This is a genomic window from Aeromonas sp. QDB20, assembly GCF_027707805.1.
Classification (GTDB): Bacteria; Pseudomonadota; Gammaproteobacteria; order Enterobacterales; family Aeromonadaceae; genus Aeromonas; species Aeromonas dhakensis.
In genome coordinates, this window is record NZ_JAPCJC010000018.1 from 1 (window position 1) to 57,671 (window position 57,671).

Below are 57,671 nucleotides of genomic sequence, written 5' to 3' on the forward strand. Positions count from 1 at the left end.
AGGGTACCACCAATCAGCAGTTGGCCACCTCTCGCCATTCATCCATGAGTGTCGCACTTATTATCTGAATTCCCGCTGTACCCCCAATAAAAAAGGCGACCGGAGCCGCCTTTGTGTCATATCGAAAACGATGACCTGTAGCCTTCAACAAAGAACAGGAACCACAGCGTTCCGATGAGCAAAGACATGCTTAGGCTTTGCGCATCAGGCTGATCAGGATGCCCACGCCCACACAGGTGGCCACGACCAGCATGACCTTGGGAGAGGTTGCGGTCACGTCCGACTGGGTGGCGTCCAGGGCCTTGGCAGCGGCATCAGCAGCGGCTGTACCTTCGGCAAAGGCCGCACCGGTAGACAGGGAGCACACAGCAGCGATACAGCCATTACGGAAATAGTTTTTCATACTCGTTTATCCTCTTTTTGCACTTACGATGACACGGGCAATTGCGCCCAGTTTGAGGCCAGTGATCCAGATTAATAATCCGAAGCCAAAGGCCATTGACACAGTGGATACATCAAATTCAAACCAGCTCGATATATCCGTTAATTTGGCGTGCTCCTGGACAGTCAAGAGCACGTAATTACACGAATCCCCCTCAGCTAAGCGGGCATATCCTTCAGAGGTAATATCTAGACAAAGCATTATCGCGCCCTCGTCGTCGCTCGCTGCGCGCTCTCGCTCCTCCTCCTCGCGGCGCGGTGGTTATACCGGCTGCTTTTTGGTGGGTTGGAAGCCAACAACCACGTTGCGGGTCGGATTCTGGGGATCCGCTTCCAGGACAAGATCCACTGCCACCAATTTCGGGCAGTCGGCCAGCTCTTTAATGGTGGCCGCATCGTTGCGCAGGGCTAATTGGCGCACTTCATAGCCCCAGGAGGTGATATTGCACTCGGGCTTGTTCACGTTATTAGCAACTGCCAGGTATTCCACCTGGGCAAAGTCATAGGGAACCGGCGAGCCAGATTTACGGGAGACGCCATAGCCGTGAGTAACGCGGGTAACCAAAATACCAGTCAGCAGAGACATATTATTTATCCTTTGAAGAACCATTGTTAGGTCGAAAATAATGGCAGCTCGTCCAGGTCAGGAGGAACTGGCATTCTTAACCGCGCTGGAATATCGGTTTCTTCCAGGTGCGCTGTTAATTGGTTAACAATCTTCTCAGGGGATAGCCCCTCGATGTTTGCTAACCAATTGACAAGGCGACCGGCCATTCTGGACATATTAAATACGGCGTTGTCCCTGGACGTTTTGAATTTATTCTTAAAGGTGGTCACACGTACCGGTGTTATTTCTTCCTGGCAAACCGCATCCAGCCATTTGGCAAATTGCGGATACATCCCCGCGAAATAAGGGTCAGGGTTTACCAGGACATCCAGCGGAATGACTCTATCCTTATTGTGTAATTCGCCTTCGGCGCGTACCCAGTTTGGGAACTCGGCCGATTGCATCTGTTTGCCTTTCTCATATATCCGCGCACACTTGCCGTTGATACGGCTGCCCACGTAGAAAGAGCAACCCTTGCTCGGCACCATGCCAAAACGCTTGGCGATGCCCTTGGCCACCTCGGTGATCACGAACTCGCCCGATTCAATCTTCATCCAGGAAGGCGCACGGCCACGCTGCGGGTGAAACTCGCCGGCTTCGGCGCCGGCTATCGCGCCCTGGTAAGTGATGTGCTTGCCGCTGTAGTCATCCAGGGCAAGATCCACCCGAGTGATCCGCAGACCTGGCACGTGAGAGATAACGGAGTGCAAAGCCTGGAAATCGAGGGCCGCACAACCCACACCGGAAAAACTCACCATACAGCCATGGTTAGCCGCACCCCAGCCAATCAGCCCGCAGGGCATTCCGTCACACAGCAGGTCAGCCGAGTTGGCGTAACCGTGCAGACCGGAGCGGCGAGGGCGCATGGTAAAGCGCGGCTCGGGGATAGGGACACCGATGCGGGTATTGAGTTCTTCCAGCCACAGCTCGATCTCGTTACAGCAGAGGGCATCCAGGAACTGGACGCCGTAGCAGTCGATAAGGTCGTTATAGGCCTCCCAATACTTGGCACCCTCGACCACCTCGAACTGGGAGAACTTGAGCAGGTCAGCGCAGACGGCTTTGAGCTCCTGGCGCATGTCGGCGCGGGACTGGTAGCCGGAGTGCAGGGCACGTTCCATCATGTCGGTCATGGAAGGCGTCAGCACCGGGGCAGGGGGCTTGGCTACCCCCTTGAGACTCAACCGCTCAGTGGCCTTGTCAAAGACCCGTGCAGGGGCAGGGGAGGCGGCAGGCTGCTGGCGCTCGGCTTTGTCATAGAGGCGCTCAGTCACCTTGTCGAAGCGGGTGAGGGGAGCGAACCCGACAGGGCGCTTCCACAGATAGCGCAGGCCCTCGACCGGCTGGGCGGCAAAGGCGGCCTGAATGGCCTTGCTCTGGGTCTCGAAGCGCGGGATGGCCTTGAGCAAAGCGCCTTGCTTGGCCAGCTCGGTCATCTGGCGCAGTTCGGTCGGCGCCCAGGTAAACGACAGATAGTCGATCAGGGTTTTGTTGCCGATAACGCTATTTATCGGCATCACGGCACTATGACCAGTCATCGAAAAACACTCCCTGGTCATAGAAGCCTTGCCATGTGTCCTCGGTCACCTCGACCAGCTCAAAGGCGGTGTCGGGGTACGTCATGGACAGATAGATCCGCATCTCGTGCAGGTCGCGGAACATCTCGACCTGACCGGCCACACAGGCGGAGACATCGCCGGTAGGCTCTGCTTGCCAGTAGACCTTGCGCTCGGTGAGCGCCGGCAAATCCTGGTTTTGTGGGCTACAGTGGGTCATAGGTCGGTCAGATTTATTATGAACTGACTGGATTGAATCAGAACTAAATCTAACTAACAACGGGTGACTTTTAGCCCCAATAGGTGTGTTATATGCCCACTCGAAAAAGTCAGGAGACAGTCAAATGGACTCTAAAGCACTGATTCAGGCCTACATGAGAGCCAAAAACTTTAGCCAGTACCAGCAAGTCGCCGCAGAGCTAGGTTTTACCAAGTCGCACATCTCCAGCTTGACCACTGGCAAGGTGCAACTTACTGATGCCACTGCAAAAAGACTGGCCCAAGAAATCGGCCTGGACGTGCAGGAAGTCCTGTTAAGCCTGGCTGCTGTCAGAGAGACGGATCCCGAGCTGAAAAAGGCCTGGTACGACATCCTGGCGAAGTACACCAAAGGAGCCGGCACGGCTGTAGCCCTTGCGGCAGCGGTGTTTCTGGCCCCTAGCCACGGGCATGACTTAACCGCGCATAATGTATATTATGTTAAATACAATATCTTGTTTCCTGTTACCACTTATTGAACTGTGTATAATGGCAACAATTGATCCTATCTCCGACCGGATGTCTTAAGTGGCTGAATTAACATCAGAACAATTAAAACCTGCTTTTGCGATTGAACAGTTTCCTGCCCTCAGCGAGCTCGAACCCATTCCGTTTGCCGCGCTGCAACCCAGGGCCATCTCCGGCATCAAGCGTCTCGCCAGTTTTGATGGCGACTGCCCGGTCATGCTGCTCAACGGTTTCCCCGGGGTCGACTATGAAGATGTCTGCCAGACGCTGATCGCCGCCTCTAATGGCAAGGATGGCGACCTGTTCGATCTCTGCTACACCGAAAACCTGAACAATCCGTTCAAACCCATCTGGCTGCGCCTGCAACCCGGTACCGGCATCGAGTTTTGTGAAATGGTCGGTGAACTGCTCAAGCTGATGAGCCACCATCTGGATGCCGAGCGTCTGGTCACCCGCATCATGCGCAAGCAGAACAATGATCCAAAGATCGATGACTTCCTCTCCGATCTGGCCGCCCATGTGGCACAGGGGCTCGAATTTCAGCACCCGGTCCTCATCAACCTGCTGATCCATCATGAGGAGCAGGAAGCCCCCGTGGTGTATGGCCGCGATCTCAACTGGGATACCCTGTTCGGCTCCATCAACTACCAGACCGAGCAAGGCTCCGTCTATGCCAACCAGCACCTGCTGGAACCGGGCCTGCTGCGTCAGGCCAACGGTGGCTACCTGATCCTGCAGCTGGATGAGCTGCTGGATCAGCCCCACCTCTGGTTCAAGCTCAAAAACGCGATGCAAAAAGGCGAGCTGGACTGGAACGCCTATCAGGAAGGCAAGACCCTCACCCCCTTCTTCACGCCGGAAGCCACCCCCATCAAGCTCAAGCTGATCCTGGTCGGTGACCGGCTCGATGTGGCCGAGTTCCAGATGCTGGACAGAGACATGTCGGAGCGCATCTTCCTGCGCGCGGACTTGGTCTCAGAGGTGAACATCGAAGAGGAGCTGCCTGACTATCTGCAATATCTGGCCTGGCTGCGCGAGCGCTGGAACCTGCTGGACTTCACGCCGGCCGCCCTCGCAGCCCTCTGCCGCCATGCCAGCCGGCTCTGTGATCATCAGGAGTGGCTCTCCCTCTCCGAGGTGCAGCTCTCAGCCATCATGCGCATGGCCGACAGCCTGGCACGTGAGCTGGAAGCGGATGTCGTCACCGACGAGCACATCCGCGGTGCGCTGGAAGAGCAGGATTACCGGCTCAACTACCTGGTCGAGCAGTCCGATCAGGGGGTCATCGACGGCCAGATCCTGCTGCAGACCGATGGTGAGGAAGTGGGTCAGATCAATGGTCTCTCCGTCATTCAGGTCTCAGGGCACCCCTATGATTTCGGTGAGCCGGTGCGCCTTACCGCCACCGTGCATCTGGGGGATGGTGATGTGGCGGACATCGAGCGCAAGGCGGAGCTGGCAGGTCATATCCACGCCAAGGCGATGATGATCATTCACGGTTATCTCTCCAACAAATTTGGTGCCGAAAACCCCTCCCCGCTGTCGGCCAACCTGGTGTTCGAGCAGTCCTACCATGAGATCGATGGTGACAGCGCGTCTCTGACCGGTCTGTGTGCCCTGCTCTCCGCCCTCGCCCGCCAGCCTATCTACCAGCACTTTGCGGTTACCGGCGCGGTCGACCAGTTCGGCAACGTGCAGGCCGTCGGCGGCGTCAACGAGAAGATCGAGGGCTTCTTCCGGGTGTGCAAGATCCACGGCCTCACCGGCAAACAGGGGATCCTGCTGCCCGGTACCAACGCCCAGCAGCTCAACCTCTCTGATGAAGTGATCGCGGCAGTAGAGGCCGGCCAGTTCCATATCCACCCGGTGGATCATGTGGAAGAGGCCATCGAGCTGCTGACTGGTTGTGTTGCAGGTGAGCCGGACATGCCGGATACCCTGTTTGGCCGCATCCAGCAGCGCCTGGATGAGCTCAACGGCACCGAGGCCGTCAAGGGGGGCGTGCTGCGCCGCCTGTTTGGCAGGCTGTTCGGGGTATAAACGAAGTGATCGGAGTTGTTTAGCGAACATCTGTACGCTAAATTGGCCCGGCTTTGACCCATTTTAAGGATAACCAGCGTGACCGTAGACAATTCCACCATTGATGCCCGCCTTTCCCTGTGTGAACAAGGCAAAGACTCGTTTACCCGTGAAGAGCTGCTCGCCTGCAGCCGTGGCGAGCTGTTTGGTGAGGGCAACAGCCAGCTGCCCGCCCCCAACATGTTGATGATGGATCGTATCGTCAAGATCAATGACCATGGTGGTGAGCACGGTAAAGGCGAGATCCTGGCAGAACTCGACATCACACCGGATCTCTGGTTCTTCGATTGCCACTTCCCGGGTGATCCCGTCATGCCTGGCTGTCTCGGTCTGGATGCCATGTGGCAGCTGGTTGGTTTCTTCCTCGGCTGGAAAGGTGGCCCCGGCAAAGGGCGTGCGCTGGGGGTTGGCGAGGTGAAATTCACCGGTCAGATCCTGCCGACCGCCAAGAAAGTGACCTACAAGATCACCTTCAAGCGCGTCATCAATCGCAAGTTGGTGATGGGAATTGCCGATGGCGTGGTGGAAGTGGATGGCCGCCCCATCTACAGCGCCACCGACCTGAAAGTAGGCCTGTTCAAGGACACCACCGCATTCTGATAAGCTGACTGACCACCTGGTCAGACCGCACAACGTAAAGGGGCCGCCATGGCCCCTTTCCTTTTTGCAATGTGTGATGAAGTACCGACTACTTCATGAAGAGGCCTGAGCCCCGCCCTTCCATGGCATCACGCCAACCACCAAGCCAGTGCCCACGTGCATCCAGGCATTGATACGGACACGCTTCTTTCTGTTTGCCGACCACGCCAGCCTGATAACCACGAGCACGAGCTCTTTCCAGACGGTCCCGTTTTTGTCTCTTCATCATCTACGACCCTCTTCCGTGGAACAAAAAAAGCGACCAATTTTTCATCGGTCGCTTTCATCTTTACCCCAGGGGGTTGGCAGGGTCAAACAAAAAATTTCATGCTATCCGGTCATTGTGACACAAGACACTGAACCGCATTAATTTTTAGTGACACAACTTTTTAGCGCTGGAAACGGCGCAGCCAGGCGAATGGCAGGGCCAGCAGAGTCAACCAGAACAGGCTGCCACCACCGCTGCCGCCATCCTGACCGGTCTGGTTGTTGACCGGTGCGTTGGCGACCAAATAACCGGCCGGATCGTTGTTTTTGTAGTCGGTTACCACCGGTGCCAGCTTGACGCTGACCACGGTAGCGTTGGTGCGGTTGTTCAGATCGCTCTCGCTGTTGTAGCGATAGGCGGTTGCGGCCACAGTCCCATTCTCGCTGATGCCGCTGGCATAAGCGATGTGGTAGTAGTAACCGTTCTGGGCACACTGTTTGGCACCCGCATCATCCAGACCGCAGATGAGATCGTTCAGGTACCAGTTGTTGCCGGTCGCCGCGTTGAGCAGGAAGCCTTCCTGCATGCGGTTGGTGCCGTTGACCACGGGTTGGGTCTGATGACGGGAGTCACGCCAGCCAACCACCATGTTGTGGTTGTTGATGGCGGCCGCTTCCGAGCCGGAGCCGCTGAGCGGCTTGTCCTGCAGGGAGACCACGGCGTTGGTGGTCGGCGTGTTCAGGTTGAACACGAACATCTCCACCGGGCGGTTCTGGCCCTTGTTGATACGATAGAGCTGGTTGCCGACCACATAACCGTTGTCGTTGACCCCCACGGCCCAGCTGTGTTGCAGCTTGGCGTCATCCTTGCCGGGCTCGCCTTCGGCCAGCGGGATGATCTGGGTGGTCCCTACCTTGCTGCCATCCAGATCCAGTGTCCAGTAGGCGGCCAGGTTGCGGCCATCCAGGTAGTTGGTGCCGATCTCGCCGGTGGAGGAGTACCCTACCCCATACAGCGTGCCGTTGAATTTGCCCACGCCGAGCGCGGAAGCGGTCTGCACCACTTCGTTGCGGCCCCGGGCATACTCGTTGGCCTGCAGCAGCTTGTTGAAGGTACCGGTACTGTTGACCAGCCAGAAGCTCGCCTGGGTGTTGAGGCCCGGGCAGTAGCGGTAGTCACCGTATTGGCCGTCGTTGCCGGCAAAGCACCAGTTGTAGGTTTCGGAGTTGACGGCGATGTTCTTGCCGGTGGCGGCGGTACCGGTCACCAGATACTGGCCGTTGTCCAGCTTCTTGATGCTGGTCGGCACGCTCAGGCTGTGAGTGCCGGCGCCATCCTTCAGCTCGACGGGGTTGCCCTCCTCGACCACGGCAAAGGCGGTACGCACCTTACCACTCATCTTGTAGCCCGCCCGGGTGCCGGGTACGTCACCCAGCGCGGTCACCAGACCGTCGGTCTCGCCCAGCTGCACGTAACCTACGTTGTTGCGCTGGTCGACACCGTCGAGGAAGTCACGACGCCACTGGTAGGCGAAGTTGCTGTTGTCGTTCCAGAAGGAGTTGCAGACCGAGTTGGAGAGCATGCAGCCCTGCTCAAAGCGGAAGCGGTCAACCAGGAAGTCGGCGAAGCGCACGGTCGAGAAGTGCTCAGCCATGTTGTTCTTGGTGTTGATCCCGATGAGCCCGTTGCCGTCGCCGCTGATCCCGCTGGCGTAACCCTTGTCGGACGCATCGACAATGGTGAAAAAGGGACTTTGTGCCGCCTGGGCATTCAGGCTGGCGCTGACCAGAATGGCCAGCATGGATAATTGCTTTTTCATCTACTTCCTTAGTCCTGATGTTTCAACGCTTCCAACTCCTCCCAGCGGGAGAAGGCTTGTTCCAATGCCGCCTCTGCGGCATTCAGGGCATCCAGTTTGGTCTGGGTTTGTTCCGCAGGCAGGGAGAAGAAACCGGGGTGGTTGATCTCCGTCTGCAGGGCATCCAGCTCCGCCTCCAGCTGTTCCAGCCGGGCTGGCAGATTATCCAGCTCCAGCTGCAACTTGTAAGAGAGTTTCTTCTGTTTTGCCGCGACCGGCACCTGCGTCACGACAGGCTCTGGCGCCTTGCTCTGGGGCTGCTTCGCCGCCTGCTGTGCGGCCAGCTGAGACAGCTGCTGGGCACGGGTGGCCATCATGTCGGCATAGCCCCCCACATAATCACTGATCCGCCCATCCCCTTCAAACAACCAGCAACCGGTCACGGTATTGTCGATGAAACGACGATCGTGGCTCACCAGCAGCAGGGTACCGGGATAGTCCGCCAGCAGCTCTTCCAGCAGTTCCAGCGTTTCGACATCCAGGTCGTTGGTTGGTTCATCGAGGATCAGTAAATTACTGGGCTTCAAGAACAATTTGGCCAACAGTAAACGGTTTTTTTCGCCCCCTGACAAGGCTTTCACCGGAGTGCGTGCCCGTTTTGGCTCAAACAGGAAGTCCTGCAGGTAGCCGAGGATGTGACGGGAGCGGCCGCGCACCATCACCTCCTGCTTGCCCTCGCCCACGTTGTCCACCACCGTCTTCTCGGGGTCGAGCTGTTCGCGGTACTGATCGAAATAGGCCACTTCCAGGTTGGTGCCCTGACGCACCGAGCCGCGGGTTGCCTCGAGCTGGCCGAGCAGCAGCTTGATCAGGGTCGACTTGCCACAGCCGTTGGGGCCGACCAGCGCAATCTTGTCGCCACGCAACACCTGCAGATCCAGCCCCTGAAACAGGGTGCGATCGCCAAAGTCGAGACCCAAGCCTTCACTTTCAAATACCAGCTTGCCGGAGCGGCCCGCTTCGTCCAGCTGCAGCTTGGCCTTGCCCTGCAGCTCACGGCGCTGGGTCCGCTCCATGCGCATCGCCTTGAGGGCACGCACTCGTCCCTCGTTGCGGGTACGGCGGGCCTTGATCCCCTGGCGCACCCACACCTCTTCCTGGGCCAGCTTGCGATCGAACTCGGCATTTTTCAGCTCCTCGACCCGCAGCCACTCCTCCTTGCCCTGCAGGTACTCGTCGTAGTTGCCGGGCCAGGAGGTGATCACGCCGCGATCCAGATCGATGATCCGGGTCGCCAGCTTGTGGATGAACTCCCGGTCGTGGGAGATGAAGACGATGGCGCCGCGAAAATCCTTGAGGAACTCTTCCAGCCAGTTGATTGCATCGATGTCCAGGTGGTTGGTCGGCTCGTCCAGCAACAGCAGATCCGGATCGCAGGCCAGCGCGCGGGCCAGAGCCACCTTGCGCAGCCAGCCGCCGGAGAGGCTGTCGAGGGTCACGTCGGGATCCAGACCCAGCAGGGTCAACACCTGGTTGATGCGAGTCTCGAACTGCCAGCCGTTCTGGTAGTCGAGCTGCTCCTGCAGCTGGCTCATCTTGCGGATGTTGGCATCGGAGGCATCGTGTGCCAGTTCCATGGAGATATGGTGATACTGCTTGAGCAGCTCCCCTACCCCGGCCAGCCCTTCGGCGGCGTAGTCAAACACGGTGAGCTCGCTCGACGCGGGGGGATCCTGCTCGAGACGGGTCACTTTCAAATCTTGTTGCAGCACCAGACGGCCGTCATCCAGCGGCAGTTCGCCGGCAATCACCTTCATCAGGGTGGACTTGCCCGCCCCGTTGCGCCCCACCAGACAGAGGCGCTCGCCCCGCTCGATGGTGAGCTCGGCCTGATCGAGCAGCGGAAAATCACTGAACGACAGGGAAGCGCCGTGCAATGTCAAAAGAGCCATTCTTGTTCCTTCTTGCTAATGAAAAAACGGGCGGCAGACTGAGTCTCCCCCCGTTTCATCGTCAAATCGCCCACTACTCCCGGGCGGCAAGCCACGCTTGCAGCTCCGTCAGGGTAAAGGGCCAACCCAGTTCACGCCCGGCCTCGTCGCGCACAACCGGAATGCGCACCCGGTAGGCCTCGAGCCAGTCGGCGTCATCCAGGATGTCGCAGCGGCGGGTCCTGCCGGCAAGGCCGGCCTGCTCCACCAGCCCCCACGCCTGTTCGCACAGGTGGCAACCGTCGGTGTGAAACAGGGTCAGCATCAGCCTTGGGCCTCGGCATGAGTGATGATCCAGCAGTTGTGGATATGCTGGTTGCGCTCGAAATCCTTCGGCCGGGTCTTGCCGGTGATGTTCTGGGCCTTGAGACCGATGGCCTCGAGACCTGCCAGATCCATCTTGAAGTGGCGCTTGTTGTTGGAGAAGACCAGGGTGCCACCCGCAGCCAGCAGACGCTTGAGGTGCTGCATCAGCAACAGGTGATCGCGCTGTACGTCGAAGCTCTCGTCCATCCGCTTGGAGTTGGAGAAGGTGGGCGGATCGATGAAGATGAGGTCGTACTGCTCGTCCGCCTCGGAGAGCCACTTCAGGCAGTCCGCCTGCACGAACTTGTGTTCGCGGCCCACCAGCGAGTTGAGGCGCATGTTGTCCTGTGCCCAGTTCAGGTAGGTGCGCGACATGTCAACCGTGGTGGTTTCACTGGCACCGCCCAAACCCGCGTGCACGGTGGCACTGCCGGTGTAGGCAAAGAGATTCAGGAAGCGCTTGCCACGGGCCATCTCGCCCAGCATGCGGCGGGTCTGGCGGTGGTCGAGGAACAGACCGGTATCCAGGTAGTCGTAGAGGTTGACCCAGAGGCGTGCGCCGTACTCCTGCACCTCCATCCGGTGTTGCTCTTCGGAGAGCTTCTGGTACTGCTGTTTGCCTTCCTGACGCTCGCGCACCTTCAGGATCACCTTCTCGCCGTCCATGCCGGTCACCTTGATGGCGGCCTGCACCATGTCGAGCAGGCGCTGACGGGTCTTCTGGGCGGGGATATCCTTGGGCGCCGCGTACTCCTGCACCACCAGGTAGTCCTGATAGCGGTCGATGGCGGCGTTGTACTCCGGCAGATCGGCGTCGTAGAGACGGTAGCAGTCGAGGTTCTCTTTCTTCGCCCACTTCTCGAGGGCCTTAAGGTTCTTGCGCAGACGGTTGGCAAAGTCCTGCGCCACCTCTTTTTGGGAGGCCACGGAGTCCAGCGCGATCTGATAGTTGCGCAGCTGACACTCGAGCGCCCCGTTGAACAGGCGGTATTGCTTGTCGGCGCGCAGGCGCAGACAGCTCAAAAGCTCGGGGGAGGCAGAAAGGATCGAGACCTTCCACCCCTGGAAGCTGCGACGCAGGGCATCGCCAAGGGCCTGGTGCACCTCCAGCAGCGCCGGGAACTCGCCGAGACGCTCGCCATAGGGCGGGTTGGAAATGAGCATGCCGACCTGACGGGTCTCCCCTTCCGCCGCCATGGGCAGCGGGTTTTCCAGGGCGGTCGCATCGGCCTGTTTGAAGGTGATGAGATGGGCCACGCCGGCGGCTTTGGCGTTGTCACGGGCTTTGAGCAGCACGCGGGAGTCGGCATCACAACCGAACAGCTTCACCTCGCAGCGCTGCATGCCGCGTTTGGCGCGCACTTGCGCCTCCATCATCAGGCTCTGCCACAGTTCGCTGTCATGTTGCAGCCAGCGATCGAAACCGAAGCGCTCGCGGCGCAGGGCCGGCGCCATGTCGGCGGCGATAAAGGCCGCTTCAATCAGCAGGGTACCGGAACCGCACATGGGGTCCATCATGGGCTCACCGGCCCAGCCGCTACGGGCGATCATGGCCGCGGCCAGGTTCTCTTTGAGCGGTGCCTCACCGGTGCCCTGACGATAGAAGCGCTGGTGCAGCGCGGGGCCTGACAAGTCCAGCGTGATATTGGCCTTGCCCTTGCCCAGATGGGCCATGATGCGAATGTCCGGGGATTTCTTGTCCACGTCCGGGCGCACATGACCACGCTTGGTGAAGCGATCGACGATGGCGTCCTTGATCTTGAGCGCGCCGTACTGGGTGTTGCGAATGGAGGCATTGGTACCGGTGAAATCCACCGCGATGGTGGCGGTGCCGGAGAAGTGCTCTTCCCAGGGAATGGTATGGGCGCCCAGATAGAGGTCCAGATCGTCGTTCATCTGGAACTCGGAGAGCACCAGCACGATGCGGGAGGCAAAACGGCTCCACAGACAGGCCTTGTAACCGATGGCCAGCTCGCCGCAGAAATGGACGCCGGCCACGGTCTCGCGGACCTGCTCTGCACCCAGATTGGTCAGCTCGACGGCCAACAGGTTTTCCAGCCCCTTGGGGCAGGTTGCAAAAAATTCTTTCATCACGCTCACGGGGAAGCCATAAAAATAGTGCCGCATTATACCTTAAGCGACGATCCGGAGCAGCAAAAGCTTGGGCATGTCTGCATAAAGAGCGTGCAGTTGACCCTGAGGCTGTGGTTGCGCCTGCACGGGATGAAGGCCGGTAATGGTGACATTGATGACAAGCGAGTGACTCCGTAACGACAGCACACGCAACGCCAATGCGAGTGATGGCACCAAAAGCAGCATCGGCTATTTTGCGAGCAAGTCTTGATCCGTTATCCGGATATATATTATTCCTCTCGCCCTATTCTAAATTGCCACATTTGACAGGAGTCAAACAAAACTCAAATCGTTATTATTCTTCACGACAGAGCAAGTCCTTTCTGTAAACCCCGTGCTTTGCCCTCCCGTTATCGTCCGTAAACGGGAGGGCTATTTTTTACATCCCCTCCCCGTTTATGCCGACATTGCCCCGCCTGTCATATCTATCAGGTTTCAAGAGAAACTACAGGTTTTAGAATAGCCCCGTGTTGTTGATACAACAGCTTATTCCTCCTGTAGTGTGTGTTTGTCGCCCTCGCCTCAAATTGACGTGAGGGCATTTTTTCATACGAACAGATAACGCGAAGATAATAATGGGGCTGGTCAGGATGAGGCTGGATTAACAAGGGAAATATGTGATGACGAGTCATGACAGAGTAAAAAACCAGTGCGCCTCGCCAAGTTAACGGTCAACCAACTTGGCGATATTGCGCCTGAGCCGCGGGTCTTGAGCTCATGCGATTGTTCATCACCTTAATGACACCAAACTTTGGCAGCGTCTTGCTGGTGGTCAATATCAGATCGTCGGTCAGGTTCAAACAGACGCTGGCCTGATCGCCGGCTTCAATCACCAGAAACTCCCCCTTGCCATGAGGCGTCCCCATGCACACCAATGCACCGGTTTCCGGAGTGATAACCGGATGGGTTTCGCCAAAGAACCAGCTTTGTGGCATCAAGGGTTTGTAAAAGCGGCTGACGGCGATGGCATTGAGGACCAGCTGCACCTGATGGGGCACGCTCCACTCCAGTTCTGCCACCCTGTCCATCAGCTGATAATAGAGCGCGGCATCATCCACACAAAACGGCTGGGTGGTGAAGGAGCTAGGCACCAATTGCCGCCCTTTATATTCGGTGGCAAATATCATGCGGTCGGATAAATCCAGCATCAGGCGATCGTCATGAGCATCATAATGCCACTGCCAATTGTCATTGGGTTGGATACACATGGAGGTGCCCTTACTGGAAGTCGTTACTCGACTTTATTCCATGTCGAGAATTTCAGCAACTTTAAATAAAGGGCACCGATTTATTTCTTATATATGGGTCACAATCTCTTTGACCAGATCCGGGCCTTTATAAATAAAACCGCTATAAATCTGGACCAGACTGGCACCCGCCGCCAGCTTCTCGCGGGCCGCCATGGCGCTGTCGATGCCGCCGACCCCGATAATGGGCAGCGCACCATTCAGCGCCTTGGCCAGCTGGCGGATCACCTCGGTACTCTTGTGCTGCAGAGGACGACCGCTGAGTCCCCCCGCTTCACCGGCATGGGGCATGTCATAAATCATGTCGCGCTCGAGGGTGGTATTGGTGGCAATCACGCCATCGATGCCATTTTTTATCAAGGATGCGGCGACTTGATTAATTTCATCCGGGGTCAAGTCCGGGGCTATTTTAACGGCCAGCGGCACGTATTTCTTATATTGTGCGGCCAGCTCCTGCTGACGAACCTTGAGGGCGGCCAACAGTTCATCCAGTGCCTCGCCATATTGCAGCGAACGCAGCCCAGGGGTATTGGGGGAAGAGATATTGACGGCGATATAACCGGCGTGGTCATACACCTTGTCCATGCAGATCAGATAATCATCCTTGCCCTGCTCGATGGGGGTGTCCTTGTTCTTGCCGATATTGATGCCGATCACCCCCTGATATTTGGCCTGCTTAACCTGAGAGACCAGGTGGTCGACCCCTTTGTTGTTGAAACCCATCCGGTTGATGATCCCCTCGGCCGGAATGACCCGGAACAGACGGGGTTTGTCATTGCCGCTCTGGGGTCTGGGGGTGACAGTTCCGACCTCGATAAAACCGAACCCCATGGCCCCGAAGGCATCAATACACTCACCGTCCTTGTCGAGCCCGGCCGCCAGACCCACCGGATTGGCAAAAGAAAGCCCCATGACGGTGACGGGGCGTTTTGGCAGGGAGTGGCGGAAGAAACAATCGAGCGGTGTACCGAGAAGGCGGGGCAAATATTTGATGGAGAGATCGTGCGCCTGTTCCGGATTGAGCTTGAACAGGAAATGCCTGGCGAGAGGGTACAGCATGTTTGCTCCTTAAAAAAAGCCCCGGCAACTGGCCGGGGCTTTTGGGGTTATGCCGAGGTTCGGCAATTCAACTGGAGCAGGTTCAACTCCCGCAAGGCCACCGAGAACTTGGCGAACTCGTGAGTGCTGGTGGTCTTAAAGTCGGCCAACATGTGGGTCCAACGGGACAAGAGTTGCTCATGCTCCGAAATCCAGTCGGCCAGTATGGTAGCGCATTCTCCCTGATCTTTGCACCCTTCCAGTACCACGGAAGTGAGACTGCGTTGCTGCCAGTCCAGATCTTCGCGGAAGGAAGCCCGCGCCATCGCCTGCCAGTGGTTGCCCACCGGTTGATGATTGATCTGGTCGAGGAACCAGTGCAGATCCAGCTTGGCGCCGAGGCGATAGTAGACGTTGGCGGCGCGCAGGATGTCGGTCTTGTGCTCCGCGGCAATCTGCGCCAGATCCAGGCTGGAGAAGAGGCTGCTCATGTGGGCCACCTGACGGGCGATGGCTTGTGGCACCTGCTTGGCCACCAGGGCGGCGACCGCCTGCTGGTGCTCGGCCACTTCGCTCTCGTCCATCACCTCGTAGAGGTGCTGACCCAGCGTCTCGAAGGCCGGACGGAAGAAGGCGATGTTCTCGCTGATGCTCCAGCTGCGGTTGCGGGCGCGCAGGAACCAGCGGGTGGCACGGCGCACGATGCGGCGGCTGTAGAACATCAGTTCGAGCTGGGTCTGGGCGTCCACCAGGTTGTCACACCCTTCGATGTCGCGCCACAGCTGGTTGAGGCCAAACACCTCGCGCGCCATGGCGAAGCAGCAGGCCACTTCCGCCACCGAGGCACCGGTCTCGTCCTTCATCCGGCTGGCGAAGTTGAGCCCCATGTCGTTGACCAGCATGTTGGCCACCCGGGTCGCGATGATCTCGCCGCGCAGCGGATGCTGAGCAAGCGCCGCCCCGAACTGCTGCTGCAGCTTGGCCGGGAAGCTGGTCACCAGCATGTTGGCGAGGAAGGGCTCGTCGGTCACTTCCGGGCAGTTGAGCTGCTCTTTGAGCACCATCTTGCCGTAGGCCACCAGCACCGCCAGTTCGGGTCGGGTCAGCCCCTGCCCAGCCGCCATCCGCTCGGAGAGCTCTTCGTCGGAGGGCAGGAACTCGAGGCCGCGGTCCAGCTTGCCTTCCCGTTCCAGCCCCTGGATGAAGCGCTGCTGCTCCTTGAGCTGCTCGGCGCCGCGGAAACTGGTCACCGAGATGGACTGGGACTGGCGATAGGCGTTGGTGATGACAATCTGCGCCACGTCGTCGGTCATCTCGTAGAGCATCTGGTTGCGCTGCTTGAGAGTCAGGTCCCCTGCTGCCACCAGCTGGTTCAGCAGGATCTTGATGTTTACCTCGTTGTCGGAGCAATCCACGCCGCCCACGTTGTCGGTAAAATCGGTGTTGATGCGACCGCCCTGGCTGGCGTACTCCACCCGGCCGAGCTGGGTGAAGCCCAGGTTGCCGCCCTCACCCACGATACGGGCCCGCAGATCGCGGCCGTTGACCCGCAGCACGTCGTTGCTGCGATCGCCCACTTCGGCATCGCTCTCGCGGGCACTCTTCACATAGGTACCGATGCCGCCGTTCCACAGTAGATCGACGTTCAGGCAGAGCAGGGCCTTGATCAGCTCGTTCGGGGCCATGCTGGCCTTGTCGGTACCGAGCAGGGTCTGCATCTCGGGGCTCAGCTTGATGGACTTGGCCGAGCGCAGGAAGATACCGCCCCCTTGGGAGATGAGTTCCCGGTTGTAGTCATCCCAGCTTGAGCCTGGCAGCTCGAACAGGCGCTTGCGCTCGACGAAGCTCTTGGCTGCATTGGGGGTCGGATCGACGAAGATGTGCATGTGGTTGAAGGCGCCCACCAGCTGGGTGTGCTCGGAGAGCAGCATGCCGTTGCCAAACACGTCGCCGGCCATGTCGCCGATGCCGACGCAGGTGAAGTCGGTGGTCTGGCAGTTGACACCAATCTCACGAAAATGCCGCTTGACCGACTCCCAGGCGCCGCGGGCGGTGATGCCCATCTTCTTGTGGTCGTAGCCGACCGAGCCGCCGGAGGCAAACGCGTCGCCCAGCCAGTGGCCGTATTCGAGGCTTATCTCGTTGGCGATGTCGGAGAAGGTCGCGGTACCCTTGTCGGCGGCCACGACCAGGTAGTAGTCATCCTCGTCGTGACGCACCACGGATTTGGGCGGGATCACCTCACCACCGATGATGTTGTCGGTCACGTCCAGCAGGCCACGGATGAACAGGCGATAGCAGGCCTTGCCCTCCTCCTGGATCACGGCACGGGGCGCCCCCGCCGGCATCTGTTTGCAGTAGAAACCGCCTTTGGCACCAACCGGCACGATGACGGTATTCTTCACCTGCTGGGCTTTTACCAGACCCAACACTTCGGTACGGAAGTCCTCCTTGCGATCGGACCAGCGCAGACCGCCACGGGCTACCTTGCCCCAGCGCAGGTGCACCCCTTCCACCCGCGGCGAGTAGACGAAGATCTCGAACTTCGGCAGCGGCAACGGCATGTCGGTGATGCTGGAGGGGGCCAGCTTGAAGGAGACGTAGGGCTTGATGTTGCCCGCCTTGTCCAGCTGGTAGTAGTTGGTGCGCAGGGTGGCGTCGATCATCTCCACATAGCGGCGGATGATGCGATCGTCGTCCAGGTTGGCAACCTGATCGAGCTTGGCGGCGAGCTGCTCGTGCAGCTTGGCCTGTACCTTGGCGTCCTGCTTGCCGGCCGGATCCAGGCGCTGTTCGAACAGGGTGAACAGCAGCTGGGCGATATCCGGGTAGCGGGTCAGGGTCTCTTCGATATAGGACTGGCTGAAGGAGACGCCGGTCTGACGCATGTATTTGGCATAGGCGCGCAGCACGGATACCTGACGACCGGTGAGGCCGGCGCCCAGCACCAGCCGGTTGAAGCCGTCATCTTCCAGTTGCTTGTTCCAGATGGCCGCAAAAGCCTGCTGGAAGCGTTGCTGGCTCTGCTCCAGATCGAACGGCTGCTCCCCATGCAGCAGCATGGAGAAGTCGAGGATCCAGAAGATGTCGCCCGCCGGGGTGCGCACCTGATACGGGGTTTCGCCGATGACCCGCAGCCCCATGTTTTCCAGCATGGGCAGCACATCGGAGAGGTGGATGGGTTCAGTGCGGTGGAACAGTTTTAGGCGGACCCGGCGATCGTTCTCTTCCTCCTGGGCGCGGTAGAACAGCATGCCGAGCGGATTGGCCTCGCTCAGGTTGTCCAGCTCCATGATGTCGGCCACGGCGGAACCCGGCAGCACGTCTTCCTTGTAGGCGCGGGGGAAGGCGGTGCTGAAACGGCGGCGCAGCTCGTTACCACGGGCTTCACCGTAGTGAGAGAGCAGCACGGAGTCCAGACGGTCATCCCAGCTGCGGGCCGCTTCAATCAGGTTGTTCTGTACTTCGTTCACATCCACATCCACGTTGTTGTTGTTGACCCGCACTATGTAGTGGGTCCGAGCCAGCACGCCCTCGGTGAAGTAGACGTTGAACTCCACCTCTTCGTTGCTGCCAAAATACTTCTGCAGGATCTGCTGGGTCTTGACCCGCAGCGCCGTGTTGTAGCGCTCCTTGGTGACATAGACCATGCAGGAGAAGAAGCGGCCGTAGACGTCGCGGCGCACGAACAGGCGCAGCATGTCGCGCTCCTGCATCTCCAGCACCCCAAGACCGGTGGCCAGCAGCTCCTCTTCGCGAGCCTGGATCAGCTCATCGCGTGGGTAGGTTTCCAGTACGTTCAGCAGCGCCTTGTAGGCATGGGAACCCTTCTCGTGACCGGAGGCGGCCATGATGCGCTCGAGGCGGTGGCTGATGAGGGGGATCTGGGTCGCGCTGGTGTTGTAGATGGAGGAGGCATACAGACCGATGAAGCGATCTTCGCCTACCACCTTGCCATGTTCGTCGAAGCGCTTGATGCCGATGTAGTCCACATAGGCCGGGCGATGCACCCGTGATTTGCTGTTGGACTTGGTGAGGATCAGCAGGGAGGAGCTCAGGGCCGCGTGACGGGCACTGGCCGGCATGGTGCCCAGGCGCTGCCCCTCATCCTTGATGGAGTTTTTCATCAGACCCAGGCTCGAATCCGGCTGTGGCAGGATCTCGTGATCCCCCTCCACCGCCTTGACGTCGTAGCGACGATAGCCCATCAGGGTGAAGTTGTGAGCGGCCACCCATTTGAGGAAGGCGACGCAGGAGTCTACCTCGCCCTTGCTGACCGGGTGTTTGCGTTTGGGCAGCTCGTCGATGATCTCGTTCAGGCGTGCCAGCATGGGCTGCCAGTCACCGACCGCCAGGGCCACTTCACCGGCCACTGAGTTGAGCTCGGCGGTCAGCCCTTCCATCTGCTCCTCGCTGGTAAGGTGATCGATCTCGATGAGGAAGGCTGTCTCGACGGAGGTCTGTTCGGCCGTGTTGTCCAGATCCAGAATGGCGCTGATCTTGCCTTCACTGCCGCGAATGAGGTGCAGCGGCTGGTGCAGCATCATGTGCGCCGTGATGCCCCGGCGCTTGAGCGCCATGCGGATGGAATCCACCAGGAAGGGAGAGTCCTGCAGGATGATTTCGACGATGGTATGGGGAGACTGCCAGCCGTGGCGGGTCAGCTCGGGATTGTAGACCCGGATATAGGGCTCTGTGCTGGTGCGCTGGTTGAGCGCATTCCACAGGCTGAGCGCGGCGCCATAGAGATCGCTGTCATTGCGATCGTGCAGATCGGTGCTCGCCATGTTGCCGTAGAACTTGGCGACGAAGCACTCGACCAGGGAGGCACTCTTCTTGGGCAACTTCTGATGGATCAGGCTGAGAACGTTTTCGAGCAGAACTGAGGTAGGGGCGTCTTTCAATGCCATTTCTATATTCCTTATCGGACGACATTAACCACCGACACAGAGACATCCACCCTGGATGCCCACCGGTACAGAGTTGCTGCGAAGTGTAATGTCTTGGATCAAGGAAGGCGAGCAAAGGTGATAATGAGTTGTTAAAAACAAGGGGCAGATCACGCCTTAAGCTGTGAAAAATTTTGCCGTTCTGGCAAAAAACAGAAAATCCCACTGGATGGTTACGGATTTACCGGATAGATAGTGACTGAAAGCAGTGAATTACGCGGAAATATGTTCAAGTTTTGTTAATTTATGCGTTCAAGGCTGATAAAGCGATAATCGTCCTGGGTTTTGAGGCGAAAGTAGCCATGTACCCCGCTGATGGCGACGAAAGGCCGGATTTTCTCAATGCCCAGTTCCAGGGTCAGCCCCTGCTCGCTGCGCACCACCAGCCGTTTGGCATGGCCCTGGTACATCAGCATGACCTCGTCATGGCTCAATGAGAGGCGAAAGGTAAACTGCTTCACGATGACTCCTCTGGTCGTGGTTGAAGACTCACGGTAAAGGGCGGGAGATGACTCCCCCGCCCGCTCGTGCTTACTGCTGCAGCGCCTTGCTCACCTTCTCGAACAAATCCCGCGCCAGCCCCTCGAGGTTGGCCAGACGGGTCAGCTCGGTGCGGATCAGCGCCTTGCGCCCCTCATCGAGCCGCTTGAACTGGATGAGCGGAGTGATGAGGCGGGATGCCACCTGCGGATTGACCTCGTTGAGCTCGATCAGCAGATCGGTCAGGAAGCGGTAACCGCGACCATCGCGCGCATGGAACTGCACCTGGTTGTTCATGGCAAAGCTGCCCACCAGCGCCCGCAGCCGGTTCGGATTGCGAATGCTGAAGGTGGGGTGCGCCATCGCCTGCTTCACCTCTTCCAGCACGTCTTCTGCCGGCTTGGCACCCACCAGCCGCAGCCAGTTGTCCAGCACCAGTCCGTCCTTGGCCCACTTGCCCTCGAAGTCGGCCAAGAGCTCGGCGCGGCACGGCAGCAGATGACTGTTGGCCACCTGCAGCGCCGCCAGGGTGTCGGTCATGTTGTCGGCGGCCGCATATTGCTGGCGTACCAGCAGATCGGCGCTGCCGGCGTCGAGGGCCGCCAGATAGCCCAGCACGACCCCCTTGAGCGCCCGCTTGGCCATGTCGGCGTGCACCACCTGATAAGCCGGCAGGCGCAAACTCTCGTAGCAGGCCACCAGACGGGCCCCGAAGGCCTGGGCCAGCGAGGTCTGGATCTCGTTGCGCACCTGATGGATGGCGTCGATGTCGGCCACCTCGAACAGCTCGGCCAGGGTCGCCTCACCCGGCAACGCCAGGATCTCCGCCTTGAGGGCCGGATCCAGCTCGCCGTCGTCCAGAATGGCAACAAAGGCCGCCAGCAGGGTCCGGGAGAGCTCAACCCCCTGCCCTTGCTGAGTCCGGGCCACGCCTTCGATGACCGCCTTGTTGATCAGCATCTGCGCCGCATCCCAACGAGCAAACTCGTTGCGGGCATGGCGCATCAGGAAGGCCAATGCCTCGTCGCTGTAGTCAAAATGCAGTTTGACCGGCGCCGAGAAGTCCCGCAGCAGGGAGGGCACCGGCTTGACCGATACCTTGTCAAACACGAAGGTCTGCTCCGCTTCCAGCACGTCCAGCACGTTGCCGATGGCCTTGCCCTGGTACTGCAGCGGGATGATGGCCCCTTGCTCGTCATAGAGTTCGATGTCGAGGGGGATATGCAGCGGCAGTTTCTGCGGCTGATCCTGGGTCGGCGGGGTGTGCTGGCTCACGTTCAGGCGATAGACGCCGCTGTCGGCATCGTACTCGTCGGACACGGTGAGTTCGGGGGTACCGGACTGGCTGTACCAGCGACGGAAGCGACCGAGATCCACCCCGGAGGCATCCTCCATCGCCTGCACGAAGTCATCGCAGGTGACCGCCTGACCGTCAAAGCGCTCGAAATAGAGTCGCATGCCCGCCTGGAAGGCCTCCTCACCCAGCAGGGTGTGCAGCATGCGGATCACTTCCGAGCCTTTCTCGTAGACGGTCAGGGTGTAGAAGTTGTTCATCTCGATCACCACATCCGGGCGGATGGGATGGGCCATGGGGCCGGCATCCTCGGCAAACTGCGGGCCGCGCACGGTGCGCACGTTGTTGATGCGATTGACCCCGCGCGAACCCAGATCGGAGGAGAACTCCTGATCCCGGAACACCGTCAGCCCCTCTTTCAGGCTGAGCTGGAACCAGTCGCGGCAAGTAACGCGGTTGCCGGTCCAGTTGTGGAAGTATTCGTGGCCGATCACCCGCTCGATGCCGTGGTAGTCGCTGTCGGTGGCGGTAGCCGGGTTGGCCAGCACGAACTTGGAGTTGAAGATGTTGAGCCCCTTGTTCTCCATGGCGCCCATGTTGAAGAAGTCCACCGCCACGATCATGTAGATGTCGAGGTCGTACTCGAGGCCAAAGCGCTGCTCGTCCCAGCGCATGGAGTTGATGAGGCTCTCCATGGCGAAACCGGCTCTGTCCAGGTTGCCCTTGTCGACGAAGATCTCGAGGGCTACCTGGCGGCCACTCTTGGTGGTGTAGTGGCTGCGCTCCACATCGAAGTCCCCGGCCACCAGGGCAAACAGGTAACTCGGCTTGGGGAAGGGATCCTGCCACTGCACGAAGTGGCGACCGTCACCCAGATCGCCGCTGTCAACCTTGTTGCCGTTGGAGAGCAGGAAAGGATACTTGGCCTTGTCGGCAGTGATGCGGGTGCTGTAGCGGGCCAGGATATCGGGCCTGTCCATGTAATAGGTTATGCGTCGGAACCCTTCCGCCTCGCACTGGGTGCAGTAGGCATCGCCGGACTTGTAGAGCCCTTCCAGCGCGGTGTTGGTGGCCGGGTTGATGTCGGTGACTATGGTCAGCACGCATTCTGCCGGCAGGTTGAACAGGGTCAGGCTGCTCTCACCCTGCTCATACTGGCTAAAGGCAACTCCGTCCACGCTGATGGCGTGCAGGACCAGCCCTTCGCCATCCAGCACCAGCGGCTCCTTGTGGTCGCCGTTGCGACGCAGCCGCGAGATGGCGGTGACCCGGGTCTGCGGCTCCTGCAGCTGAAAATCGAGGTCGATGCTGTCGCACCAGTAGAGCGGAGCCTGGTAATCCTGGCGATATTTGGCCCTCATGGCCTGGGAGTGATCGGTCATTATTGTTTGCTTCCACGCTTGTTATTGACGTGTCAGAGGCTGTCATAACCGGTTGGCAGGGTCAAATAGTTTGCATTCAGGCAAAGGAAAGGGCGACCGAAGTCGCCCTTGTTGATTAATTGGCTGTCCCTGTTCAGCCGCGTTTGCTGAGCTTGGCCAGATCCGCCGTGATGTTGGCAGCCTCGACCAGATACTCGTCGGGTGCCTCAAAATCGGCAGGCAGATCGTCCAGGCTCTTCACCGTCGGCTTGCCCAGGCGAGTCAGGCGTTCGTTGGCGCGCTTGAGCGCCTTCTCGTCCTGTTTGGCCTGATCCGCCAGACGCTCCGCCTCGTTCAAGGAGACCGACTTCTTGTCTTTCTCCTCCTTGTACTCGGCGATGTCCTGCATCACGTAGGCAAACTCAGGATCCTTGTTGATCCGCGCCTCGTGGGCCGCCTGCAGCTTGGGCAGCAAGCTGGCAAAGTTGCCGAGCTTGTCGTACTTGGCCGACGCTATCTTGTCCCACGGCAGGGCGTTGAACTCGCGGCTCTCGCCCGTCTCTTCCGGTGCCACCGCGGTGGGGAAGCTGATGTCCGGGGCGACACCCTTGTTCTGGGTGCTGCCACCGTTGATCCGGTAGAACTTGGCGATGGTGTACTGCACGTGACCAAGCGGCTGCTCGTAGAAGTCATAAACCTTGGCGAGGCTGCGATGCTGCTGCACCGTGCCCTTGCCAAACGAGTTCTCGCCGAGGATCAGGGCGCGGCCGTAATCCTGCATGGCGGCAGCGAAGATCTCGGAGGCCGAGGCGCTGTAGCGGTCGATCATCACCGACATGGGGCCGCCGTAGTAGACGTTGCCGTCGTCATCACCGTTGACGGTGATGCGGCCCATGTGATCCCGGATCTGCACCACAGGGCCGCTCGCGAAGAACAAGCCGCTCAGGGCAGAGGCCTCGGTCAGCGCACCGCCGCCGTTGCCACGCAGATCGACGATCAGACCCTCGATCTTCTGCTTGTTGAGGCTGGAGAGCTCCTTGATCACGTCGTCGTGCAGGTTGACGTAGAAGCTCGGGATCTCGAGCACGCCGATCTTCTTGCCCTCGGCGGTGATCACCTTGGACTTGGCGGCCCTGTCTTCCAGACGCACCTTGTCACGTACCAGCTCGATCTGCTCGGTCTTGGCGCTGGCGCCCTTGCCGCGCTGGATCTCCAGCTTCACCTTGCTGCCCTTGGGCCCCTTGATGAGCTCGACCACGTCATCGAGACGCCAGCCGATCACGTCGACAATCTTGCCGTCGTCCTGCCCTACCCCGACGATCTTGTCATCCGGTTTCAGGTGGTTGGACTTGGCAGCCGGGCCGCCAGGCACCAAGGAGCGAATGACGGTGAAGTCATCTTCGGCCTGCAGCACGGCACCAATCCCCTCCAGCGAGAGGTTCATCTCGGTGTTGAAACGATCGGCGCTGCGCGGAGACAGATAGCTGGTGTGCGGCTCGATGGCGCGAGCGAAGGAGTTCATGAAGAGCTGGAATACATCCTCGCTCTCGGTCTGGGACATCCGCTTGATGGCGTTGTTGTAACGCTTGCCGAGCAGCTCCTTGATCTCGGGCCACTCCTTGCCGCTGAGCTTGAGGCTCAGGGCATCGAACTTGACCCGCTGGCGCCACAACTCGTTGAGTTCGGCCTCGTCTTTCGGCCAGGCCGCCCCTTCCCGATCAAACACGTAGTTGTCGGGCTGGGTAAAATCGAAAGGAGTATCGAGCAGTTTGAGGGCGTATTCGAACCGCTCATAACGCCGCTGCTGACTCAGGTTGAACATCTCGTAGGCCGGTGCCAGCCGCCCTCTTTCGAGGTCGGTGTCAAAGCCGGTACGGTACTTTTCAAAACGGCTGATGTCAGAGGCCAGAAACAGGTTGCGGCTGTAATCCAGATTCTCCAGATACTTGTCAAAGATCACGGAGGAAAAGGCATCGTCCAGCTTGAACTGCTTGTAATGCGAGCGGGTAAACAGATTGGCAATTCGCTTGCTAGCCGTAGCATGTTGGCTCTCCTGAGCCAACACAGGCAAATCACTTTCCTTGAGCACCGGCTCGATGGCCTGTGCAAGCCCGGCAAGCGCCAGGCTACAGGCAACGAGGGAAAAACGAATTACGCCATGCTTCAACATTTGTCTCCTTAGAGAACCAGGTGCTCGAATTTGACCCGCAGCATCATGCCGGTCTGCAATTGAACCTGAACGTCATCCTTGGTCACTTCCTTGATGGTGGCCGGTACCGGCGACTTGCCCAGCACCACGCGCACGCCCTGCTCTACTTTCAGGGTAGCGGCATCCACCTTGACCAACGGGGCCTCGTCAGCAACCGGAGCAGCCTTGGGAGCGGCTTTCGGCTTGCTGGACTTGGCGGCGGCATCGGCCTTGCGCGGGGCAGGACGACGAGGCTGCTTGGCCTTCTCTTCTTTATTGTTGGTACGACGGCTGGCAAAGACGCGCTCTTTGCTCTCCTTCAGGGCTTGCTTGGCGTGCTCGATGTGCTCCTCGGTGAGCAGCTCGCCCGGGTTGCCGTCCAGATCGACACGGGCCTGGCCGGCCTTGAGGCCATGCAGGTAACGCCAGCTGGAGGTGTATTGACGCAGAGCGGAGCGCAGCATGGTCTTGGAGACTCTGGCGTCGTCAGCAAGACGCTCGGCCAAATCCTGGAAGATGCCAATCTTGAGCGGCTTGGCCTCTCCTTCAGCGATGAAGCAGGCCGGGAATTTCTCGACCAGGTAGGCAACGATCTCTTTACTGTTCTTCAGCTTCTCAGTGTTTTCCATGTATAACCTTGGCTTTCATATAAACGCGCGGGCACGCCCGAGCACAACAAAGGCCCCATTATAGAGAGCTTGGGGCCTTTTGCGAACCATCAAGCAATGACTTAGAGCATGCTTTCCAAAATTTGCACCGTTTCTTCGAGGCCAATCCGGTCCTGCTCGTCAAAGCGGTTAAAGATTGGACTATCGATATCCAGTACGCCAATGATCTCGCCACGCCGGCGCAGCGGGATCACGATTTCGGCATTGCTGGCACCGTCGCAGGCGATATGCCCCTCAAACTGGTGCACGTCGTCGATGAGCTGGGTCTTGCCCTCGGCCACCGCCGTGCCGCATACCCCGCGCCCGACCGGAATGCGTACGCAGGCCGGCTTGCCCTGGAACGGGCCGAGCACCAGGGTCTCCCCCTGCAACAGGTAAAAGCCGACCCAGTTGATGTCGGCCAGCTCCTGATTGAGCAGGGCGGACAGGTTGGCCAGGTTGGCGATGAGATCCGGCTCTCCCTCCAGCAATGCCTGAGCCTGCTGGTTGAGCGTGCGATAAAATGCTTGTTTTTCAATCATGATTAAATGAACTTCACTCCCTGACAATCAGTGCAAGGTAACGCCCTGCCTGAAAAATTCAAATCAATTTTCACCTTGCCCCCTCCTTTTGCACCTCAGGAAGAGGCCCTCAGCGGGCGACGGAGAGCGCCAGTTGCTGGCGCTGGCCATTGCTCCACTCGATATTGAGCAGCCAGACCATCATCGGCGAGGTGCAGGATCCCACCAGGGTCGTCCCTTGCCAGCCCTGGGCTGTGGCCTCAAAAGTGACCGGAATGGTCCCCATGAACATGTCCCGCCCCTCCAGCCACGCCTTCACCGGCGTGACGGCCGGATCGCCGCCCTGAAGCTGTATCACGAAGTCACGTTCGGCCTGTACCGGCAGCGAGGCGATGCGGGCGGTCAGCGGCTTATTCCCCGCCTGCAGAGGGCATGAGCTGTGGGACAGATCACAAATCTGATCTTTTTCCGAGCTTGCCATCGCCGTCTGCGCGCCATCGAACCAGGTTCGATAGGCAACCAAACCGAGCAAAATAGTCAACACGATCGCCAAATGGATAATTTTGCGTGAAGTGAGTCTCTCTTTCATGAAAAAACAACCTTGTAAGATGTCTGAAAAATGACATTTTCGTGATCTCGCGCAAGGTAAATAATTGAACAGGCGAGACCCAACGGAGCCAAATATATCACTGTTTATACTGTTATTTTACCTGTCAGTTCAGTATCATTCCCATTGAATTTTCATTTAGCTACTTTTTGCTTTTCCTTTTATTAACAGTTGTTAACAAGAGAAAAGGCAGTAGCCAATGAAGTCGGTCCACCTCACTGGACACAAAATCAAACAACAGCAGCATCGGAAGCGGAATACAACGATGAGCCATACAACTAACCATCCTGAGTACAACTACACCGTTGTTCGCCAGTTCACCGTCATGACGATTGTCTGGGGAATTGTCGGCATGTCGGTTGGCGTACTGATTGCAGCCCAGTTGATCTGGCCTGCCCTCAACTTTGATACTCCCTGGCTGACTTACAGTCGCCTTCGCCCTCTGCACACCAACGCGGTTATCTTCGCATTTGGCTGTAGCGCCCTGATGGCGACCTCCTTCTATGTGGTGCAACGCACCTGTCAAACCCGACTGTTTGGTGGCCCGCTGGCGACCTTCGTGTTCTGGGGCTGGCAGGCCATCATCCTTTCTGCCGCCATTTCGCTGCCGCTGGGATACACCACCTCCAAGGAGTACGCAGAGCTGGAATGGCCGATTGATATCGCCATCACCATCGTCTGGGTCGCCTATGCCGTGGTCTTTTTCGGCACCCTGGTCAAGCGCACCACCTCCCACATCTATGTGGCGAACTGGTTCTTCGGTGCCTTCATCATCACAGTGGCCGTGCTGCACATCGTCAACAACATGGAAGTGCCGCTTTCGGGCATGAAGTCCTACTCCATGTACTCCGGCGCCATGGATGCCATGGTGCAGTGGTGGTATGGCCACAACGCGGTAGGCTTCCTGCTGACTGCCGGCTTCCTCGGCATGATGTACTACTTCGTACCGAAACAGGCGGGTCGTCCGGTCTACTCCTACCGTCTCTCCATCGTTCACTTCTGGGCGCTGATCTCCCTCTACATCTGGGCCGGTCCGCACCACCTGCACTATACCGCCCTGCCTGACTGGGCACAGTCCCTCGGCATGGTGATGTCCCTGATCCTGTTCGTCCCCTCCTGGGGCGGCATGATCAACGGCATCATGACCCTCTCCGGTGCCTGGCACAAACTGCGTTACGACCCCATCCTGCGCTTCCTGATCGTGTCCCTGTCGTTCTACGGCATGTCCACCTTCGAAGGCCCCATGATGGCGATCAAGACCGTCAACGCCCTCTCCCACTACACCGACTGGACAATCGGTCACGTCCACTCCGGCGCGCTGGGCTGGGTTGCCATGGTCTCCATCGGTGCCGTGTACCACCTGATCCCGAACCTGTTCGGCCAGGGCCGCATGTACAGCATCAAGCTCATCAACGTCCACTTCTGGCTGGCGACCGTGGGTACCGTGCTCTACATCGTCGCCATGTGGATTTCCGGTGTGATGCAGGGTCTGATGTGGCGTGCGGTCAACGACGACGGCACCCTGACCTACAGCTTCGTAGAAGCGCTGCAGGCCTCTTATCCCTTCTACTTCGTGCGCTTCCTGGGTGGCTGCTTCTTTGTCACCGGCATGTTGCTGATGGCCTACAACGCCTATCGCACCATCACTGCGCCCAAAGGTTCCCTGGAACCTGTCGCACAGCCAGCATGATTGAAGAGGTCAAAGCATGAGCAACAATAACCGTCACGAGATCTTTGAAAAGAGCGTTCCCATGCTGGTGGTCGGCATCATTTTTGCCATCAGCCTGGGGGGCCTGGTGGAAATCACCCCGCTGTTCTTCCAGAAGCAGACCACTGAGCCGGTCGAGGGCCTCAAGCCCTACACCGCCCTGCAGATGGAAGGGCGCGACATCTTCATCCGCGAAGGCTGCACCGTCTGCCACAGCCAGATGATCCGTCCGTTCCGCGCCGAAACCGAGCGTTACGGCCACTACTCGGTCGCCGGTGAGAGCGTGTGGGAGCACCCCTTCCTGTGGGGCTCCAAGCGTACCGGTCCGGATCTGGCCCGGGTTGGCGGTCGTTATTCCGACGACTGGCACCGTGCCCACCTGATCAACCCGCGCGACGTGGTGCCCGAGTCCAACATGCCCGCCTTCCCCTGGCTCGACACCAACGTGTTGACCGGTGAGCTGACCGGCAAGAAGCTGGCCCTGTTCCGCGATCACTTCGGCGTACCCTACACGGATGCCGACATTCAGGGTGCCGGCGAGGCCGTGAAAGGCAAGACCGAGCTGGATGCGCTGGTAGCCTATCTGCAATCACTGGGTCATGCCCTGAAATAAAGGAGTCAGGATATGGATTACGGCACTTTTCGCGGCCTGTATACCCTGCTGTTGATGGCCATCATGATCGGCATCATCGTCTGGGCCTACAGCAAACGCCGCAAGACCTCCTTCGACGAGGCGGCCAATCTGGTATTTGCCGACGACGAGCAACCCAGTGCTGATAACAAGAACGCAGGAGCGAAACAATAATGAGCACTTTGTTTAGCATTTTTGTGACCGTCATCAGTCTGGGGACCATCCTCGGCTGCTTCTTGCTGCTGGTATGGTGCCTGCGCGACAAGATGGGCGTGGAAGAAGGCAAGTCCATGGGACACGCCTTCGACGGTATCGAAGAGATCAACAACCCGCTGCCGAAGTGGTGGACCTACATGTTCCTCTTCTTCATCGTCACCGGTCTGGTCTATCTGATTGCCTTCCCGGGCCTTGGCAACTTCAAGGGCGTGCTGGGCTGGCAGAGCTCCAACCAGGACATACGCTCACTGGCCGAGTCCAAGGCAGCGGCAGCCTCCGCCAAGGCTGAAGGGCGTGCGGTGGAATACGATCGCGAGCTCGTCAAGGCTGACGAGATCTACGGCGCCAAGTTCCGTGAGCTGGCCTATCAGGCCGATGGCAAGACCTATCGCGCCATCGAGGAGATCGCCGCCGATCCGGAAGCCCGCAAGGTGGGTCAGCGTCTGTTCCTGCAGAACTGCTCCCAGTGCCACGGCTCCGATGCCCGCGGCGGTCGCGGTTTCCCGAACCTGACCGACAGCGAATGGCAGTGGGGCGGCGCGCCCGACCAGATCAAGACCACCATCATGGGCGGTCGTCAGGGCGTGATGGCAGCCTGGGGCGAGATCCTCGGCAAGGACGGAGTCCGCGAAGTGGCCTCCTACGTGCTGAGCCTCTCCGGTCGCAAGGTGGACATGGTGGAAGCCAAGAAGGGTGAAGCACGCTTCACCATCTGCGCCGCCTGTCACGGTCCGGACGCCAAGGGCGGCATCGCCTTCGGGGCGCCGGATCTCACCAACAACACCTGGCTCTATGGCGGCTCCCGTCAGGTGGTCGAGCAGACCATCACCCACGGTCGTCACGGCGTGATGCCGGCCTGGAAGGATATTCTGGGTGAAGACAAGGTGCACCTGCTCGCCTCCTACGTTTACAGCTTGTCCCACAACGACCAGCAAAATAAGCAGTAACATGTGATAAACACGTGATTACTCAGCAAAAAGCCTCGACTCTTCGAGGCTTTTTGTTATCTTGTGTTGACTGAAATTCCTCTGTTTCGTTAACCACTGGTTTCACGGTAGTAGCACTATGTCCCAACCCTGGTATCGCCAATTCTGGCCCTGGTTCATCATCGCCCTCCCGACCGCCGCCGTGATCGGCAGCATCAGCACGGCGATCATCGCCAGCAAGGATGGCGTCAATCTGGTGGCCGAAGACTATTACAAGCAAGGCAAAGAGATTAATCAGGATCTCAGCAAGTTTGATCGCGCCGAAGCCCTCAACATCCACATCGCGCTGGAGGTCAACGGCAACGAGCTGACCCTCAAACCGCTGTCAGGGGATATCCCGGCCGGCCAGGCGCTCTACCTCTCCCTGTTTCACCCCACCCTCGCCGGCATGGACAGCGAGCACATGGTGACCGCCGACGGCAACGGCGTCTATCGCCTGCTGCTCGACAAGCCCCTCACCGGCAAGTGGCACGTGCGGGTGGATGCCTTCAACCACGAATGGCGCTTGCAAGAGACAGTCCAGCTCCCCACCAAGGCCCCCGTCGAACTCGATCCCAAAGGGCGCTGAGTCATGAGCCGTCCTGTTTACCATGACACGCCGGCAGCAACCGGCGCTTCACTGTTTCTGCCGACAGGCCGGGTAGCCTGCGGCCAGCTGTCATGAGCGGCTGCTTTCACTGTGGTGAGCCGGTCCCCGCTGGCAGCCGCTATGCCCTCGAGATAAAGGGCATAGTCCAACCCATGTGCTGCCCTGGTTGTCAGGCGGTGGCGGAAACCATTCTCGAATGCGGCCTGGCCAGCTACTACGAGCACCGCACCGCCCCCGGCACCAAGGGCGAGCTGGTGCCTGAAGAGCTCGCCGCCCTCACCCACTACGATCTGGCCGAAGTGCAGCAGGACTTTGTCACCGACAGCGCCACCGGCAGCCACAAGGTGCGCGAGATCCAGCTGACGGTGGAAGGCCTGACCTGCGCCGCCTGTGCCTGGCTCATCGAACGCCATCTGGGCAACCTGGCCGGGCTGCACTACATCAACGTCAACACCACCACCCACAGAGCCCGCATCAAGTGGGATCCGGACCGGCTCTCTTTGAGCGACATCCTCAAGGGTTTTGCCAAGATTGGCTATCGCGCCTACCCCTTCCAGACTCACCAGCAGGAAGCGCTCTACGCCAAAGAGGTGCGCAGCTATATGTTCCGGCTGGCACTGGCGGGGCTCGGTTCCATGCAGGTGATGATGTGCGCGGTGGCGCTCTACATGGACCTCTTCATCAGCGTCGAAGAGGAGTTCATGGTCTACTTCAAGTGGATAAGTCTGCTGCTCTCCACCCCCATCATGATCTACTCGGCCCAGCCCTTCTACGTGGGCGCCTGGCGCAGCCTCAGGCAGGGGCACCTCTCCATGGACGTGTCGGTGTCGCTGGCGCTGATCGGTGCCTTCGTCGCCTCCATGTGGGCCACCGTGTTCAACACCGGCGAGGTCTATTACGACTCCATCACCATGTTCGTCTTCTTCCTGCTGCTGGGGCGCTTCCTCGAGCTGCGGGCCAGACGCAAGGCCTCCGAGTCGAGCTCCAACCTGGCGCGGCTAGTGCCCATCATGGCCACCCGGCTCGATGAGGATGGTGAACACGAGGTGGCCGCCAAGACGCTGCAGGTAGGCGATCGGGTGCGAGTGCTGGCGGGGGCCACCCTGCCGGCGGATGGCATCATCCTGCTTGGGCAGGCCAGTCTCAACGAATCCATGCTGACCGGCGAACAACTGCCGCTGCTCAAGCAGGCGGGGGATGCCGTCTACGCCGGCACCATCAACACCGACGCCCCATTGGAGATCCGGGTCAGTCATCGTATCGAAGAGTCGCGTCTGGCCCAGATCATGCGGCTGCAGGATCACGCGCTGGACGACAAACCGGCCATCGCCCAGATGGCGGACGTGCTCTCCCGTCATTTCATTCTGGTGCTGCTGTTCATCGCCGCTGGCGTATGGACCTTCTGGCACTTCCATCAGCCGGAGCAGGCCTTCTGGGTCACTTTGGCGGTGCTGGTGGCGACCTGCCCCTGCGCTCTGTCGCTGGCCACCCCCACCGCGCTCACCTCGGCCACCGCCCGCCTGACCCGTGCCGGCATCCTGCTGCGCCGCGGCCACGTGCTGGACGTACTGACCCGAGCCAACCGCATCGTAATGGACAAGACCGGTACCCTGACCACGGGCAACATCAGCCTGACCAGCACAGAGGCCCTGGGCAATCTCGACGAGGCGCGCTGCCTTGCCATCGCCCGCGCCCTGGAGGCCTATTCCGAACACCCCATCGCCCGCGCCTTTCGCAGCAACGCCGCAGAGGACGCCGTGCTGCTGGCGGCCAGCAAGGTGGCCCCCGTCATCGGACACGGTATCGAAGGGGTGATCGAGGGTCACCACTATCGGCTCGGCAGTGCCCGCTGGCTCGGCATCAGCGATGCCCACGAAGCACAAGCAGACGGGCTGGTCATCTATCTGGCCGACGAGGATCAGGCGCTCGCCCGCTTCCTGCTGACCGACACCCTGCGCCCCGATGCGAAGGCGCTGATCCAGGCCTTCAAGGCGGCCGGCCTCAAGACCACCATCCTCACCGGCGACAGCTCGGCCCAGGCCGACGAGGTGGCCCGCGAACTGGGGGTCGACGAGCTGGTCAAGGGCGTCACCCCGGATGGCAAGCTGACCTATCTCAAGGAGCACGAAGCCCGCGGCGACATCAGCATCATGGTGGGTGATGGCATCAACGACGCCCCTGTGCTGGCCGGCGCCCATGCCTCCTTCGCCATGGCCGGCGGCACCGATCTGGCCAAGAACAGCGCCGACGCCATTCTGCTGGCCGACGATCTCTCCCGCCTGCTGGATGCCCGCGCCCTGGCACTGCGCACCCGCAAGATCATCAAGGAGAACTTCGCCTGGTCCATCGGTTACAACCTGCTGGTGCTGCCGCTGGCGGCCAGCGGCTGGCTGCCCCCCTACGTGGCGGCGGCAGGCATGTCGCTGAGCTCCCTCATCGTGGTCACCAACTCCATGCGGCTCAACCGCTGAGCCGTGACCACAGGGACAGACAGGGTGAAGGGAGCGAACCTTGCTCCCTTCACCATCAAATCGACGGGCCTGCGGCCACCAACGGGTGTACCATGACCCCTCTTATTGCAAGGTTTGCTGCATGAACATCATCTTCGTCCTCATCCCCATTGCCATCCTCTTCGTCATCATCGCCGGCGCCGTCTTCTTCTGGGCCATTCGCTCCGAGCAGTTTGAAGATCTCGACCGCCAGGGTTCCAATATCCTGTTCGATGAAGAGCAACCCGCCCCCAAACACGCCGAGCACGAGCACAAAGATGACGGCCACCCTTGATCTGCTGGGCGCCCTGCTGGTGGGACTGGCCGGCGCCGGCCACTGCATCGGCATGTGCGGCGGCGTCTCCGCCGCCCTCTCCATGGCCATTCCTGCCGAGAAGCAGCACTTCTGGGGCCGGCTCGGTTACCTGCTCAACTACAACCTCGGCCGGATCCTGAGCTATGTGATCGCCGGCGCCCTGGTCGGGGGCTTGCTCGCCACCACCAGCGAGCTCGGTGCGGGCAAGCACGCCATCGCCGGCCTGCGGCTGGTGGCGGCCTTCCTGATGATTGCCCTCGGGCTCTATCTCGCCGGCTGGTGGCAGGGGGTGTTGCTGCTCGAGCGCATGGGCGCCAGATTGTGGCCCCACCTCAAGCCACTGGCGGGCAGGTTCATCCCCTTCACCTCGGCCTGGCAGGCACTGCCGTTTGGCATGGTGTGGGGCTGGCTCCCCTGCGGGCTGGTCTACTCCATGCTGACCTGGAGCGCAGCGGCGGGATCGGCCGCTGGCGGCGCGCTGATCATGCTCTTTTTCGGCCTCGGCACCCTGCCGACCCTGTTTGCGCTGGGGGGGCTGGCGGATCGACTGCGCTACTGGCTGACCCTGCGCAGTTTGCGCCTTGGCGGGGCCCTGCTGCTCATCGCATACGGTCTGCATACTCTCTGGATCGGGATTGCATCCTTTTGAAACCCTATCCAAAACGGATGAGTTGATGGTAAACTTGTTTGATATAAATCAATTATTCGTATGAGCCTATGATCCCGGAAAAGAAACCTGGCAGACGTATTCAGAGCGGTGGCTGTGCAATTCATTGCCAGGATTGCAGCATCAGCCAGCTCTGCATTCCCTTCACTCTGAACGACAACGAGCTCGATCAGCTGGACAGCATCATCGAGCGCAAGAAGCCGATCCAGAAGGGTGAAGAGTTGTTCAAGGCCGGCGACGAACTCAAATCGCTCTATGCCATCCGTTCCGGGACCATCAAGTCATACACCATCACCGAACAGGGTGACGAGCAGATCACCGCCTTCCACCTGGCTGGCGATCTGGTCGGCTTTGACGCCATCCACAAGCAGGCGCACCCCTCCTTCGCCCAGGCGCTGGAAACCGCCATGGTGTGCGAGATCCCGTTCGACGTGCTTGACGATCTCTCCGGCAAGATGCCGAAGCTGCGCCAGCAGATCATGCGGCTGATGAGCAACGAGATCATGGGCGACCAGGAAATGATCCTGCTGCTCTCCAAGAAGAATGCCGAAGAGCGCCTTGCCGCCTTCCTGCACAACCTGTCGGTGCGCTTCTCCGAGCGTGGTTTCTCTGCCAAGGAGTTCCGCCTCTCCATGACCCGCGGCGACATCGGCAACTACCTCGGCCTCACCGTCGAGACCATCAGCCGTCTGCTGGGCCGTTTCCAGAAGTCAGGCCTCATCAGCGTCAAGGGCAAATACATTACCGTGCTGGATCACGTCGCCCTCGGCGTCATGGCCGGTGCGACCCGTCCCCCCTGCGGTTAAGCCTCCTCTCTCTGGTGCCGGATCGGTTTACCCCGAAATTTGATCCGGCACACGTCCCCCCTTCTCCTCCTGAGCTAAGCTGTAATGGCTAAAGGTCTGCCATCATTGGTATTTTTGCCAAGGAGGAGGAGAACATGGTCAAGTACCGAAAAATCCTGGTGGTCATCAACCCGGAAGAAGAGCGGCAAATCGCCCTCGAACGTGCGGTCAAGGTCGCCGAGCTGGATGAAGGGGCGCAGCTGACCCTGTTACTCACCATTTACGACTTCTCGTATGAAATGACCGCCATGCTGTCGGTGGACGAGCGAGAAGAGATGCGCCACGGGGTCATTTCCCAGCGCCGTGAATGGCTCGACGACATACTCAAACCCTACCGTGCCCGTGGGCTGGACTGCGAGATCAAGGTGGTCTGGCACAACCGTCCCTTCGAATGCATCATTCAGGAAGTGCTGGAGCAGCGCCACGATCTGGTGGTCAAGGCGACTCACCACCACTCCTTCCTGCAAACCTTCATCTTCACCCCCACCGACTGGCACCTGCTGCGCAAATGCCCCTGCCCCGTGCTGCTGGTGAAAGAGGGTCATTGGCAGCGGGGCGGCAACATCATCGCCGCCATCAATTGCTCCAGCGACGATCAGGATCAGAAACTGCTCAACGAGCGGATCACCGAAGAGGGGATCGCCATCGCCGAGCTGCTCGGCTCCAACCTCTATCTGGTCAACACCTATCCGGGCACCCCGGTCAACGTGGCTATCGAGCTGCCGGAGTTTGACCCCAACGCCTACAACGACGCCATTCGCAAACACCACGAGAGCCTGCTGCTGAGCCACGCCGACAAATACGGCATCGGCCATCTCTGGACCCGGGTGGCGGAAGGCCTGCCCGAAGAGGTGCTGCCCGATCTCGCCGGCGAGCTGCAGGCTACCCTGATGATCATGGGGTGCGTCGGTCGCACCGGGCTCTCCGCCGCCCTGCTTGGCAACACCGCCGAACACGTGGTGGATCGCCTCGCCTGCGACATGCTGATCCTCAAGCCCGCCGACTACAGCTGCCCGGTCGATAGCCGCCGTCCAGCATAAGCCTTTCTTGCCCTCCCCCGGGACATGGCTATAATAAGCCGCTTATTTTTGTCCCGGGTTTCAGGTCATGCTAGAAGAGCTTAACGCCAAAGAAAAATACAGTTTCAACAAACTGCAGAAGCGCCTGCGGCGCAACGTAGGTCAGGCCATTGCCGACTTCAACATGATTGAAGAGGGTGACAAGGTCATGGTGTGCCTGTCCGGCGGCAAGGACAGCTTCGCCATGCTCGACATCCTGATGAGCCTGAAGGCCAGCGCCCCCATCCACTTCGATCTGGTGGCGGTCAATCTGGATCAGAAGCAGCCCGGTTTCCCCGAGCACGTGCTGCCCGAATACCTGAGCACCCTCGGCATCGACTTCAAGATCGTCGAAGAAGATACCTACGCCATCGTCAAGGAGAAGGTGCCGGAGGGCAAGACCACCTGCGCCCTCTGCTCCCGCCTGCGCCGCGGCATTCTCTACCGCACCGCCCAGGAGCTGGGTTGCACCAAGATTGCCCTTGGCCACCACCGCGATGACATCCTCGAGACCCTGTTCCTCAACATGTTCTACGGCGGCAAGCTCAAGTCCATGCCGCCCAAGCTGGTGAGCGACGACGGCAAGAACGTGGTGATCCGCCCGCTCGCCTACTGCAAGGAGAAGGACCTGGTGCGCTATGCCGAGGTCAAGGCCTTCCCCATCATCCCGTGCAACCTGTGCGGCTCCCAGGAGAACCTGCAGCGCCAGGCCATCAAGCAGATGATGCAGGAGTGGGATCGCCGCTTCCCGGGTCGTCTCGAGACCATGTTCACCGCCATTCAGGACGTGATCCCGAGCCACCTGCTCGATCACAAGCTGTTTGACTTCAAGAGCATCAACCGCGACTCCGGCATCATCGACGGCGGCGACAAGGCGTTTGATCCGCCCGAACTGCCCAAGGCGCCGCTGCTGGACATCGATGAGATGGACATGCTGGACGTGATTGAGGTGCGCTAAGCCCTCACCATCACCAATGAAAAAAGGAGCGCCAGGCGCTCCTTTTTTATTTTTATGCCGGCAAGCAGGCGGCCCGGGACCCATCAGCCCTTGTGCAGCCAGGGGGTCAGTCGCAGGATCTCCCCCTGCAACTGCAGCTTGCCCTCTGCAAACTCCGCCAGCTGGGCGTTGCTCAGCAGCAGTTGTCCCTCCTGCCAGGGCAGCGGCAGCTGGCGGGCACCGTCGATGAGGTAGGCGGTGCCGCTTGGCTGCACCAGGCTGACCCTCACCCCCGTCATCTCGGGCAGGAAATACTTGCCGACCACGCCGGCCAGCTTCTCCAGCAGGCTCTGCATGTCGTGCTGACGGCCCGTCAGCTCGCTCACCTTGAGCTCCCACCGACTGTCTGCCGGCGGCGGCACATCCGCCATCACCTGCACCGACAGATCGCAAGCTGCATGAGGCTCGGTGAGCCCCACTACCACGCTTGCCTTGTCGAGATTCAGATCGTCGTCATAGGGCAGTCGCAATTCGCTGTCGATGGTCACCTCGGCCGCCACGTCCCGATCCAGAGTCGAGACCCGGGCCGAGGTGAGTTGGCAGCGCCGGCCATTTTGCTGATCGGTCAGATAAAAACCCAGCCTGGCGTGGCCAAACTCCCCTTTGGCGAAGGTCTTCATCTGGCTGTAGAAGGTGCCGTACTGCAGCTCGAGGGAGGGCTGCGCCACTGCCAGCATGGGCGCCATCAGCAGCGCGGCCGCCATCCCGTATCGATTGTTCATATGCCATCCTTTTGCATCACGCATCTACACGCGCCGCTATCTGTTGCTGTTGTCTGACGCCCTGCATGCCCGTCAGGCGTTGAAATGATCGGGGCCCTGGCTCACGTCGGTTACTTCGACCGCCACCCCGCACAGATCCCGGTAGAGGATCCCCTTGCAGTTGAAATAGAGCGGTGCCACCCAGATAAGCCCCAGCCCCATGGGGATCAGCGCCAGGAAGAAGAGCGCCATCATGACCCCGTGCAGCAGCACTATGCTGGGCCAGCCACGGGCAAACAGCTTGAGGGAGACCAGAATGGCCTGCGCCGGCGACAGGCCGCGCTCCAGCACCAGCGGCACGGTAAACACCAGCCCCATGCCGATCAGGGCCGACGGAATGAAGGCCAGCATCACCGGCAGACCCACCAGCTCGAACAGCGGGCCGAACAGGCTGGTGATGAGGCTGCCGAGTAGGCTCAGGCTGCCAAGGCGCAGGAAGTGGCGAAAGAAGTCGAACACCTGGCTCGGCCGGGCACGCACCCCCACCGACTGCTGCAACCCCAGCATGTCGAGGGAAGAGGTCATGGGCGACATGATGACGGTGATGAGCAGGCTCAGCACCAGGGCCACGTCCATCCCCCCTTCCTGATTGACATAGGGGGCGAGCAGGGTGTTGCTCAACAGTATCCAGATGGCCGTTACCCCGACGATGGCCAGCAGCAGGCCGAACCCGGTGCGCCGCGTCTGTTGCCAGCTCTCCTGCAATACCCCCTTGAGGTCGAGACGATATCCCTGGCTCAGGGACTGCTCGAGGGAACCACCTATCCGCATTTTGTTACTCAATTGACTATCCAACATCCGAAAGACCGCTATTCAGGGAGCACATTATAGCGATTTGACCCGGCATGCGTAGCCGTTTTTCCCGCGCGTCTGCGCTCAAAAAGCCTTTGATTTCATCAGCCCTCCTTGTCCTGGCCGGGATCCCGCCCTTGGCCGACGGCCACCAGGGGCGTAGGATGCCAGGCGACAGTGCGGATTTTTTTGCGCGCCCCGCCCCACCCGGGATCACAGGGGACACGCGCTTCACAAGGAGATGTTCATGTCTGATTTGACCCTCTATCTCGCGCCCGGTACCTGCGCCATGGCCGTGCGTATCGCCCTCACCGAAGCCGGTGCCCCTCACGTTGTCAAACGGCTGGATCTGGCGGCCGGCGAGCAGCGCTCTGCCGCCTATCTGGCCATCAACCCCAAGGGACGGGTCCCGGCTCTTGTCACCGAACACTGTGTGCTCACCGAAACCCCGGCCTTGCTGCTCTATGTGGCGCAGCGTTTTCCCCATGCCGGGCTGGCACCGCTGGACGACCCCTTCCTGCTGGCCCGCATGCAGGAGGTGCACAGCTTCCTCGCCGCCACCGTGCACGTCGCCCATGCCCACGGCCGCCGGGCCAGCCGCTGGGCCGATGACCCGCAGGCCATCGCCGCCATGCAGGCCAAGGTGCCGCACAACATGCGCGAGGGCTTTGCCGAGATAGAGCGCCACTATCTGGCCGGCCCCTGGGTACTGGGGGAGCGCTTCAGCCTGGCCGATATCTACCTGTTCGTGGTGGCGAGCTGGCTCGAGGGCGACGGGGTGGCCATCAGCGACTTTCCCAAGGTCGCGGATCACTATCGGCGCATGCTGGCACGCCCCGGCGTGCAACAAGGGCTCGCCCTCTAATTCCTCTCGTTGCGGGTGCCAGTGCTCTTCTGGCACCTTTTTCCCCGCTTTCCCCTCGCCATTGAGATCGTTTTCACATTTCTGCCATCTCCTGGTGGATCCAGAACGCCTGAACGCCTATCTTCCACTTCATGACGCAACCGGTTGCGTAACCGGTTGCCTAGCTAACATCAGATACGCGGGCATAGCCTGCCGAGGTGCTGTATGAAACGAGGCGTACTGCTCAATGCTCCCCTGAGTGCCCTGGTGGCACAGATGGGCCACACCGACGAGATCACCGTCTGCGATGCGGGCCTGCCCATTCCGGCGGGCCCCGAGCGCATCGATCTGGCGTTGATGGCGGGGACGCCGAACCTTGGCACCGTGCTGACCGCCCTGCTCACCGACCTGGTGGTGGAGAAGGTGATCATGGCAAGCGAGATCAAGCAGATCAGCCCCGCCGCCCATCAGGCGCTGGTGGATCAGCTGGAGGCGCACGCCGCTGCCCAAGGCAAGCCCATCACCATCGAATACTGCCTGCACGAAGCGTTCAAGGCTCGCTCCCACCAAAGCAAGGCCATCGTGCGCAGCGGCGAGGTGACCCCCTACGCCAACCTCATTCTCTGCGCCGGCGTGGCGTTTTAAGCCTTTTCAAGGAATCAGCCATGAGTACAACCCCTTCGCCCATTCTGTCGCTCACCGGGATCGTCAAGACCTTCCCCGGCGTGCGGGCGCTCGATGAGGCAGGCCTCAAGGTCTACCCGGGTCAGGTGATGGCCCTGCTCGGCGAAAACGGCGCTGGCAAATCCACCCTGATGAAGGTACTGACCGGCATCTATCAGGCCGACAGTGGCAGCATCAGTTATCGCGGTGAGCCGGTTCACTTCAAAGGGCCCCGCGACTCCCAGGATCAGGGGATCAGCATCATCCACCAGGAGCTGAACCTGCTGCCGGAGCTCTCCATTGCCGCCAACATCTTCCTCGGCCGCGAACCGCGCACCCGCTTTGGCAGCATCGATCACAAGCAGCTGCGCGAACGGGCAAGCACCCTGCTGGCACGACTTGGCGTCAAACACGGCCCGGATACCCGGCTCGGGAGTCTCTCCATCGGTGAACAGCAGATGGTGGAGATCGCCAAGGCGCTGTCGTTTGATGCCAGCGTCATCATCATGGACGAGCCCACCGATGCGCTGACCGACACCGAGACCGAGCAGCTGTTCAAGGTTATCCGCGAGCTGCGTGAGCAGGGCTGCGGCATCGTCTACATCTCCCACCGCTTGAAGGAGATCTTCGAGATCTGCGATCGGGTCACCGTGCTGCGCGATGGCAAGTGGATCGGCGAGCAGGCGGTGAGCGAGCTCGACGAAGACAGGATCATCGAGATGATGGTAGGCCGCCGACTGGAAGAGCAGTACCCGCGTCTGGTGCGCGAGCTCGGCCCGGTCAGCCTGCAGGTCAAGGATCTGGCCGGCCCCGGCGTGCGCGGGGTGAGCTTCTCCCTGCGTCAGGGGGAAATTCTGGGCTTCAGCGGCCTGATGGGCTCCGGCCGCACCGAGCTGATGAAGCTTATCTACGGTGCCAGCCCCATCAGCGCCGGCCAGGTGACCGTGGATGGTCACGCGCTGGCCCCCAGAAGCCCGGCCGATGGCCTGGCCGCCGGCATCGCCTACATCTCCGAGGATCGCAAGGGCGATGGCCTGGTGCTGGAGCTGTCGGTGCGCGAAAACATGAGCCTGTGCGCCCTCGGCGAGTTCATCCGTGGTGGCAAGATTGACGGCCAGGCCGAACGCCAGGCGGTGGGCGACTATGTGCGCCTGTTCAACATCAAGACCCCCAGTCAAGATCAGCTGATAAAACTGCTCTCCGGCGGCAACCAGCAGAAGGTGGCCATCGCCAAGGGGCTGCTGACCCGGCCCAAGGTACTGATCCTGGACGAGCCGACCCGCGGCGTCGATGTCGGCGCCAAGAAGGAGATCTATCAGCTCATCAACCAGTTCAAGAAGGAGGGGATGAGCATCATCCTGGTCTCCTCCGAGATGCCGGAAGTGCTCGGCATGAGTGATCGCATCCTGGTGATGCACGAAGGGCGCATCAGCGCAGAGTTCAATACCCGCGACGCCAATCAGGAAAAACTGATGGCCGCGGCAGTCGGCAAACAGTGGCAAGCAGAGCAAGAGGCAGCACAATGACAACCCAAACCCTTTCCCGCCGCGGCATCATGAGCAAGGAGTGGTGGATCGAGAACAAATCGCTGGTGGCCCTGCTGGTGCTGATCGGCGTGGTCTCCTTCCTGAGCCCCAACTTCTTCACCGCCGACAACCTGCTCAACATCCTGCGCCAGACCTCGGTCAACGCCATCATGGCGGTCGGCATGACCCTGGTCATCCTCACCGCCGGCATCGATCTGTCGGTCGGCTCGGTACTGGCCCTGTGCGGCGCCCTGGCCGCCACCATGGTCGCCATGGAGCTGCCCATCATGCTGGTGATCCCCCTCACCCTGGGGGCCGGTGCCCTGCTTGGCGGCATCAGCGGCCTCATCATTGCCAAGGGCAAGGTGCAGGCCTTCATCGCCACCCTGGTCACCATGACCGCCCTGCGCGGCGTCACCATGGTCTATACCGAGGGGCGCCCCATCTCCACCGGTTTCAGTGACGGTGCCGATCACTTCGCCTGGCTGGGTACCGGTTACCTGTTCGGTCTGCCGGTGCCCATCTGGTTGATGGCCATCGTCTTCCTGCTGGCCTGGTTCATGCTCAACCACACTCGCCTGGGTCGCTACATCTATGCCCTCGGCGGCAACGAATCGGCCACCCGCCTCTCCGGCATCAATGTGGACCGGGTGAAGCTCGCGGTGTATGGTCTGTGCGGCATGCTGTCGGCTCTGGCCGGGCTCATCGTCACTTCCCGCCTCTCCTCCGCCCAGCCGACCGCCGGTATGGGTTACGAGCTGGATGCCATCGCCGCCGTGGTGCTGGGGGGCACCAGCCTGATGGGGGGCAAGGGCCGCATCATGGGTACCCTGATCGGGGCGCTCATCATCGGCTTCCTCAACAATGCCCTCAACCTGCTCGACGTCTCGTCCTATTACCAGATGATCGCCAAGGCCAGCGTGATTTTGCTCGCCGTGATGATCGATAACAAAAGCAAGTAAGCACACACAAGGAATGAAATGATGAAAAAGCTCAATACCCTGCTCGCTGCCGCCATCATGTCCGTGCTGGGCACCGCCCAGGCCGCCGATCACACCCTGGCCATGGTGGTCTCCACCCTCAACAACCCCTTCTTCGTCACCATGAAGGAAGGGGCCGAAGCCAAGGCCAAGGAGCTTGGCTACGAGCTGGTGGTGCTGGATTCCCAGAATGACCCGGCCAAGGAGCTCTCCAACATGGAAGATCTCACCGTGCGCAAGGTCAACGCCATCCTGATCAACCCGACCGACTCCGAAGCGGTGGGCAACGCCATTCGCCTCGCCAACAAGGCCAACATCCCGGTACTGACCCTGGACCGCGGCGCGGCGCAGGGTGACGTCAAGGCCCACATCGCCTCCGACAACGTGGCGGGTGGCAAACTGGCCGGCGATTTCATCACCCAGAAGCTGGGTGCCGGTGCCAAGGTGATCCAGCTGGAAGGGATCGCCGGTACCTCCGCCGCCCGTGACCGCGGCGAAGGCTTTGCCCTGGCCGTGGCCGCCAACAAGCTGGAAGTGCTGGCCTCCCAGCCCGCCGACTTTGACCGCACCAAGGGTCTGAACGTCATGGAGAACCTGCTGGCCGCTCACCCGAGCGTGCAGGCGGTGTTCGCCCAGAACGACGAGATGGCGCTGGGTGCCATACGCGCCGTGCAGGCCGCCGGCAAAGAGGTGATGATCGTCGGCTTCGATGGCACCGACGATGGCAAGGCCGCCGTGGCCAAGGGTAAACTGGCTGCCACCGTAGCCCAGCAGCCCGCCCTGATCGGCGCCATCGGCGTGGAAACCGCCGACAAGGTGCTCAAGGGCCAGCCGGTGGAAAAATCCATCCCGGTTCCGCTGCAAGTGGTCAGCAAGTAAGTTGACGGGGGGGAGGTTCGCCTCCCCCTTTTCACTCAAGGTTTACGGTGCCTCCCGGCCTGGATCCGGCTTTCGTGTCCATGCCAAGATGCATCAGGAGTACTCAACATGAATCGTCTCGTCGTTCTGGGCAGTGTCAATGCAGACCACGTGCTGCGCGTTCCCCACTTTCCTCGCCCGGGTGAAACCCTGACCGGCCACAGCTATCAAGTGGTGCCCGGTGGCAAGGGCGCCAACCAGGCGGTGGCCGCCGCCCGGTTAGGTGCACAAGTCTCCTTTATCGCCCGCATCGGCGATGACGCCATCGGCCACCAGATGAAGACCGGTTTTGCTAAAGACGGTATCGACGTGAGCGCCGTCGAGCTCGACCCCAAGCTCCCCACCGGGATCGCCATCATCTATGTGAGCGATGAGGGGGAGAACAGCATCGGCATCTCCGCCGAAGCCAACGGCGCCCTCACCCCATCCGTGGTGAAAGGCCATGAAGCGATGATCTCAGCCGCCCACACCCTGCTGCTGCAGCTGGAAGTGCCGCTGGAGAGCGTGCAGGAAGCCGCCCGGCTGGCCCGTGCCCACGGCACCCGGGTGGTGCTCAACCCAGCCCCCGCTCGCCCGCTCTCGAGCGAACTGCTGGCACTGGTCGACCTCATCACCCCCAACCAGACCGAAGCCGAGCTGCTGACCGGCGTCAAGGTCACCGACGAGGCGAGCGCGGCAAAGGCTGCCGCCCGTTTCCACCAGATGGGCATCGAAGAGGTGATGATCACCCTGGGGTCGCAAGGGGTCTATTGCAGCAAGGGGCAGCAACAAGCGCTCATTCCGGGTTTTAGGGTGAAAGCAGTAGATACCACTGCGGCCGGCGATACCTTCAACGGCGCCCTCTTGGCGGCCGAGCTCGCCGGCGCCGACTTTGACGCGGCCGTGCGCTTTGCCCACGGCGCCGCGGCGCTCTCCGTCACCCGGTTTGGTGCCCAGAGCTCCATCCCGAGCAAGCAGGAGGTCGACGCCTTCCTGCTTGAGCAGATTGCGCAGGGGCACTGATGGCCAATATCAAGGAGGTGGCGGCGCTGGCGGGGGTGTCGACCACCACCGTCTCCCACGTCATCAACGAGACCCGTTTCGTCGCCGAGGAGACCCGCGAGCGGGTCTTCGCCGCCATGCGCGATCTCAACTACGCCCCAAGCCTGGTGGCCCGCAGCCTCAAGGTGAAGGAGACCAACAGTATCGGCATGCTGGTCACCACCTCCAGCAACCCCTTCTTCGCCGAGGTGGTACGCGGGGTGGAGCGCTACTGCTTCGAGCAGGGCTACAACCTGATGCTGGGCAACACCGAGGGGCAGGCCGAGACCGCCCTCTCCTACCTCAAGATGATGCTGCGCAAGCGGGTCGACGGTCTGCTCATCATGTGCAGCGAGGGACAGCAGGAGGTGTTCAACCAGCTCGACTGGCTCAAGAGCCTGCCGGTGGTGGTGATGGACTGGGGGATGGAGAGTGCCGACGTGGATCTCATCGCCGACAACTCCCATCGCGGCGGCTACCTGGCGACCCGCCACCTGCTGGGGCTGGGTCACACCGCCATCGGCTGCATCACCGGCCCCCACAGCCGCGCCCCCGCCAACCAGCGTCAGGCAGGCTTCGAGCAGGCGATGCTGGAGGCCGGTCTCACCGTCAATCCGGACTGGGTCCAGGAGGGTGACTTTGACTGCGCCAGCGGCCATCAGGCGATGCGCCGTCTGCTGGCGCTGCCCGAACGCCCCAGCGCGCTGTTCGTCTGTAACGATATGATGGCGATGGGGGCCATCAGCGCCGCGCATCAGGCAGGGCTGGTGATCCCGCGGGATCTCTCCATCGTCGGCTATGACAACGTGGCGCTGGCCGAATTCATGTCGCCGCCGCTCACCACGGTCAATCAGCCGAAAGAGGAGCTGGGCCGCCTCGCCGTCACCCGGCTGCTGGCGCGCATCAACGGCGAGGCGCTGGCGGACCACCTGATCACCGTCGATCCCGACCTGGTGATCAGAGATTCCTGCGCCCCTCACCCCTGACATTCACCTGCAATAAAAGCGCAAGGCGACCCTGGGGTCGCCTTGCTGCGTTTTGTCTCTGGCAGGTTCAATACCGCCCTTTGTGCTCAGGCCAGCTGCCTTGCCTCACTGCCCGCCAGCACCTGCAGTTGCACCAGCCCCAGTCGCCGGGCCAGCGGCTGCAACAACTCGCCATGTTCATCATCCTGCGGCAACCAGTAGCGCACGGGCCAGCCGGCTGCCAGCTGCGCCGGGGTGGCGCTGCCAATGTCTCTGAGCGCCAGGGTGCAACCCTGCTGCCGCAATCCCGCCAGCAAGGCAGTATCCGGTTGCAGTACCGGCACCAGCAGCACCAGCGGCGTGCGGGATGCCCCCGGCAGACAGGCCAGCACCTGGGCCAGCTGAGCCTGATTGTCGAGCGGGACCAACAAGGCACGACCATCGCCACGCAGCGTCTCATGCGCCCGCAGCAGCCGGGCCAGCACGGGCCCCAGCACGCCGCACTCCTGCAGCCAGCGCATAGGACAGGGCGTGCCCTGCTCTTGCCAGTAGAGCGCCAGTTGCCACAGGCCGTTGCCCTGTTCATCCGTCATCGCCTGCAGTGCCACCCGCAGCGGCGCCGGCTCGCGTCCGGCCAGCCAGTCGCGCAGCTGATGCAGCTGGTGCTGGGTCAACTGCAGCTGCTGCAGCATGGCCGGCGCAAACCAGCTGATGTCCCCCTCCTGGCTGCGCTTGGCCTGATTGAGGGCCAGGATGGCCTGATCCAGCAGCCGGCCGGCATCCTGCTGCTGCGCCCTGGCCACCCCGAGCCGGCAGGCCAGCTCGAAGCTGCACTCCCGGGTCACGAACTCGAAGTGGAGCAGGTTCATCAGCTGGTGGATGCGCGCTTCCAGCGTCCCGTCCGCCGTGGTCAGCACCACGGCGAACTCGTCGCCGCCGAGCCGGTAGGCGTGACTGCCGTGGGCCTGCTGCAGCTTGTCGGCCACCGTCTGCAACAGCCGATCACCGACCTGATAGCCGAGCAGATCATTGACCTGCTTGAAGCGCTTGAGGTCGAGCACTACCAGGGCACTCGCCTCGCCGGCATGCAGGGCGCGAGAGAGCTGCTCCTGCAGGGCGCGGCGGTTGCCAAGCCGGGTCAGGGGGTCGAGCAGGGCGAGCCGGCGGTTCGCCAGATTGGCACGAATGAGGGCGGCCACCAGGGCACCGCCGGTCAGCAGCAGGATCAGCTGCCAGATCTGCAGCCAGAACAGGCTGCTGCGGATCTGGCTCACCGAACGTTCCCGCTCCTGGCCGGAGAGGATTTGGTTGCCTATCTGCTCGATGAGCCGGGTCTGGCTGGCGATCGCCTCCTGCAGGCGGGCGAGTTGGGCCCCTTCCCGCAGTTCCCCTGCCGCCATCTGGGGCTCGAGCCGCTTGATCTGCTCGAACAGTCCGGCCAGCGCCTTGCCAAGGCCGTGCCGCTCACGCGCCTCGGCGGTTTCACTGCTGATGAGAAAGATGTCGAGCCGGTTCCACAGCAGATCGTAATCGAGGCTCAGGGTCTCCATCTCCACTTGGCCGACCCGATAGAGCCGCAGATCGGCGAGGAAACGCTGGGATTCGAGCATCACCTGGCTGATGTTCCAGTGGATGTTGCGGTAGAAGGTGTCGACCAGCTGCTCCTGGCGATGCTGCAGATAGAGGCTGCTGCCCGACGAGAGCAGAAACAGCAGCGAGACTGCCACCAGCAGCAGCTTGTGGCGGGATAGCCCCATCAATCGACGATCTCGATGCGGGTCACCTGCCACACCATGCAGTTGTGGATGGCGGGTACGTCCAGCTTGGGATAAGTGGTAAACGGGATGAGCAACCAGAGCGGCCCCTTGTTGCGCCGGGTCAGCGGCTTGCCGTCCTCCGCACGCACCAGGGTCAGCGGCACGCCGTCGAACAGGGCCAGATCCACCACCTGTTGATAACCGTTGAGGGCCGAGACGGCGATCTTGCGGGCATTCTGGATCCCTTGCGCCGCCAGCACGGTCGCCAGGGTCGGCCCGCGATAGTGGTGGGAACCCTGGGTCCAGGGGGTGGTGGTGGTGAACTCGGTCTGTGGCAGGGCGGAGAGGGCCGCCTCATCGAGGGCCACCTGCTGGCCGTCTGGCAACACCAGGGTCATCAGGGAGGCCTGTGCCGATGCGCCGGCACAGGCCAGCATCAGGAGGGAAAAAGCGATCCATTGCTTGAGAGTGATCATGTAAGTTGCGCCAACTGCGTCCCATTTTTTGGCTGCCAGTGTGGCGATTTCACCGGTTCATTGCAACTGCGCTGATGCACAATAGCTAGGGGCCGCGCATCTCCATCCAGTTGTGCCCCTCGATCTGCGCCGGCTGGTGTACGCCGCAGCGTTGCAGCAGCTCATCCACATAGGCCGGCACCAGCAGGGAAGCCGGACCGTAGCGCTTCTCGTCAAACTGGCTACCCACTTCGCTCGGCTCCAGGTTGAGCTCTATGGTGTGGGCTCCGTTCAATCCCGCTTCGTGCACGAAACCGGCCGCCGGATAGACGGCGCCAGAGGTGCCGATGGAGATGAAGAGATCACACTGGGCCAGCGCGCCGTAGATGCGATCCAGCCCGAGCGGCATCTCGCCGAACCAGACCACGTGCGGGCGCAGCGGCTGGGGAAACTGGCAGCAGGTGCACAGCTCTTCCTGATGGAGATCGCCGCGCCACTCGATCACCTGGCCCGAGCCTGGGCAGCGCGCCTTGAGCAGCTCACCGTGCATGTGAATGAGATTCTTGCTGCCGGCGATCTCGTGCAGGTTGTCGATGTTCTGGGTCACCAGGGTGACGCAGTCCGGCAGCAGGCGCTCGAGCCGGGCCAGCGCATAGTGGGCCGGATTGGGGTGAATGTGGGGTTGCTGCAGCTGATGACGGCGAGAGTTGTAAAAGCCCTGCACCAGCTCAGGATCCCGGGCATAGCCCTCCGGCGTCGCCACGTCCTCCACCCTGTGCTCCTCCCACAGACCGTCACAGGCGCGAAAGGTCTTGATGCCCGACTCGGCCGAGATCCCGGCACCGGTAAGAATGACGATGTGTTTCGCTGACTGCACCATGACTGACTCCCTCTGGCTAGCTCTCTGGCTGACCTTAGCACAGGGTGAAAAACCGGCCTATTCGCCCTTGGTCTTATGATGCGGTTACAGGGTGTCGAGCACGCTCAGATCGAGTCGCACGAACACCAGCTCCCGCCCCGTCACCAGGGTGAGCGGCAGGCCCAGCCCGCGCAGCAGCGCCAGCATGGGGCGATTCTGGGGCAGCACCTCCGCCGTCCATTCGCGGATCCCCTCGCCGCGCGCCAGCAAGGCCAGCGCCAGCAGGATGCGCCGCCCCGCCCCTCTGTGCTGGAAGTGATCGGCGACGATGCAGGAGAACTCGGCCCGATCCGGATGCAGCCGCCGCCGGATGGACTGGGCCTGGGCCAGCGGCCGTCCCTGACCGTCGGTCAGCAGCAGGCCGATCTGATGTTCCCTGGGGTAATCGAGGAAGAAGGCGAGCTGCTCGTCGCTCAACCTCTGCTTGGCGCGCATGAAACGCAGGTAGACGCTCTGCTCACCGAGTTCGTCATAAGCCGCTCGGATGCGGGCGGGATCGGCCCCCGCCAGCTCCTGCAAGCGGCAGGGAACGCCCCCGACCTCCATCATCAGCGGCAGGTCAGCGCGGGTACGGGGATGAAGCCAGCCGGCCAGGGAGCGGCGCAACCGGGCTTCGTCCGGCGGCCAGCAGAGGTAGCGGGCCACCCTCTACCAGCGCCCCGCCATGCCGCGATCGCGCCACAGGTTGTGGTCCAGCAGGTTGAAGGGATCGTCCAGATAGAGGGCGATGCCAAGCTCTCTGGCTCGGTTGATGAAGCGCCCCAGCAGGGAGTCCGGGGTCATGGCCTCCAGGCTCGGCAGCAGGCTCTGCCCTAGCAGCAGATGCTGCAGCGGCATCCGCTCCAGCAAGTCGAACGGAATGTGCTGATCGTTGTCCAGCAGCAGGGCGAGCCGTGCCCCCGCCAGACTGGCCTGCAGCACCAGGGCAAAACGCTCCGCCTGGCTCAACAGGTGGTCGCGCCGGTGGATCAGCAGGGTGAGCTCGCCAGGCTCCCTGCCCCGCTGGACGAGCCATTCGCGCACCAGCTCCCAGCGCGGCGGCAAACCGGTCACCGCCAGCCAGATGGGCAAGGGAGACGGGGGATCGGACAAGAGTCCGAGCAACCCCTTCTCCTCCCCCTGCCAGGTGCGGATGGTACGGCGCAGTCCGCTCAGGCGGCGCTGACGCTGCGGCCCCAGATAAAGCCCCTTGAGCAGGCTCAGCAGATCGTCGGCCAGCAGCGGCTTGGCCAGGGCCGCCAGCACGTTGAACCCGGCATCGTGCAGCAGGCGGCGGGCGCCGTCGATCAGGGTCTGGTCGTGGGCGGAGAGCAGCACGATGGGCAGGCCGCTGTGCTGGTATTGGGGCTGGCTCATCAGCAGGCTGATGGCATCCTGATCCACCAGGCTGAGATCGCTCACCAGCAGCTTGATCTCGCCACCGGCCAGCGCCTTGATGCAGGCATTGCCATCCTGCACCCACTGACAGGGCAATCCCAGTCCCCTGATCTCCTGCTGGATGTGGGCCCCCTGAAACGGGTGATCCTCCAGCAGCAACACCTGGGTCTGGGCCAGCCACTCCTGCCACGCCAGATAGCGGCCATTGACCCCCGCCAGCCAGTCATCGGTGAGGCGATAGATCCCCTCCGCCTGCGCCGTCAATTGCGGCAGGTAGTCGGCACCGGCGTGGGAGTCGGGATCGAACAGGGCGATGGCACCGGCGGCAAACAGCCCTTCCCACTGCCAGCAGGCATCGGGCCGGGTGCGGCGCAAGGTGGCAAATTCCGGCAGTTTGACGGCTTTTGCCGCCCGATAGGCAACCCCGTCCAAGGCATAGATGGTCACGGGGTGGAACAGGCGCTCATCCGTCTCTTCCGAGTTCAGCAACGCCAGTAACTCTTCATCTGTGATGATCATGTCAGAGCCTCTCACGTAGTCGCCGGCACACCTCGTCCAGAGCTTGCCGCAGCGGGGGTAGCAGGGGTTGCCGTGGATCCCGTTTCCACTGTTCAATCACCTGGACGAGCGGGGTCGCGCCCACCATTTTGGCGGCCCCCTTCATCTTGTGTAAAGCGGCTTCCAGTGCCATCTCGTCTGCTTGTGTGACACAGCGCTCAATGTCGGCCAGATCCTGGCCGGTCGCCTCCAGATAGAGGGAGATAAGCTCGGGGGTGAGCAGCGGCATCTGGGCTTCTGACCAGGGCGCCGGTGCTGCCACCTTCTGCTCCGGGTTCGGCTCGGGTGCAGGGTCCCCCAGGGTGCGTAGCAGATTGGCGAGATCCTTGAGCAGCAGCGGCTTGTCCAGATGACCACGACAACCGCAGCTGGCCAACTGCGCCGCCGCCGGCTCGCTGAGATCGGCGGTGATCACGTAGGTGGGCAGATGTTGCCAGCGCGGGGTGTCTCGCAGTCGGCGGCAGAGCTCGGCTCCGTCCATCACCGGCATCTGCAGATCGGTCAGCACCAGATCGACCGTCTCGTGCTGCAGCATGTCGAGCGCCAGCTGGCCGTTGGCCGCGCTGATCACCTGGGCCCCCAGCTGGGTCAGCTGCATGCTGATCAATACCCGGTTCACCTCGTGATCTTCAACCAACAGCACCCGCATCCCCTGCCCCGGCAACGTGATCATGCCCTGGGCGGAGGGCACCAGCCGCGGCTGCATCAAGCTGACCACCGAGCCCGGCACCCAGGGTTCGCCCTGCCAGTCCCAGTAGCGCAGCCCCTGTTCATCCTGGCGGGCGCTCAGCACCGGGCCGGCCGGATCGTCCGGCAGATCGAGCTCGCCGAGCCAGGGCAGCAGATAGTCCCGCTCCGCCCCGTCGAGTGCCACATGGACGCTGCTCACCCGCGGGCGCCAGCGCGGCATCTCCTGCAGCAACACCAGCGGCAATGCACAGGTGAAGCGGCTGCCGCCAGTTGTGCGCGGCTCGACCCGGATCTCTCCCCCCATCTGCTCCATCAGCTGGCGACAGATGGCAAGCCCGAGCCCGGTCCCCTGGGCCCGCGGCTGCCCCTCCTCCCCACCCTGTTCAAAGGGCAGGAACAGGCGCGGCAGCAGCTCGGCACTGATGCCGGGCCCCTCGTCATCCACCCCGCACAGCAGCTGGGTGCCGTCCCGGCGGGCCCACAGCACCACCTCGCCACGGCTGCTGAACTTGATGGCATTGGCCAGCAGGTTGTGCAGCACTTGCTGCACCCGATGGGGATCCAGCTCCACCTGAGCGGGCAGTCGGTGATCCAGATCCAGCCGCAGTTGCAGCCGCTTGGAGCGGGCCTTGGACCAGTGCACGGCAGCCACATGCTCACACAAATCCACCAGATCGGTAGGCTGGGGCGAGAGCGCCAGCTGCCGGTTCTCGTTGCGGCTGAAATCGAGCACGTCGTTGAGCAGGCCCAGCAGCTCGTCCCCTGCCTGCCTGACATGGGAGAGCGCAGAGTGCTGCTCGGCATTGAGGGGGGTGTGGCTGAGCCATTCCAGCAGCCCCAGGATGGCGTTCATGGGGGTGCGGATCTCGTGGCTCACCGCCGCGAGGAAGCGGCCCTTGGCCAGCACGGCCTGCTCGGCCCGCTCATGGGAGGCCTGCAGCGCCTGCTCCTGCTCGACCCGCACCGTCACATCCTGCACCACCCCGTATACCCGCCACCCCTGCTCGGGCAGGCTGCGCCCCCGGCCGTAGAACTGCAGCCAGCGGGTACCCTTGAGCGGATGCTGGTAGCGCAGGGCATAGGAGAAGGGCTGGCCGGCCTGCAGCATCTCGCGCATGGGCTGCTGCATCTCGACCTTGTCCTGCGGTGCCAGCCGTCCCAGCGCCTCGCCCGGATTGCGGCGGATCTGCTGGCTGGCCAGCCCCAGCAACTCATAGCTGCCGCGACTGATGAACTCCACCTGGCGGATCCCCTCCTCGTGCAGCAGGAACTGGATCACCACGCCGGGCACCGTGTTGGTCAACGCCCGCAGGCGCCGCTCGGCCTGGCGCAACAAGCGGGTGCGCTCGCGCAGGGCACTGATGTTGGAGAGCGCGATGAGATCCCCCGCCGGCGACTGCTTGCCGAGCTGGAGTGGGATCTGGGCGTAGGAGTAGACCTGATCGCCCAGCGCCATCTCCCCCTCGCTCTCCTGCAGCTGGGCCTGTGGCAGGTGCAATTCCGCCAGGTAGCGGGCCTCCAGCCGCTTGGCCTGCTTGTTGCGCTTGATGATCTCGCCCTGATTGTCCCGCAGGAACACTGGCACCGGCAGCGCCTGGAACAGGGACTCCCGGAACTGGCTCTCCAGAGCCAGGGTCTGCTCCATCGCCTGGCGCTGGCTTACCTCCCGGGCCAGCTGCTGGCGCGAGCGCCAGATCAGCCAGATGACACCGGCACTGATCAGCAGCGCCAGCAACACCGAACCCAGCCAGATCCCGTAGCTGACCCCGGCCTGCTGGGTCAGTACCAGCCGGTGCCAGCGCAGTTTGAGATCGTCATTCTGCTTGCCGGTGAGGGTCATCAGACTCTGTTCCATCACCCCGGCAAGCCTGGGGCTGTGCCGACTGATGGCAAACCCCAACCCGAAACGCTGCGGCAACTCCCGCACCTCCAGCCCGTCCAGCTGGTTGTTGCGAAGCGGGTATTGCAGCTGATAGAGCTCGGCCAGCATGGCGTCGGCCGCGCCGCTCTGTACCGCCGATATCCCCGCTGCCAGGGTGTCGCTCTTGCGCCAGTGATGCGTACCCTCCAGGCGGGTCAGCATCTCTTCGTCATAGAGGGTGGCGGGCACCACTATCCTGCCCTTCACCGCCGCCAGCGTCTCGAGCGGCTGGGTCTTGCGGCTCACCAGGGCATAACGGCTGACCGCCATGATCCGGGTAAAGTCGAAGGCATCGGTCAGCGCCGGCGTTTCCAGCAGGCCGACCATCATGTCAGCCTCGCCGCTTTGCAGCTTGGCCAGCGCCTCTTCCCGGCTGGCGGTGGGGATTACGTGGAAGTTGAGCCCGGTCTGCTGGCTCACCAGTTTCAGCACGTCCGCGCTCCACCCCTTGAGATCGCCCTGCTCGTCGAGGCCGCTGTAAGGCATCAGATCCGGGTTGACCACCAGCTTGATGGCGCTGGAGGTGCCGACCAGCCAGGCCTGCTCCTTGTCGGTGAAGTGAAGCGGGTTGATGTCCTGCTCCCCCTGCGCCAGGTAGCGGTCGAGATCCTGATAGAGGGAGCCCGGCGGCAGGTAGCGGATGGCGGTGTCGATCAGCTCGCGCAGTGCCGGTTTGTCCCGCATCATCAGCCGGTAGCTCACCACCAGCTCGTCGCTGCGCAGGCGGCGCAGCCGCAGCCCGGTATCCGGGTATTCGCGCATCAGGTAACGCAGCTGCAGGTAGTCGCCGAGGTAGGCCGTCCCCTTGCCCGCCGCCAGCGCCGCGTACCAGTTGTCCGCCTCGGTCAGGGGTTGCTGGGTTGAATGGGGATAGAGGGCACGCAGTACCTCGTTCGCCTGCCAGATGGGCGAGACCAGGAACCTGGCCTGCTTCAGCTCGCCGCGATAGAGAATGGCGGACTCGGCCTCCAGCATGGCACGACTGAGCGCCATCCCGGGCAGGGCCTCCAGAGAGGGGCCCACGTTGGGAATGAGATCGCAGCGCCCCTCCAGCAATCCGCTGCGCACGGCAGACCAGTTGGGCAGCTTCTGATAGATGAGCGGAAAGGGGAGCTGTTCGGCCAGTCGCTCCATCTGATCGACCAGCAGCCCTCCCGACTCATCGAGATAAGGCGGTCTGATGAGCGCCGGATAACAGATGGTCAGCGACTGGGTGGCATCGGCAAATGCCTTGGCGGTCGTGGAGAGAGGCAGATCCATCGCCTGCAGTGGCGCGGCCAGCAGCAGACCTAGCAAAAGACTGGTTTTTATCATGAAAAAGTAAAAGCCAGGCGGTTGCCTGGCTTTTTGTCACTCGTTGGGTTCAACATTTTCGACCCTGGCCTTGAGTTTCTGACCAGGGCGGAAGGTGACCACCCGCCGGGCGCTGATGGGAATATCTTCGCCGGTTTTCGGGTTACGTCCTGGACGCTGGTTCTTCTCACGAAGATCAAAGTTACCGAAGCCTGAAATCTTGACTTGTTCACCACGCTCAAGCGCTTGTCTGATCTCTTCAAAGAAGGCTTCCACCATATCTTTGGCTTCACGCTTGCTCATCCCGAGCTGGGTGAACAGGTGCTCTGCAATGTCGGCTTTGGTAAGCGCCATAGATCAATCCCTCAAGGATGCATTCAACTCTTCACCAAGGGCCCGCACGACATTGTCTACGGTCTCGGCAATCTCTTTCTCCTCCAGAGTGCGCTGGGTGTCTTGCAGAACAAGACTAATGGCCAGGCTCTTCTTGTCCTCGGCCATACCAGCACCCTGGTATACGTCAAACAAGTTTATTCCAACTACCTGATTTCCGCCAACTTTTTTAATTACTGCCAGCACATCGCCGGCCAGAACCGCAACATCAACCACCACGGCGATGTCGCGACGGTTGGCCGGGAAGCGGGAAACTTCGGCTGCAACCGGCACCTTGGCCGGGGTCAGCTTGTCCAGCTCCAGCTCGAACATCACGGCACGGCTCTTGAGGCCCAGCTTCTTCTCGAGGCTCGGGTGGATCACGCCGATGTGGCCGATGACCTCGCCATTGCGCAGGATCGCCGCGCTCTGGCCAGGGTGCAGGGCACTGTGTTCGGCACGCTCGAAGGTGAAGGTGGCGCCTTCGGCGGTCAAGTCCAGCACCGCTTCCAGATCCCCTTTCAGATCAAAGAAGTCGGCAGCGCGGCTCTTGATGTCCCAGTGCTCGTCGCTCTGGTTGCCGGTGATGATGCCGGCCAGCATGGGCTCCTGACGGATGCCGTTCTCGGCATTTTCGTCCTTGATGAAACGCAGGCCCTGCTCGAACAGGCGCACCCGCGGCTGCTGACGGTTCTGGTTGTAAACCACCGCCTGTACCAGACCCGGGAACAGAGAGACGCGCATGGCGGACATCTCGACCGAGATCGGGTTCGGCAGCACGATGGCATCGCTCTGCGGGAACAGGGTCTGCTGAGCCTTGGGATCCACGAAGCTGTAGGTGATCGCTTCCTGGAAGCCGCGATCGACCAGCAGGTCGCGCACCCGCTTCAGGGTCACCTGCCCTTCTGCCTGCTCGACCATCGCGAGGGATGCGGCGGGTTTGAGGTTCGGGATGTTGTTGTAGCCGTAGATGCGGGCCACTTCCTCGATGAGGTCTTCCTCGATGGCGATATCGAAACGCCAGGAGGGAGCCAGCGCGGTCCAGCCGTCGGCGTCCACGGTCACCTGCATGCCGAGGCGAGTCAGGATCTCGACCACCTGCGCATCCGCCACGCTGATGCCGATCACCTTGTCGAGCTTGCTACGACGCAGCTTGATGGGGGCTGCCTTGGGCAGATGATCACCGGATTTGACCTCGATGACCGGACCCGCTTCACCACCGCAGATATCCAGCAGCAGACGGGTGGCACGGTCCATCACCTTGGCCTGCAGCTCAGGGTCGACCCCGCGTTCGAAGCGGTGGGAAGAGTCGGTGTGCAGACCGTAGGCACGGGCACGGCCGGTGATGGAGAGCGGCGCGAAGAAGGCGCACTCCAGCAGGATGTCGGTGGTGGTCTCGGAGACACCGGTGCGATTGCCGCCGAAGATGCCGGCCATGCAGGCAGGGCCCTGGGCGTCTGCAATAACGAGCGTGGTCTCTTTGAGCTTCACTTCGTTGCCATCGAGCAGAGTCATCGGCTCGTCGGCCTTGGCGCGGCGCACCACCAGTTCCCCTTCAAGCGTCGCCAAGTCGAAGGCGTGCATCGGCTGGCCATATTCCAGCAGCAGGTAGTTGGTGATGTCGACGATGGCGTCGATGGAGCGGATACCGCCACGGCGCAGCTTCTCCTGCATCCAGAGCGGGCTCTGGGCGTGCAGGTTCAGCCCCTTGATGACACGACCGAGATAACGGGGGCAATCGGCCGGCGCTTCAACCCGGATCGGGAAGGTAGCGTCGATGGTGGCAGCAGCAGGGGTCCAGGTCGGCTCGACCACGTCAACGCTGTTGAGCACGCCGATTTCACGGGCCAGACCGGCGATGCCGAGGCAGTCGGCGCGGTTCGGGGTCAGATCCACGTCGATGCTGACGTCGTTGAGCGCCAGGTAGTCGCGGATATCGGTGCCGATGGGGGCGTCAAGCGGAAGCTCGATGATGCCATCGGCCTCGACGTCGATACCCAGCTCGCTGAAGGAGCAGAGCATGCCGTGGGACGGCTGGCCGCGCAGTTTGGCTTTCTTGATGGTGAAATCACCCGGCAGGGTCGCCCCGACCTTGGCCACGCAGACTTTGAGGCCGGCACGGCAGTTCGTTGCACCGCAGACGATGTCCAGCAGCTCTTCTTCGCCCACGTTGACCTTGGTCACCCGCAGCTTGTCGGCGTCCGGGTGCTGGGCGCACTCGACCACTTCACCCACCACCACGTTGTTGAACTGGCCAGCCACCGCTTCCACGGCGTCCACTTCCAGACCAGCCATGGTGATCTGCTCGGCCAGTGCGTTGTCACTCAACTCGGTGCGGACCCACTCCATCACCCAGGATTTACTGAATTTCATGTTCTCTCGCCCTTACTTGAACTGCTTGAGGAAGCGCAGGTCGTTTTCGAAGAAGGCACGCAGGTCGTTGACCCCGTAACGCAGCATGGTCAGGCGCTCAACGCCCATGCCGAAGGCAAAACCGGAGTATTTTTCCGGATCGATGCCGACCGAACGCAGCACGTTCGGG

49 protein-coding genes and 1 pseudogene (1 of these 50 running past the window's edge) are annotated in these 57,671 nt (G+C 61.2%); 21 read left to right on the forward strand and 29 right to left on the reverse strand.

Annotated features, from left to right (window positions below; translation table 11 throughout):
* Positions 1 to 190: 190 nt before the first annotated feature.
* The 4 genes from PG897_RS17450 to PG897_RS17465 form a co-directional block, all read right to left on the reverse strand.
* A complete protein-coding gene (locus tag PG897_RS17450) occupies positions 191 to 403 on the reverse strand; it encodes a major coat protein (RefSeq protein ID WP_010634002.1) in 213 nt (70 codons plus the stop codon).
* Positions 404 to 703: 300 nt separating this feature from the next.
* A complete protein-coding gene (locus PG897_RS17455) occupies positions 704 to 1,027 on the reverse strand; it encodes a hypothetical protein (RefSeq protein WP_010634003.1) in 324 nt (107 codons plus the stop codon).
* A 26-nt stretch (positions 1,028 to 1,053) separates the two neighbouring features.
* Positions 1,054 to 2,586 (reverse strand): replication initiation factor domain-containing protein, encoded by a 1,533-nt coding sequence (locus tag PG897_RS17460; protein WP_010634004.1) that lies wholly within the window; start codon positions 2,584 to 2,586, stop codon positions 1,054 to 1,056.
* Complete coding sequence (locus tag PG897_RS17465; RefSeq protein WP_042889029.1) at positions 2,573 to 2,824, reverse strand: hypothetical protein; 252 nt, start codon at positions 2,822 to 2,824, stop codon at positions 2,573 to 2,575. Before PG897_RS17465 ends, PG897_RS17460 begins: the two co-directional genes overlap by 14 nt.
* Positions 2,825 to 2,948: 124 nt before the next feature.
* On the opposite strand from PG897_RS17465, the gene PG897_RS17470 reads away from it, so the two are divergent.
* The 3 genes from PG897_RS17470 to fabA all read left to right on the forward strand — a co-directional run bounded on the left by PG897_RS17470 (position 2,949) and on the right by fabA (position 6,009).
* The gene (locus PG897_RS17470; RefSeq protein WP_216989380.1) at positions 2,949 to 3,341 is read left to right on the forward strand and encodes a helix-turn-helix domain-containing protein; all 393 of its coding nucleotides are present in this window, start codon (positions 2,949 to 2,951) and stop codon (positions 3,339 to 3,341) included.
* Between the two features lie 49 nt (positions 3,342 to 3,390).
* Positions 3,391 to 5,370, forward strand: a complete 1,980-nt coding sequence (locus tag PG897_RS17475; protein ID WP_005300832.1) for a Lon protease family protein — start codon at positions 3,391 to 3,393, stop codon at positions 5,368 to 5,370.
* 78 nt (positions 5,371 to 5,448) lie between these two features.
* Positions 5,449 to 6,009 (forward strand): 3-hydroxyacyl-[acyl-carrier-protein] dehydratase FabA, encoded by a 561-nt coding sequence (gene fabA / locus PG897_RS17480; RefSeq protein WP_005300828.1) that lies wholly within the window; start codon positions 5,449 to 5,451, stop codon positions 6,007 to 6,009.
* 88 nt (positions 6,010 to 6,097) lie between these two features.
* Here fabA and rmf read toward each other — a convergent pair whose 3' ends face one another.
* The 14 genes from rmf to PG897_RS17550 all read right to left on the reverse strand — a co-directional run bounded on the left by rmf (position 6,098) and on the right by PG897_RS17550 (position 26,798).
* Positions 6,098 to 6,277, reverse strand: a complete 180-nt coding sequence (rmf, locus tag PG897_RS17485) for a ribosome modulation factor (RefSeq protein WP_005315693.1) — start codon at positions 6,275 to 6,277, stop codon at positions 6,098 to 6,100.
* A 160-nt stretch (positions 6,278 to 6,437) separates the two neighbouring features.
* Positions 6,438 to 8,075 carry a DUF3466 family protein gene (locus PG897_RS17490; protein WP_017782870.1) on the reverse strand — a complete coding sequence of 546 codons (1,638 nt, stop codon included), beginning with the start codon at positions 8,073 to 8,075 and terminating at the stop codon, positions 6,438 to 6,440.
* 8 nt (positions 8,076 to 8,083) lie between these two features.
* A complete protein-coding gene (uup, locus tag PG897_RS17495; RefSeq protein WP_017782871.1) occupies positions 8,084 to 10,006 on the reverse strand; it encodes an ATP-binding cassette ATPase Uup in 1,923 nt (640 codons plus the stop codon).
* Between the two features lie 73 nt (positions 10,007 to 10,079).
* Positions 10,080 to 10,310, reverse strand: coding sequence for a glutaredoxin family protein (locus PG897_RS17500; protein WP_024941800.1), 231 nt, complete (start codon positions 10,308 to 10,310; stop codon positions 10,080 to 10,082).
* Positions 10,310 to 12,478 carry a bifunctional 23S rRNA (guanine(2069)-N(7))-methyltransferase RlmK/23S rRNA (guanine(2445)-N(2))-methyltransferase RlmL gene (gene rlmKL / locus PG897_RS17505; RefSeq protein ID WP_005300816.1) on the reverse strand — a complete coding sequence of 723 codons (2,169 nt, stop codon included), beginning with the start codon at positions 12,476 to 12,478 and terminating at the stop codon, positions 10,310 to 10,312. The genes PG897_RS17500 and rlmKL overlap by 1 nt, the downstream gene beginning before the upstream one ends.
* A 677-nt stretch (positions 12,479 to 13,155) precedes the next feature.
* The gene (locus tag PG897_RS17510) at positions 13,156 to 13,692 is read right to left on the reverse strand and encodes a cell division protein ZapC (RefSeq protein WP_201882240.1); all 537 of its coding nucleotides are present in this window, start codon (positions 13,690 to 13,692) and stop codon (positions 13,156 to 13,158) included.
* Between the two features lie 87 nt (positions 13,693 to 13,779).
* A complete protein-coding gene (gene pyrD, locus PG897_RS17515; protein ID WP_042006721.1) occupies positions 13,780 to 14,790 on the reverse strand; it encodes a quinone-dependent dihydroorotate dehydrogenase in 1,011 nt (336 codons plus the stop codon).
* A 47-nt stretch (positions 14,791 to 14,837) separates the two neighbouring features.
* On the reverse strand, positions 14,838 to 19,679 hold the full coding sequence (locus tag PG897_RS17520) for an NAD-glutamate dehydrogenase (RefSeq protein WP_226014496.1): 4,842 nt from the start codon (positions 19,677 to 19,679) through the stop codon (positions 14,838 to 14,840).
* Positions 19,680 to 19,957: 278 nt separating this feature from the next.
* Positions 19,958 to 20,179, reverse strand: coding sequence for a DUF2835 domain-containing protein (locus PG897_RS17525; protein ID WP_005300804.1), 222 nt, complete (start codon positions 20,177 to 20,179; stop codon positions 19,958 to 19,960).
* A gap of 70 nt (positions 20,180 to 20,249) precedes the next feature.
* Entirely contained in the window at positions 20,250 to 22,874 is a 2,625-nt protein-coding gene (gene pepN / locus PG897_RS17530) for an aminopeptidase N (protein ID WP_226014495.1), read from the reverse strand.
* A 133-nt stretch (positions 22,875 to 23,007) separates the two neighbouring features.
* Positions 23,008 to 25,023, reverse strand: coding sequence for a carboxy terminal-processing peptidase (gene prc / locus PG897_RS17535; protein ID WP_017780109.1), 2,016 nt, complete (start codon positions 25,021 to 25,023; stop codon positions 23,008 to 23,010).
* Positions 25,024 to 25,031: 8 nt separating this feature from the next.
* The gene (gene proQ / locus PG897_RS17540) at positions 25,032 to 25,670 is read right to left on the reverse strand and encodes an RNA chaperone ProQ (RefSeq protein WP_005300795.1); all 639 of its coding nucleotides are present in this window, start codon (positions 25,668 to 25,670) and stop codon (positions 25,032 to 25,034) included.
* 101 nt (positions 25,671 to 25,771) lie between these two features.
* The gene (locus tag PG897_RS17545; protein ID WP_017764526.1) at positions 25,772 to 26,230 is read right to left on the reverse strand and encodes a GAF domain-containing protein; all 459 of its coding nucleotides are present in this window, start codon (positions 26,228 to 26,230) and stop codon (positions 25,772 to 25,774) included.
* Between the two features lie 109 nt (positions 26,231 to 26,339).
* The gene (locus PG897_RS17550) at positions 26,340 to 26,798 is read right to left on the reverse strand and encodes a hypothetical protein (protein WP_010634019.1); all 459 of its coding nucleotides are present in this window, start codon (positions 26,796 to 26,798) and stop codon (positions 26,340 to 26,342) included.
* A gap of 283 nt (positions 26,799 to 27,081) precedes the next feature.
* Between PG897_RS17550 and ccoN the strand changes: the two genes are divergently transcribed.
* From ccoN to ttcA, 11 genes are all read left to right on the forward strand, one after another.
* On the forward strand, positions 27,082 to 28,506 hold the full coding sequence (ccoN, locus tag PG897_RS17555; protein ID WP_005300785.1) for a cytochrome-c oxidase, cbb3-type subunit I: 1,425 nt from the start codon (positions 27,082 to 27,084) through the stop codon (positions 28,504 to 28,506).
* 16 nt (positions 28,507 to 28,522) lie between these two features.
* The gene (ccoO, locus tag PG897_RS17560; protein ID WP_005300783.1) at positions 28,523 to 29,137 is read left to right on the forward strand and encodes a cytochrome-c oxidase, cbb3-type subunit II; all 615 of its coding nucleotides are present in this window, start codon (positions 28,523 to 28,525) and stop codon (positions 29,135 to 29,137) included.
* Positions 29,138 to 29,149: 12 nt separating this feature from the next.
* Positions 29,150 to 29,329, forward strand: coding sequence for a CcoQ/FixQ family Cbb3-type cytochrome c oxidase assembly chaperone (locus tag PG897_RS17565; protein ID WP_005300779.1), 180 nt, complete (start codon positions 29,150 to 29,152; stop codon positions 29,327 to 29,329).
* Positions 29,329 to 30,318 (forward strand): cytochrome-c oxidase, cbb3-type subunit III, encoded by a 990-nt coding sequence (gene ccoP / locus PG897_RS17570; RefSeq protein ID WP_017780111.1) that lies wholly within the window; start codon positions 29,329 to 29,331, stop codon positions 30,316 to 30,318. The genes PG897_RS17565 and ccoP overlap by 1 nt, the downstream gene beginning before the upstream one ends.
* Before the next feature lie 118 nt (positions 30,319 to 30,436).
* Positions 30,437 to 30,925, forward strand: coding sequence for a FixH family protein (locus tag PG897_RS17575; RefSeq protein ID WP_017782879.1), 489 nt, complete (start codon positions 30,437 to 30,439; stop codon positions 30,923 to 30,925).
* A gap of 92 nt (positions 30,926 to 31,017) precedes the next feature.
* On the forward strand, positions 31,018 to 33,417 hold the full coding sequence (locus tag PG897_RS17580; protein WP_201882237.1) for a heavy metal translocating P-type ATPase: 2,400 nt from the start codon (positions 31,018 to 31,020) through the stop codon (positions 33,415 to 33,417).
* A gap of 121 nt (positions 33,418 to 33,538) precedes the next feature.
* Entirely contained in the window at positions 33,539 to 33,730 is a 192-nt protein-coding gene (gene ccoS / locus PG897_RS17585) for a cbb3-type cytochrome oxidase assembly protein CcoS (protein WP_005300771.1), read from the forward strand.
* Complete coding sequence (locus PG897_RS17590) at positions 33,714 to 34,400, forward strand: sulfite exporter TauE/SafE family protein (protein WP_024941810.1); 687 nt, start codon at positions 33,714 to 33,716, stop codon at positions 34,398 to 34,400. The genes ccoS and PG897_RS17590 overlap by 17 nt, the downstream gene beginning before the upstream one ends.
* Before the next feature lie 68 nt (positions 34,401 to 34,468).
* The gene (locus PG897_RS17595; protein ID WP_005300768.1) at positions 34,469 to 35,224 is read left to right on the forward strand and encodes an FNR family transcription factor; all 756 of its coding nucleotides are present in this window, start codon (positions 34,469 to 34,471) and stop codon (positions 35,222 to 35,224) included.
* A 134-nt stretch (positions 35,225 to 35,358) separates the two neighbouring features.
* The gene (uspE, locus tag PG897_RS17600; protein ID WP_017764530.1) at positions 35,359 to 36,303 is read left to right on the forward strand and encodes a universal stress protein UspE; all 945 of its coding nucleotides are present in this window, start codon (positions 35,359 to 35,361) and stop codon (positions 36,301 to 36,303) included.
* 67 nt (positions 36,304 to 36,370) lie between these two features.
* Complete coding sequence (gene ttcA, locus PG897_RS17605) at positions 36,371 to 37,279, forward strand: tRNA 2-thiocytidine(32) synthetase TtcA (protein WP_005300763.1); 909 nt, start codon at positions 36,371 to 36,373, stop codon at positions 37,277 to 37,279.
* 83 nt (positions 37,280 to 37,362) lie between these two features.
* On the opposite strand, the gene PG897_RS17610 is transcribed toward ttcA, so the two are convergent.
* Together PG897_RS17610 and PG897_RS17615 are read right to left on the reverse strand one after the other, a co-directional pair.
* Positions 37,363 to 38,040, reverse strand: a complete 678-nt coding sequence (locus tag PG897_RS17610) for a DUF2987 domain-containing protein (protein WP_201882236.1) — start codon at positions 38,038 to 38,040, stop codon at positions 37,363 to 37,365.
* A 72-nt stretch (positions 38,041 to 38,112) separates the two neighbouring features.
* On the reverse strand, positions 38,113 to 38,850 hold the full coding sequence (locus PG897_RS17615; RefSeq protein WP_005300757.1) for a hypothetical protein: 738 nt from the start codon (positions 38,848 to 38,850) through the stop codon (positions 38,113 to 38,115).
* A gap of 268 nt (positions 38,851 to 39,118) precedes the next feature.
* On the opposite strand from PG897_RS17615, the gene PG897_RS17620 reads away from it, so the two are divergent.
* From PG897_RS17620 to PG897_RS17650, 7 genes are all read left to right on the forward strand, one after another.
* Positions 39,119 to 39,736: a glutathione S-transferase family protein gene (locus tag PG897_RS17620; protein WP_024941813.1), complete on the forward strand. Its 618-nt coding sequence runs from the start codon at positions 39,119 to 39,121 to the stop codon at positions 39,734 to 39,736.
* A gap of 204 nt (positions 39,737 to 39,940) precedes the next feature.
* A complete protein-coding gene (rbsD, locus tag PG897_RS17625) occupies positions 39,941 to 40,360 on the forward strand; it encodes a D-ribose pyranase (RefSeq protein WP_024941814.1) in 420 nt (139 codons plus the stop codon).
* A 20-nt stretch (positions 40,361 to 40,380) separates the two neighbouring features.
* The gene (gene rbsA, locus PG897_RS17630) at positions 40,381 to 41,904 is read left to right on the forward strand and encodes a ribose ABC transporter ATP-binding protein RbsA (RefSeq protein ID WP_024941815.1); all 1,524 of its coding nucleotides are present in this window, start codon (positions 40,381 to 40,383) and stop codon (positions 41,902 to 41,904) included.
* Positions 41,901 to 42,866 carry a ribose ABC transporter permease gene (rbsC, locus tag PG897_RS17635; RefSeq protein WP_005300744.1) on the forward strand — a complete coding sequence of 322 codons (966 nt, stop codon included), beginning with the start codon at positions 41,901 to 41,903 and terminating at the stop codon, positions 42,864 to 42,866. Before rbsA ends, rbsC begins: the two co-directional genes overlap by 4 nt.
* Positions 42,867 to 42,887: 21 nt before the next feature.
* Positions 42,888 to 43,763, forward strand: a complete 876-nt coding sequence (gene rbsB, locus PG897_RS17640) for a ribose ABC transporter substrate-binding protein RbsB (protein ID WP_010634030.1) — start codon at positions 42,888 to 42,890, stop codon at positions 43,761 to 43,763.
* Between the two features lie 108 nt (positions 43,764 to 43,871).
* On the forward strand, positions 43,872 to 44,804 hold the full coding sequence (rbsK, locus tag PG897_RS17645) for a ribokinase (protein ID WP_024941816.1): 933 nt from the start codon (positions 43,872 to 43,874) through the stop codon (positions 44,802 to 44,804).
* Complete coding sequence (locus PG897_RS17650; protein WP_024941817.1) at positions 44,804 to 45,808, forward strand: substrate-binding domain-containing protein; 1,005 nt, start codon at positions 44,804 to 44,806, stop codon at positions 45,806 to 45,808. Before rbsK ends, PG897_RS17650 begins: the two co-directional genes overlap by 1 nt.
* A gap of 86 nt (positions 45,809 to 45,894) precedes the next feature.
* Here the strand turns inward: PG897_RS17650 and PG897_RS17655 are convergent, their stop codons facing one another.
* The 9 genes and pseudogenes from PG897_RS17655 to pheS all read right to left on the reverse strand — a co-directional run.
* On the reverse strand, positions 45,895 to 47,544 hold the full coding sequence (locus PG897_RS17655; RefSeq protein WP_185450452.1) for a GGDEF domain-containing protein: 1,650 nt from the start codon (positions 47,542 to 47,544) through the stop codon (positions 45,895 to 45,897).
* Entirely contained in the window at positions 47,544 to 48,020 is a 477-nt protein-coding gene (locus PG897_RS17660; protein ID WP_024941819.1) for a hypothetical protein, read from the reverse strand. Before PG897_RS17660 ends, PG897_RS17655 begins: the two co-directional genes overlap by 1 nt.
* An 85-nt stretch (positions 48,021 to 48,105) precedes the next feature.
* Positions 48,106 to 48,897: pseudogene (cobB, locus tag PG897_RS17665) on the reverse strand (Sir2 family NAD+-dependent deacetylase); the annotation flags it as partial.
* A 66-nt stretch (positions 48,898 to 48,963) separates the two neighbouring features.
* The gene (locus PG897_RS17670) at positions 48,964 to 49,563 is read right to left on the reverse strand and encodes a GNAT family N-acetyltransferase (RefSeq protein ID WP_017782894.1); all 600 of its coding nucleotides are present in this window, start codon (positions 49,561 to 49,563) and stop codon (positions 48,964 to 48,966) included.
* 3 nt (positions 49,564 to 49,566) lie between these two features.
* Entirely contained in the window at positions 49,567 to 50,814 is a 1,248-nt protein-coding gene (locus PG897_RS17675; protein ID WP_201889271.1) for a response regulator, read from the reverse strand.
* Between the two features lies 1 nt (position 50,815).
* The gene (locus PG897_RS17680; RefSeq protein ID WP_201882241.1) at positions 50,816 to 54,760 is read right to left on the reverse strand and encodes an ATP-binding protein; all 3,945 of its coding nucleotides are present in this window, start codon (positions 54,758 to 54,760) and stop codon (positions 50,816 to 50,818) included.
* Between the two features lie 54 nt (positions 54,761 to 54,814).
* On the reverse strand, positions 54,815 to 55,111 hold the full coding sequence (ihfA, locus tag PG897_RS17685) for an integration host factor subunit alpha (RefSeq protein WP_005300715.1): 297 nt from the start codon (positions 55,109 to 55,111) through the stop codon (positions 54,815 to 54,817).
* 3 nt (positions 55,112 to 55,114) lie between these two features.
* Positions 55,115 to 57,502, reverse strand: coding sequence for a phenylalanine--tRNA ligase subunit beta (pheT, locus tag PG897_RS17690; protein WP_270829220.1), 2,388 nt, complete (start codon positions 57,500 to 57,502; stop codon positions 55,115 to 55,117).
* Positions 57,503 to 57,514: 12 nt separating this feature from the next.
* Positions 57,515 to 57,671 carry the 3' end of a phenylalanine--tRNA ligase subunit alpha gene (pheS, locus tag PG897_RS17695; protein ID WP_005300689.1) on the reverse strand. The gene runs 827 nt beyond the window's last position, so 157 of the gene's 984 nt are visible here — the last part of the coding sequence; its start codon lies off the right edge, out of view — the gene reads right to left on this strand; it ends in the stop codon at positions 57,515 to 57,517.

Coding starts and splice junctions, on each gene's coding strand:
- PG897_RS17450 (WP_010634002.1), bottom strand. CDS start 403: ATGAAAAACTATTTCCGTAATGGCTGTATCGCTGCTGTGTGCTCCCTG.
- PG897_RS17455 (WP_010634003.1), bottom strand. CDS start 1,027: ATGTCTCTGCTGACTGGTATTTTGGTTACCCGCGTTACTCACGGCTAT.
- PG897_RS17460 (WP_010634004.1), bottom strand. CDS start 2,586: ATGACTGGTCATAGTGCCGTGATGCCGATAAATAGCGTTATCGGCAAC.
- PG897_RS17465 (WP_042889029.1), bottom strand. CDS start 2,824: ATGACCCACTGTAGCCCACAAAACCAGGATTTGCCGGCGCTCACCGAG.
- PG897_RS17470 (WP_216989380.1), top strand. CDS start 2,949: ATGGACTCTAAAGCACTGATTCAGGCCTACATGAGAGCCAAAAACTTT.
- rmf (WP_005315693.1), bottom strand. CDS start 6,277: ATGATGAAGAGACAAAAACGGGACCGTCTGGAAAGAGCTCGTGCTCGT.
- PG897_RS17490 (WP_017782870.1), bottom strand. CDS start 8,075: ATGAAAAAGCAATTATCCATGCTGGCCATTCTGGTCAGCGCCAGCCTG.
- uup (WP_017782871.1), bottom strand. CDS start 10,006: ATGGCTCTTTTGACATTGCACGGCGCTTCCCTGTCGTTCAGTGATTTT.
- PG897_RS17500 (WP_024941800.1), bottom strand. CDS start 10,310: ATGCTGACCCTGTTTCACACCGACGGTTGCCACCTGTGCGAACAGGCG.
- rlmKL (WP_005300816.1), bottom strand. CDS start 12,478: ATGCGGCACTATTTTTATGGCTTCCCCGTGAGCGTGATGAAAGAATTT.
- PG897_RS17510 (WP_201882240.1), bottom strand. CDS start 13,692: ATGTGTATCCAACCCAATGACAATTGGCAGTGGCATTATGATGCTCAT.
- pyrD (WP_042006721.1), bottom strand. CDS start 14,790: ATGCTGTACCCTCTCGCCAGGCATTTCCTGTTCAAGCTCAATCCGGAA.
- PG897_RS17520 (WP_226014496.1), bottom strand. CDS start 19,679: ATGGCATTGAAAGACGCCCCTACCTCAGTTCTGCTCGAAAACGTTCTC.
- pepN (WP_226014495.1), bottom strand. CDS start 22,874: ATGACCGATCACTCCCAGGCCATGAGGGCCAAATATCGCCAGGATTAC.
- prc (WP_017780109.1), bottom strand. CDS start 25,023: ATGTTGAAGCATGGCGTAATTCGTTTTTCCCTCGTTGCCTGTAGCCTG.
- proQ (WP_005300795.1), bottom strand. CDS start 25,670: ATGGAAAACACTGAGAAGCTGAAGAACAGTAAAGAGATCGTTGCCTAC.
- PG897_RS17545 (WP_017764526.1), bottom strand. CDS start 26,230: ATGATTGAAAAACAAGCATTTTATCGCACGCTCAACCAGCAGGCTCAG.
- PG897_RS17550 (WP_010634019.1), bottom strand. CDS start 26,798: ATGAAAGAGAGACTCACTTCACGCAAAATTATCCATTTGGCGATCGTG.
- ccoN (WP_005300785.1), top strand. CDS start 27,082: ATGAGCCATACAACTAACCATCCTGAGTACAACTACACCGTTGTTCGC.
- ccoO (WP_005300783.1), top strand. CDS start 28,523: ATGAGCAACAATAACCGTCACGAGATCTTTGAAAAGAGCGTTCCCATG.
- PG897_RS17565 (WP_005300779.1), top strand. CDS start 29,150: ATGGATTACGGCACTTTTCGCGGCCTGTATACCCTGCTGTTGATGGCC.
- ccoP (WP_017780111.1), top strand. CDS start 29,329: ATGAGCACTTTGTTTAGCATTTTTGTGACCGTCATCAGTCTGGGGACC.
- PG897_RS17575 (WP_017782879.1), top strand. CDS start 30,437: ATGTCCCAACCCTGGTATCGCCAATTCTGGCCCTGGTTCATCATCGCC.
- PG897_RS17580 (WP_201882237.1), top strand. CDS start 31,018: ATGAGCGGCTGCTTTCACTGTGGTGAGCCGGTCCCCGCTGGCAGCCGC.
- ccoS (WP_005300771.1), top strand. CDS start 33,539: ATGAACATCATCTTCGTCCTCATCCCCATTGCCATCCTCTTCGTCATC.
- PG897_RS17590 (WP_024941810.1), top strand. CDS start 33,714: ATGACGGCCACCCTTGATCTGCTGGGCGCCCTGCTGGTGGGACTGGCC.
- PG897_RS17595 (WP_005300768.1), top strand. CDS start 34,469: ATGATCCCGGAAAAGAAACCTGGCAGACGTATTCAGAGCGGTGGCTGT.
- uspE (WP_017764530.1), top strand. CDS start 35,359: ATGGTCAAGTACCGAAAAATCCTGGTGGTCATCAACCCGGAAGAAGAG.
- ttcA (WP_005300763.1), top strand. CDS start 36,371: ATGCTAGAAGAGCTTAACGCCAAAGAAAAATACAGTTTCAACAAACTG.
- PG897_RS17610 (WP_201882236.1), bottom strand. CDS start 38,040: ATGAACAATCGATACGGGATGGCGGCCGCGCTGCTGATGGCGCCCATG.
- PG897_RS17615 (WP_005300757.1), bottom strand. CDS start 38,850: ATGCGGATAGGTGGTTCCCTCGAGCAGTCCCTGAGCCAGGGATATCGT.
- PG897_RS17620 (WP_024941813.1), top strand. CDS start 39,119: ATGTCTGATTTGACCCTCTATCTCGCGCCCGGTACCTGCGCCATGGCC.
- rbsD (WP_024941814.1), top strand. CDS start 39,941: ATGAAACGAGGCGTACTGCTCAATGCTCCCCTGAGTGCCCTGGTGGCA.
- rbsA (WP_024941815.1), top strand. CDS start 40,381: ATGAGTACAACCCCTTCGCCCATTCTGTCGCTCACCGGGATCGTCAAG.
- rbsC (WP_005300744.1), top strand. CDS start 41,901: ATGACAACCCAAACCCTTTCCCGCCGCGGCATCATGAGCAAGGAGTGG.
- rbsB (WP_010634030.1), top strand. CDS start 42,888: ATGAAAAAGCTCAATACCCTGCTCGCTGCCGCCATCATGTCCGTGCTG.
- rbsK (WP_024941816.1), top strand. CDS start 43,872: ATGAATCGTCTCGTCGTTCTGGGCAGTGTCAATGCAGACCACGTGCTG.
- PG897_RS17650 (WP_024941817.1), top strand. CDS start 44,804: ATGGCCAATATCAAGGAGGTGGCGGCGCTGGCGGGGGTGTCGACCACC.
- PG897_RS17655 (WP_185450452.1), bottom strand. CDS start 47,544: ATGGGGCTATCCCGCCACAAGCTGCTGCTGGTGGCAGTCTCGCTGCTG.
- PG897_RS17660 (WP_024941819.1), bottom strand. CDS start 48,020: ATGATCACTCTCAAGCAATGGATCGCTTTTTCCCTCCTGATGCTGGCC.
- PG897_RS17675 (WP_201889271.1), bottom strand. CDS start 50,814: ATGATCATCACAGATGAAGAGTTACTGGCGTTGCTGAACTCGGAAGAG.
- ihfA (WP_005300715.1), bottom strand. CDS start 55,111: ATGGCGCTTACCAAAGCCGACATTGCAGAGCACCTGTTCACCCAGCTC.
- pheT (WP_270829220.1), bottom strand. CDS start 57,502: ATGAAATTCAGTAAATCCTGGGTGATGGAGTGGGTCCGCACCGAGTTG.